Origin of the sequence: Neoalteromonas facilis (assembly GCF_002807665.1) — a bacterium.
Lineage (GTDB): Bacteria > Pseudomonadota > Gammaproteobacteria > Enterobacterales > Alteromonadaceae > Alteromonas_E > Alteromonas_E facilis.
In genome coordinates this window covers 57672-115342 of record NZ_PEAY01000004.1, presented here as the reverse complement: position 1 = coordinate 115342, position 57671 = coordinate 57672, and the positions used below count along the sequence as shown (strand labels likewise).

Genomic DNA, 57671 nt, shown 5'->3' with positions numbered 1-57671 from the left:
TGGTTGAACGCACAGAGAAAATTGATTCGCCTGAACAAATGATGAGTATGGCCGATGCGGCTTGTTACATTGCCAAAGAGCAAGGGCGAAACCAAATCCATCGCTATTCATTAAATGACATAACAACCAAGCGATATGAGAGTGAGCTCAATTGGCTTGCCCATATAAATGAAGCTTTGGAGCAAAATAATTTTCAGCTGTATTACCAGCATTACCAACCACTGCACAAAATGAGCGATGGTCACCGCTATGAAATCTTGCTGAGAATGCAAACCAGTGATGGTGAACTGGTGCCGCCGGGCGCATTTTTACCTGCAGCGGAACGATACTCGTTAGGTGCTAAAATTGACCGCTGGGTGATCCACAACTATTTCGCCTGGCTGAATCAAAACCCAGAACACATGACGGCGCTGCGCAAAAGTAACATCAACCTGTGTGGGCAGTCGTTAGCGGATCGCGACTTTAAGCTTTATGTTTTGAATGCGTTCGAAAAATTCTCAATCCCATACGACAAGGTTTGCTTTGAGATTACAGAAGGCATGGCCATCATTAAAATGGATGAAACCTTGGAATTCATCAAAACCTTTAGCCAACTCGGTTGCAAATTCGCATTAGATGATTTTGGCAGTGGCTTTTCCTCTTATGGTTATTTAAAGCAACTACCAGTACAGTACGTCAAAATTGACGGCGCGTTTGTTCGAGATTTACTCTCCGACCCCATAGATCTTGCCATGGTGCGATCCATCAACGATGTGGCAAAAGCCATTGGCATGGAGACCGTTGCAGAGTTTGTCGAAAACAGTGAGATAAAAATGCAATTGGGCAAAATGGGCGTAGACTACGCACAAGGCTACGGTATTTCGATGCCGGCTCCGCTCGATGAATACGCACCATTTGGCGATTGAGCTATTGTATTACCGGTGTATGGCCCCATATTGCACGTTAAGCAGAATTCCCGCAGGGCGCGGCAACAGAGAATAGAATGACAGATACATCCCCCCAATTTGAATACATCAGTGCCGCGAAGTTACCGACACGCTTTGGTGAATTTAGGATCCATGGGTTTGTTGAAGCCAGCGGGCAAGATCATGTCGCGCTAACCTATGGCGATTGGGAGCCCGGAGAGTCAGTGCCTATTAGAATTCATTCTGAATGTTTGACCGGTGATGCACTATTCAGTACCCGTTGTGATTGTGGTTTTCAGCTAGAAAAAGCACTGCAGAATATCGTAGAGCACGGCAAAGGCGTGCTGTTATATTTACGACAAGAAGGGCGTGGAATTGGCCTGTTAAACAAAATTAAGGCGTATCAACTACAAGATACCGGAATGGACACCGTCGAAGCTAATTTACACTTAGGTTTTGATGCGGATCTACGAGAGTATTCCATTTGCGGTTTTATGTTAAAAACCCTTAATGTTGAAAACGTGGTGCTTATGACCAACAACCCACGTAAAGCCGATGCGTTGGCACAGTTGGGTATAAATGTTGTTGAACGCAAACCCATTGATCACGGTTTAACGGAACAAAATAAACACTACCTTAAGACCAAAACCGAAAAGCTTGGTCATTTGTTTGACCCGCATCTTTTAAAATAGTCGAAGGCAGCTGATAGACGTCATAATAAGGGCAAAAGTCCTCCTCAGTAACCATTGAACATTGACATTCTGCCGGGTTACCTTTTAATAACTACGTTGAAAAACTTTTAAGCTGTAGGTTCATGACTCGCACTTTATTTCATGCTTTGTCGTTATGTCTTTTGATGTCCATGCTGTTGTGGACGTCTAGGGTTTACGGCCAAGCTTGGGTAATTTGTCACGAAAATCAGGACTATAACCCCTACATTACCTATTCTGTTTCAGGCGAGGATCCAACTGGCCTCCTGATCGATGTTATCACTCGCGCAGCGGCGGACTCTGATGTACAAGTAAGTTTTTCCGCAAGGCCATGGAAACGCTGTCTACAAGGTACACAAAATGGTAGTTTTGATGCTCTGTTTGGCGTCATAAAGACACCTGAGCGAGAACAGCAATACGCTTTCCCAATGAACGATGACTACCTTGCGAAGGCCCGCTATACAATTTTATACAAAGCTTCAGGGCGTTTGCATGCTGCGGAACAAGCCGGTCAACTATTCAATGCTAGTGGTCTAAATGTCGATACCTACAAACAACTCAAACAATACGGCCTGCAAGCTCCTGCGGGCTATGTATTAAATCAGTTCCTCATCGAGCAACAGCTCAATTCAGAATTTTCTTACTCACTCGACAATGGGATCAAACAAGTCGCGCTAGGGCGACTAGACGGATACTTGGTAGAGCGGCTCATTGGCCTGAGTGCAATACAGAGGCTAGGTGCTCAGGGTCAAGTGATATCAAGCCAGGGTGCGGTAAAAGAAAGTATCTGGCATATTCCGTTTAACCGCGACTTCTATCAACAAAACCAAAACAAAGTTGACGAATTCTGGCACCACGTAAGTCATGCCAGTCGCCAAATAATCCCGATAACGTCAGCTAATTAGTCTACAGGCGCTACGATTTTTGCGAACAGTAGCTCATCAAAAAAAGCCCCATTATGCGTAACCGAATTTCTCAATCGTCCCTCACACACAAAGCCCAACTTTTCCATCACGCGAATGGAAGCCAAATTCGATGATGTCACTGGGTTATAGATACGCGTGATAGCTGTTGTAATGGCTAACCAATTTATAAAGGCCTCAACGGCTTGTGTCGCTATTCCGCGCCCCCAAAACGCCTCATCAAGCCAATAACCCAGTTCAGCGGCGTGTGCGTATTCATTTTTTTGCAGATAAACACCCACCGTGCCACAAAAAGACCCATCCCACTCAATCGCGCGAACTATCGTATCAATATTACAGCCCGTATCTACCCACCAGCGCGCATCTTCGCTTGAGTATGGTTGAGGAATGTTTGAAGACAAAAAACGCGTGACATTAGGGTTGTTCAGACTGTTAACAAGGTCAGGTTCATCCAGTGATTGTAAAGGGCGAAGTGTTAGCATTGTGTAGGCGTTAAATTCTAGTTTGCCCCGAGACTAACGAAGTTTTCGCGCGATGAAAACCCATATGCCTAGTAGCCATTATCTGAACAACTTGCCAGCAACCATTCAGCTTTGGTTAAGCCGCCACACTCTATAACCCTAAGTAAGGATAAGCCATTGTCTCAATCGGTGGCGTTCGTAAAGGGGAGACACCTATGAAATCGACTCAGAAAATAGCAATAATTTATGCTTTGGCGTTGATACTGAGTATCAGCTTAGCCATTCAGTTCGCGAGTGCGAGAGAGTATAACGACGATTATAGTTCGACTGCGCTAACAGAAGAACAGTTAGATAACGTACTAGCGCCTATCGCACTGTACCCAGATACATTATTAACGCATGTGCTGATCGCATCAACCTATCCGATGGACGTGATCCGAGCAGCGCGTTGGCGAGAAAACAATGATAGCCTAAGCGAAGATCAAATCCGCCGCCGTGTTGACGTTTTTGATTGGGATCCCAGTGTCAAAGCATTAGCGCCGTTCGACCGTGTGCTGGCACAAATGAGCGAAGACATCGACTGGCTAAATTATCTTGGTGATGCTGTCATTGCCGATGAAGAGTGGGTAATGTCACGTATTCAGGTACTCCGTGATATTGCGTATCGTAAAGGCAACTTGCACAGCAATGAATATGTCAACGTAGAACGAGAAGATAACGTAGTGGTTATCGAGACCGTACGAGATCGTGTTGTGTATGTACCTTACTATGACACTCGTATGATTTACGGCGACTGGTGGCATGTGCGCTCGCCATACTACTGGCACCATCCACGCCATTATCGTCTAAGTGCTGGTTTTTACTGGAGCCCCAGTATTCATATTGCATCACACTTTTTCTTCGGTGGTTTTCATTGGCATCACGGCTATGTTGTGGTGAATCATAGCAGCCGCCCTTACTACAGGGACTATAAACGAGTATATAGCCGTGAGTATAAGCGTTGGTCACACAATACCCAGCACCGTCATGCGCGCTACAGTACTCGGGTGATCCAACAACGCGTGGTGCGTCAGCAAGAGCCGGTAAAAGTGGTGCGCAACTGGGAGGTGAATGTTACTCGTTATGGTGAGTATCAGCGCCCGACCAGCATTAATCTTGAACAACGAGCGCGCAATGTTAAAACCGTTAAGTCACCTGGTCATGTTGTCACAAAAACGACACCGTCTCGCAATCGCGATGTGGTAAAACCTTCACCACAGAAGGTGCAAAGAGCGACAACTGAACGTTACAAAGACCGATCGGTTCCGAGTCCATCAAGAGATGTGATCAAACCAAGCGTACCCGTACAAACTCGGGAGAAAATCCCAGCGCCATCGCGTGAAGTTAAACCCAAGCGTTCTTATACGCCACCACCAAGCGCAAAAACGAGTAAGCCGGTGAAGACCTACAGACCAGAGCCTAAGCCGCGACCGTCAAATACGGTGAAACGCAATTCACGTGAGACTTCTACAAAGTAAGGCATCACAACTCTATTTAAATAAAGGTCAGCCCAGTTAAGGCTGACCTTTTTTTATGAATAAGATATTGTGTTCGTCTGGTTTCATTGTCGGTCAACATTCTTCATGCAACTCCCCATTTTTCAAGTCGATGCATTTACCACTTCATGCTTTGGCGGCAACCCTGCGGCTGTATGCCCTTTGCCTTATTGGTTAGACGATAGCACCTTGCAGAAAATTGCCGACGAAAATAACTTATCTGAGACCGCATTTTTTGTCGTTTCAGGGGGTAAAATCGCTCTTCGTTGGTTTACACCTGAAGCCGAAGTGGATTTGTGCGGTCATGCCACATTGGCTGCCGCCCATGTGCTCCATACGCATCTGCAACACCCAGAAAAAACGCTGAAATTTGATACCCGTAGTGGAACTTTGATTGTGAATTGCAATGTTGCAGGTTACGAGATGGACTTCCCTGCTACGGAGATTAAGCCGGTGGCTACACCCGCAACACTTCAACGCGCACTGAATGTGCCTATTGTAGAAACCTTAGTGGGCTTTGATTACATAGTTCGAGTGGAAAGTGAGGTTGAGCTACGTGAATTAGCGCCAGACTTAGCACTACTTGGCGAACTAGATCTTCGCGGTGTCGTCGTGACGGCACCTGGCGAACAATGTGACTTTGTTAGTCGCTGTTTTTTCCCTAAATTGCGCGTAAATGAAGATCCCGTAACCGGTTCAGCGCACTGTGAACTGGCGCCATACTGGGCATTGGAACTGAATAAATCGACTCTACATGCACGCCAAATATCAAAACGCAGTGGCGATATCACCTGCACACTGAAAGACGACCGTGTTGTGCTACTTGGTCAAGCGGTTGACTACTTACAAGGGACAATCACTCTCCCCTGATTGGCGTCAACTAAGGGTATTTTTGACAAAAGATATCGACAAAACGCTGTGCCGACGAATCATCCATATTGAAATACAGTGACGGCTCGATCAGTTCAACTTCCATCACAGCAAGTCCATGATCAGTTTCGATAAGGTCGATGCGTGCATACAAGGCGCGTTCCGGTAACGCTGCCAGTGTTTTCTGCGCCACTTCCAGCATATCTTGACTTGGTGTTATCAGTGCTAAGCTGCCACCATGCTCTTCCTGAACACGAAAATCCTGCGCTTTGGGTGTTTTTAAGATTGCATGACTATATTGGTGATCAAAATAGAACAACGAATATTCGCCGGGTGACAAAATAGAGGGCAAAAACGGCTGTACCATGAGCGGTCGAGCACTAAAGACCGTCTTTAATTCTGCTTTATATTGCTCACTATCTTGAATAGGGATGCGATACGTAAAGTCAGCATTTGCACTCACCACCGGCTTTACAATCAATGTGTCAGTGGCAAACTGACTAAACCCCATCTCAAGCATATCGTCTTGATATTCGTCGAGCCAAAGAGTCGGCACAATACTAACGCCATTGTCTGCTAAGTCGCGTAAATAGGTCTTGGCAAGGTTCCATTCCATTAAAGAATATGGATTCTCCAATGTGGCTTTAGAAGCCTCAATACGCTGCAAGCACGCTAAAAAGGCTTCTGGCGCTTGTTGATAATCCCAAGGGCTGCGCACAATAACGACATCGTAGTCATTCCAATCCACTTGCGTGTTTCGCCAGGAGACATGATGCGTTTGCCAACCGGCTTTTTGAAACGGTTCATCCAGCATAACGTCATAGGCAAAAAAATCTGCCAAACTATCCATGGTTAAAATAGCGACATGTTTCATCAACAACTCTCTTACAATGTAATCACTAATTTTTTATTGCCGACCACAATCGACTTAGGCTGTATTTTACCGAATCCCACATCAAACTTATCCAAATCCAGTAACACGATAATCGGCAGAGATTGACCCACAACATCACGAATACCTCTTATCAATTGTTGGGCATCGTCAATGCCATTTTCCAGCACTTTAAACTCGCGAATACTGGGTTCTTTAATTTGTAAATTATAGTCAATCGCATCATAGAGCAGTTCACCTGAAATTGTCGCTTTGGCCTTCAAAATGCGGTTGTCTTTATAAGCACTGATGAGCGTATTGATGCGAATTTCATTGTTCAGGCCATCAAGCGTGACGTCTGGATCAGAGAAGAATACGTCAGCGCCTTGATACGATTGCTTGTATGGGAACGCCATTTTTACAAATCGGTTAATGTCTTTTTGCCCGATAGTGAACTCTAAAGCATTCACATGCAGGGAAAACAGCCAACAACAGACTACTGCCGCCACCTGCGACACTGGTTTAAACCCAACCTTCATCATGTTTTTCGTTACGCTCTTAATTAAAATGGATTAACGGTATAACCTTGCTGTTGCAGCAGCGCATGTGCGGTCATTGCAGATAACGCCACTTGCACACCATCAACGAGTTGTTCAGGCGCTATTTCATAGGCCGTCATAGACTGCCCACAAATGAATACTTGAACATTGTTTTTCATCAAGCTTTCTAGCAATGGAATATTGGCGTTGTCACTTTCCTTTGCCCGTTGATAAGTTTCATTGTTGAGCAGGTCCAGACTCGCCTTACCATGCACCACTAACGCCAGTTGGATATTCTCTTTATTGATACCCGCAGCAACATTCATATTGATAAAACGCGCTAAGCTATCAAATTTACGGTTGACCTCCCCAGCATCACCTGTAGCGGCAACATCGAAGGCAACCTTGAAGCTCTGATCGACTGAGAATTTTGATTCTCCAACGACTACTTTCTTACCAAAGCCCTCTATCACCGGTCCGTCACTGAACTTAGATAATTGCGCAAAGGCGCTGCTGCTGAGCGTCATCCCCGCTAGGCACAAAACAATCAAAGAATGGCGCACTCTGTTAATGAGATTCATCTACTTCACCTTGGATAAGTAAAAACTGAAACATAGCATGAAACCTCGCTTATAACGGAAAAGTTTTGCTAACAACAATGCTGAATTGATCATTAGCGTTAAGCGGTTTAACGTACGCCATCTGAAATATTGGTAATCGTTGAATAAGGGTGAGGAATTAACGTGGAGCAAGAATATCCAATTGGCACACCGGGTTCTCCCTGGGGTGAACAAGAGAAAGCGCAATGGCTGTCACAACAAGTGGTAAAGCGCGCCTACGCTGAAGAAGTACTACCTAAAATCGAAGCCTTGCGCGATGATTTTGAAGTGGAACAATATGGCGCATTGCCATATGACACAGAACGATTTCCCTTATTCGCACTAAAAAGCCGCAATTGGTCAACTGACAAACCCGTAATACTCGTGACCGGCGGTGTACACGGTTACGAAACCAGTGGCGTACAAGGTGCATTGGGCTTTCTAGCAAACGCTGCACACACCTTTGAAAACGATTTCAACTTCATTGTTTTACCGTGCCTAAGTCCGTGGGGGTATGAAACCGTTAACCGTTGGAACCCGCTAGCGATTGATCCAAACCGTTCATTTTATCCTGACAGTCCTGCCCCTGAGGCAGCGCTGGCTATGCAGTATGTTAAAAATAGCGGGGTAACACTACTGGCTCATTTCGACCTACATGAAACAACTGATACAGATAATTCGGAGTTCCGTCCAGCGCTCGCTGCACGAGATGGGACAACTCATGATATTTGGAACATACCGGATGGATTTTACACGGTTGACGATACCAGCCGCTCTCAACCTGATTTCCAAACCGCTGTAATTGCTGAGGTCGAGAAGGTCACGCATATCGCTCCAGCAGATGAAGATGGCAAAATCATAGGCGCTGATGTTGAGCAAAAAGGTGTTATTCACTATGACAAACGTGCGCTATTCCTGTGTGGTGGCTTTACCGATGCCCCTTATGTCACCACAACAGAAGTATACCCTGATAGTCCGAATGCTACCCCACAGCAATGTATTGACGCCCAAATAGCCGCCATTTCTGGTGGTCTGAAATATCTCCAATCTATTTGATAATCCGCCAGTAAAAGTGTCCGCCCGGACACTTTTACTGTCCGCGGACACTTCTCTAACCGGCCAGTTGCAAAAATAACACTTGTTTATCAATGCCTTATAGATTGGCATGCTAATCGCTAACTGTTAATACAATGTGCGCAGATGTCCGCCGTACAGGTACATCGCACCACAACGATTGTTAACAGGAGAATTGCCGTGATTAGAGATACCAGCAGCCAAGATGTCATCATTAAAGACAATGGCCGGGTGAAGCGATTTGCGATATTCGCTGGCATCGCTTTACTGACTGTCGGCTTTGCAGCTAACGCGCTATTGAATACCAGTGGTGCGCAGAAATCTGTCGACCGCGGTACCTTGCAAATCGCACAGTTAGAACGTGGGGACCTAGTCCGTGATATCGTGGCAAACGGACGAGTCGTGGCTGCCAACGCACCACAACTATACGCGCCTCAACAAGGGTTTGTTGAACTCAATGTCAAACCCGGTGATCAGGTTACCGTTGGCGAAGTGGTCGCCCAAGTTGAAAGCCCTGAATTGGCCAACCAACTGAAGCAAGAAAACTCCGAAATGCAGCGTCTCGAAGGCGAGCTTGCGCGCCAAGAGCTGGATGCCCGCCGTCAAACGCTCGAGTTAACCAAACGCCTAGATCTTGCTGAAGTTGACCTACAAGCGGCAGAACGTGAAAGTCGCCGGGCTAATCAGAGCATCAAAAACAATCTGATCAGTCAAATCGACCATGAGGAAGCCATTGACGATCTTGCGCGCGCAAAATTGAACTTCAAACACGCACAAGAGGAAGTGTCGTTAGCCAAAGACACACTTGCGTTTGAATTAGAGTCATCACGCAGCACGGTGCAACGACAAGCGTTGGTTGTAGAAGAGCTCAAACGTAAACTCGACGAATTAACCATCCGCGCAAGTGTAGACGGTGTTGTCGGGAATCTTCTAGTTCAGCCAAAAGCCTTAGTCGACAAAAATACACCGCTTATGACATTGGTCGATCTCAGCGCTTATGAGGCCGAAATCCAAGTCGCCGAGAGTTATGCCAATGAGTTAAACATTGGGTTGCCAGTAGAAATACGCATCGGCAACCAGCGTATAGAAGGGGTAGTGGCTTCCGTTTCGCCTGAAATCAAACAGCGTGAAATTACCACACGTGTACGTCTTCGTACGGAAGACATATCTCAGCTGCGCCAGAATCAACAAGTTACTGCGCGTGTGCTGCTGGAAAACAAGGCGAATGTATTGAAAGTACGCCGCGGCAGCTTTACCCAAGCAGGTGGCTATATCGCTTACAAAGTTGAAGGAGACTTGGCCCACAAAGTCGACATCCGTCTTGGCGCCTACAGCATGCGCGATGTTGAAGTGCTAGAAGGGCTTCAAGAAAGCGACCAAATCATTATTTCTACTTATCAACAATTTGAAGATGCAGACACCATCCTGCTTCGCCAATAAAAAGGACTATCCAAATGCTAACCATGAAAAACATCAGCAAGGTTTATCAGACCGAGAAAGTACAAACCCACGCGCTTCGTGACTTCGATTTGCAAGTAGACGAAGGTGAATTCATCGCCGTTACCGGCCCTTCAGGTTCTGGTAAAACGACATTTTTGAACATCGCGGGTATGTTGGAATCATTCACTGCAGGACAATACACTTTAGATGGCGTCGATATTGGCAAGCTTTCAGATAATCAGCGGGCAGATTTACGTAACCAAAAAATTGGCTTTATCTTTCAGGGTTTCAACCTGATCCCTGATCTGAACTTGTTTGAAAATGTTGAAGTGCCACTGCGTTATCGCGGGATTAAGGCGGCCGAACGTAAGCGTCGCGTGATGGAATGTTTAGAGCAGGTAGGTCTTGCTAGCAGAATAAAACACTTGCCTCAGCAATTGTCTGGCGGTCAACAACAACGCGTTGCTATTGCTAGAGCCCTTGCCGGCGAACCGCGTTTTTTACTCGCCGACGAGCCCACAGGAAACCTTGATAGCTTGATGGCGCGTCAGGTTATGGAGCTGCTGGAAACCATCAATCGCAATGGCGCAACAATTGTAATGGTTACGCACGATCCGGAGCTGGCACGACGTGCGCCGCGCAATATTCAAGTTGTCGATGGCCAAATCGCAGATTTTACTTTGTATCAGAAGCAAGAAAGCGAGAACCAGCCAATGGTGGCAGGAGTTTAATATGTTTTTACATTACATAGATTTAAGCTGGCGAAGCTTCAAGCGTACTCCGCTTGTAACCGCTTTAATGGTCGTCGCCATCGCAGTTGGCATTGGCATTACCATGACCAGTCTATCGGTTTACCACATGATGGCCATGGACCCACTTCCACACAAAAGTGACAAGTTGTTTCAACCGCAATTGGCCACTATGGATGAATCCAATGGCACCTGGACAGAAGATAACCTGCCTCTGCAAATGACGTATAAAGACAGTATGGCTTTATACCGAGCCGATACACCGGGATTGAAGGCGCCTTCCGTTCGCACTGGATATAGCGTGCATTTAAATGATGACAAAATTAAGCCCTTTATCGAAGGTATCCGGGTGACTAGCAATGACTTTTTCAGCATGTTCGACATTGAGTTCTTATACGGCGGCGCTTGGACGCAAACGCAAGAAGACAAAGCAGAATTAGTTACCGTTATTAATAAAGAATTAAACGATAAACTGTTTGGTGGTGAAAATTCGGTTGGCAAGTTGGTGTATTTTGACAAACGCGCTTTTAGAGTTGTTGGGGTATTCCAAAATTTTGATTTTCATATCAAATATTACGATGTCAATAATGGCGCATTTAACGAGCCTGAAAAAGCCATGATCCCGGTCACATTGATCGAGCCTCTTGAAATCGGCAACTGGGGCAATACCAATGGCTGGAAGTTTGAAGAAGTTCAAACTTTTCAAGATAAGCTCCGCTCAGAACAATTCTGGATGCAATTTTGGGTGCAGCTCGATACACCACAAGATGTTGCCCAATACCGTGAATTTCTGCACAACTACCTTGCAGAAGAAGCCACTAAAGGGCGCTTCGAACGAACAACTGTTTACTTCGGTCTCAAGAACTTGCGCGAATGGTTGGATTACAACGAAGTCGTCACAGAAGACAATCGAGTGCTCGTGGGCTTGAGCTTTATGTTCTTAGCCGTTTGTCTGGCGAATATTCTGGGTTTGCTGTTGGGCAAGTTCCTTAAGCGAGTGCCAGAAGTTGGTGTAAGACGCGCACTAGGCGCTAGCAAACGCCAAATCTTCTTCCAGCATTTGGTCGAAGTGTCACTGCTTGGATTAATTGGCGGTGTTATTGGCATTGGTCTGGCACAGCTTGGTTTATGGGGCGTCCGCGCTACTTATGACTACTACAGCGCGCTGGCTACCATGGATTTAAGTATGCTATTTGCCGCCCCAATAATCGCCATTAGCGCTTGTGTTATCGCAGGCCTTTACCCCGCTTGGTTAGTCTGTAGAACCAATCCAGCCATTTGCCTTAAAACCCAATAGGAGTGTAACCATGTTAGAAATCAAACCGATTGTCAGCGCATTATTACGCTCAAAAGTGGGTGCCATATTATTGCTGCTGCAAATAGCCATTACCGTCGCAATCGTCAGCAATGCCGCATTTATCATCCACGATCGCACTCAGTACTTGCAGCAAGAAACCGGCTATCCAGAAGATCAAATTTTCAGCTTTGCCGTGAATACGTTCGGTGAACCGGACGATGTCGTTCAACTGATGTTACAAACTCAAGAAACGGTGCGTAATATTCCTGGCGTAATAAGCGCTTCAATGATCAGTGAAGTACCATTGTCAGGCAGTGGCTCTGCCTCTGGGTTCAGTATTATTCCGGTCAGTGAGCGAGACAATGAAAGCTATCGTTCTATTCGAAGTGCTCATACTGGAGGAGATGCTAGTATTGTTGAATCATTAGGGTTAACCATAACGGAAGGTCGCAACTTTTTACCCAGTGAGGTTTTGTTAACTGATGATCCAGCTGCCATTCCTTCTGTGGTAATTGTCTCGCGAACCTTCTTAAATGAACTCTATCCAGATGGCGATGGCCTTGGTAAGCAAATGTATGTTGGCAATGACGCTGTAACCATTGTCGGTGTAGTAGAGAAAATGATGGGGCCTTGGTTAAAGGACTCAGCACCTGATCACGTTTCCATTTTCCCCCACATTGAGATAGGCTCGTATCAAAGTTTTGTTGTTCGCACAGCAGCAGAACAACGCGCCGAAGTGATGGCACAAATAGAGAACGTGTTGTTAGAACAATATGAAGAGCGCGTTATCATGAGCCTTGACGGTATGGATGATAACAAAGAGGAATATAACGCAGCCGATTTACTCATGCTACGTATGCTGGTTGTTATTATCACAGTGTTGGTACTCATTACCGCATTAGGAATTTTTGGCATGACCGTTTTCAATATCAGTAAACGCACAAAACAAATCGGTACTCGTCGTGCACTGGGTGCAAGAAAGTCTGCCATCGTTCGCTATTTCTTAGTTGAAAATGGATTGGTTTGTGCGCTGGGTTTAATTTTCGGCAGCATTGGCGCGGTCTACATCAGTAACGTGATGATGCAAGAGTTCTCTGTGCCCGCGCTAAACTATTGGTACGTTGGCATCACGGCGGTATCGGTATTTGCATTGAGTTTGTTGTCAGTATTAGTACCGGCGAATCGTGCAGCGAATATTTCGCCCAGTATTGCGACGCGCTCTATTTAAATGGACAGCGAATAAACATGGATAAGATTTTAATCGTTGATGATACCCCGGCAGTGCTTCAAGCACTGTCGTTGGTGTTAGAGCTACACGATTATGATGTGATCACTACCACCTCGCCTGAGCACGCTATTCAACTCGTTGATCAGTTGCGGATTGGTTTGGTGATCCAGGACATGAACTTTACTAAAGACACAACCTCCGGCGAAGAAGGTCGCGAGTTGTTCAAACAACTGCGTGGTATTAACCCACATTTACCGATTATCTTGATCACCGCTTGGACAGACCTCGAGCAAGCAGTCGCACTCGTTAAAGCGGGTGCGGCCGACTACATTGCCAAACCCTGGGATGATACAAAACTGCTTAACACGGTCGCCAATTTAATTGAAGTCGGCAAAGCCAAGCTTCAAGAAGAAAAGCTGCAGCGACTTGAAGAAGCCAATATGGATAGCCAATCAGCCGCGCTGTCTGTGGGACTTATTTATCAAAGTCCCGCAATGCAACGTACCGTTGATATGGCAATGCAAGTCGCCAATGCCGACATATCGGTTTTGATCACAGGCCCCAATGGTGCGGGTAAAGAAAAAATAGCCGAACTTATTCATGCGCAGTCCCCCCTGCGCGACAAACCTTTTGTAAAGGTCAATTGTGGCGCACTGCCGGCTGACTTAATTGAAGCCGAACTGTTTGGAGCTGAAGCGGGCGCTTATACCGGCGCCAACAAAACCCGCATTGGGCGATTTGAAGCGGCGAATGGCGGCACTTTATTTTTGGATGAGATCGGCAATCTCTCATATGAGGGCCAAACCAAATTGCTGCGTGTGTTGCAAACAGGTGAATTTGAGCGTTTAGGCTCAGTGAAAACTCAAAAAACCCAGGTCCGAGTGATTAGTGCAACCAATGCCGACCTGCACAACGATATCCAAGCCGGAAAGTTCAGAGAAGACTTGTACTACCGCTTAAATGTCATAGAGATACCGCTACTGCCATTGGCCAAACGTATTGATGATATTCTGCCATTAGTCACGTTTTTTCTGCCAGGCAGAGATATTAGCCTAGGTGCCGAGAAGGCTCTCAATAGTTATTCCTGGCCGGGCAATGTAAGAGAGCTTGAAAACGCCTGTAAGCGTGTTGCTGTATTGAAGCCAAACGGTGTTATCGAAGCGAGTGATTTTGCATTGGCAAATCCAACCCATACGACTCAACCTCAGACCATAAAAGAACCTGAAAAACATGAATTAGAAGCCGCAATGCGCGAGCACCAAGGCGTAATTGCTCGGGTAGCGAGAGAGTTTGCCTTAAGCCGACAAGCGCTTTACCGACGTCTAAGTAAATACGGGATCGAATATTGATGCGCATATCGCTGCGTTCTAAACTGATCCTAGCCGTCATTGTTGCGTCAACTCTCGCGTGTGTTCCTCTATTTTACTTTTCTACGCTAACATTAGGCCACGCGCTGCTGCTAACCTTTGCCGTAGTGCTTACATCCGCGTTAATAGGGTATCACCTTACGCGCAAACTAGCCGACGGCTTAGATGCACTAGAAACAGGCCTGTTGAATCTAAAAGATGGAGAATACTCAACCACGCTAGCCTATGAGGGTGACGATGAATTCATGCATCTATCCACTTTGTATAACGAAACAGCAGACAAATTGCGCCAGGAAAAACACTGGCTATACCAACGCGAGTTGCTACTCGACAAAATTACTCAAAGCTCTCCAGAAGCATTATTTTTAGTCAACCGCCAACAGCAGATTGTATTCAGTAACATCGCAGCAAGACAATTTTTCGGCGAACGTCATGCATTGGAAGGGCGCGAGTTAGATGAAATTACGTCGTCATCTTCGCCTGAGCTTAAAACTCAATTTGAACATGGTCGCGAAGGTTTATTTACGTTAAGCACGCCGAATCAAGACAGTGAAACCTGGTATTTATCTACCGGACGTTTCAATTTAAATAATCAGCCCCATACGCTGTTTATATTAAAGCAAATGACACGTGAGCTAAGCCGACAAGAAGTAGCCGTGTGGAAAAAGGTAATTCGGATTATTAGTCATGAATTGAACAATTCATTGGGACCAATCTCATCGATGTTACACAGTGGCCGCATTCTGACACAGCGTAATGAAGATGAACGCTTAGAGCGCGTTTTTGCAACCATAGAAGACCGTATATCTCACCTGTCAGACTTCGTACAAGGATATGGTAAGTTTGCCAAACTTCCGCCTCCTAAACTTCATGCCATTGATTGGACAGCATTGCTTGATCAACTGGCGGAACAATGGCCATTTCAGCGAGACATTGCAGACAATATCGACCTACAGGCCGATCCAATACAACTTGAGCAAATGTTGATCAACCTATTAAAGAACGCACATGAGTCAGGTTCAGATCCCAATGACGTTAGTATTAGCGCTCAACAACGTGCAAGTCACGTCATCATAGAAGTGCATGATCGGGGCAAAGGCATGTCTGAAAAGGTATTGGGGCAAGCACTAATCCCGTTCTATTCAACTAAAGCTTCTGGTAGCGGCTTAGGCTTGGCATTATCTCGAGAAATAACTGATGCTCACCAAGGCACGATATCATTGCAAAATAGATCGGACGGCGGCATAAAGGTGCGTATTGTACTGCCTAGCGCCCCTTAATCACCTGCCCTAATTTCAAATTGAGCTCATTAAGATCGTATGGCTTGCTGATCACATCCCTAACGCCCCAGCTCTGCGCTTGTTTCGGCGTGGCTAAATCTGAAAAGCCAGTCACCACCATAATCGGCATATCTGCACGTATCTGTTTGATCCGCCCAACCAATTCGGGGCCAGTAATTCTTGGCATAGCATAGTCGGTCAGAACCAACGCATAGCGCTGTGGATGCTGGGCAAAATGCTCAATCGCTTTTAAGCCATCGGTAAAGGTTGTCACTTGATAACCGAGATCTTCTAATATGACCTTGCCCACATCACACAACATCTCTTCATCGTCTATCAATAAGATCTCTTCATTTTCGCCTTGCTTAGGCGAAAACTCACTGACTGAATTTACCAAAGAGTCGTCTTCGCATAACGGGAAATACACTGTAAAGGTAGTCCCTTGCCCTACCTTGCTATCTACCGAAACATAACCATTATTTTTCTTGATCACACTAGACACAATGGATAGCCCTAATCCCGTACCCTTTTGGTCGTCTTTTTGTTTTGTCGTGAAAAAGGGATCGAAAATATGGTTAATGTGTTGCGCTGCAATACCACATCCATCATCCCTTATACTTAAACGAACGGCCCGCTGTCCGGCCTCAAGTGCGCGCTTGTATCCATTCGGCAGTGCGTCAGTTAAATCCACTTTCACCAACAAATGACCTTGGCCTGAAATCGCTTGGATCGCATTAGTACATAGATTAAGAAGCAATTGATACATTTCTGATTGGTCAGCCTCAATGACACAACGTTCACAATGAAATTCACGTTGAACCGAAATGCCTTTCGGCGCTGAAGCTCGAATAACCGTCAACACTTCATCCACCATTTGACTGACGAAAAGCGGCTCGCGCTTAGCCGGAGTCGAACGGTTTATCATCAGTATCTTTTCAACTAGACCCTTGGCTCGCACTGCCGAATTTTCAATATTTTGCATATAAACGTAGGCATCTGAGTCTGCGGATAAATGCTTTTTACCTAACTGAGCATAACTCAAAATCGGCGCCAACAGATTGTTGAAATCGTGCGCCACACCGCCAGCTAAAGTGCCAATAGCTTCAAGCCTTTGGACCTGATTTAGTGCCGCTTCCATTTGTTTTCGCTCAGTCATGTCTATATGTGAGCCAACCATTCGTATGGCATTGTCTTGCTCATCGGCAAATACGGTTGCGTGGGACAAGATCCACCGATAAGACCCATCTTTATGTTTAAAACGGAAGAAGGTTTCATGAGAACGGTTTAGGGTCTCAATACTGTTTTGGACTTCCCGCATGACGTTTTCGAAATCATCAGGATGCACGCGCGAACGCCATTCCTCAAAATCATTGCTGATTTCGTCTTCTTCATATCCTATCTGTTTTTTCCACTCTTTTGAGAAAGTCACTTTGTCAGTGGTTAAGTCCCAGTCCCATAAACCCACGCGCCCGGCATCTATTGACTCAGATAAGTGCATGACGGTTTCTTTGAGTTCTTTTTCAGTTGCTTTAATACCCGTAATATCAACACCGCTGCTAATAAAAAGATCACCCAACGGTATGCTGATCATATACAGCCACTGATTGGTACCCGGGAAGAATGCTTCCCACGTGTGTGGTTTATTGTCTGAAAATATTTTATTGATTATGGGTAAAAAGGTTTGCGTCGCATTAGCGTGTGGAAAAATGGCGTCTGTGGTATTACCCACAACATCAGATAATTTCTTCCCCCAACTTTTCAGTGCCGCAGGGTTTGCGTCAACTAGCTTCCAGGTAATGATTGTACCCTTGTCATCTCTCACCAATTCCCAAACGTGAACTTCGTAAAGAAGATGTTCAAACAGGCTACGATACCTATTGTCACTGGCTTTTAACGTAGCCAGTTCGTTTTGCAAGTGACTAACCTGTAACGCTAGCTCTTCGTAGGTGGGTTTACTGCTCAAGAGAACTTCTCAATTCACGATTGATTAACCGATGGATAATACGGGTTTCTATAATTTCTAGTGGAATTAGTTAATGTTTTATTGATCTCGATCTAATAATTTATTGACACATAATAATAACAAGTGAAATTCAGACCAGTGCCAGATAATTATTGCCTCGACTTAAGCGCTTTAAAAATCTATATTTTACAATGAGTTGAAGTTTCTGAATGTTTCTGAAGGCCATCAATTCAAGTTAATTCAATAAATGTTAATTGCTTAATCAAAAGGTTCTTCTCCAATATGAGGTGTGTCTTACCAACAAGGATAAAACCATGAGCACACTCAAAAGAAAAACATTGTTACATTTCCCGCTTATAATCACCTTAACAGCATCTGCAGCTCTGTTAGGATGTGAGAGTACGGGAACGCGATACTCAGAAAAATACGCATCAACAGGTGCAAGCAACGATGATGGTGTAGTCTGTAAGATGGAAAAGCGCATTGGCTCGAACATGATGACGCGAGTTTGTCGTACTGCTGAAGAACGTCGAGCAATGGAAGACGCAGCTCGCGAAGGCATTTTACGTCTACAAAGCGGCAGTGAAACAGGTGGTGACGGTTGATATATAGAGGGCAGTATGCATGAGCAAACTCTTTACTAATGGAATTATTTTAGCCTGTACCTTAGGTGCGTTGAGTTCGTTCACTGTTGGTGCGCAAAGCGACAAAGTCGTTTTGCAAACCGATGTGATTGAAACGTTGTTAGTACCTGAGTCAAGAGAAGCATTATCTTGGGAGCGCATAGAGCCACAGGAATTAACAATGCCTCGCAGCATTGAACGAGCGGGTTCAAGAGGGTGTGGTATTTTCAGCGTAACCATTGATGAGAATGGGGATGTTGATGACATCCAAACAGAAACCGTGGTGCCAAGCTTTGGTCTAAGGCGATTAGCCAAGGAATATATAGGTTCTTGGAAATGGCAAGCAAAAGCCAACGGTGGCATAGAAGAGACCGTGTTGTTGCGTTTAGATTTTTGTATCGGCGGAGCAACCAAAGAAGAGGTCCGTGCGTTGTGTGCTTATCAAGCATCACTTCCTTGTACCAATAAGCGCAGTTAAGTGTACTGAAAAAGTAATTCGTATGAGGTTCGTCGACAACGACGTTCCTCAAAGTAACACCCGATATTGCGAGTAGATGACAAGCAGTAGGAAGCAACAATAAAGAATGACAGCGGAACATCATCAATCAAGCATTAAAACAGGCAGTCTTACGCTCGATTTTAACCAACGCACTGTGACCAGTGAGGGTGAGGCGTTGCCTATTCGTGGACTCACGTTTGAAATGCTGGCCGCACTGGTTGAGGCCAGAAATGATGTTGTATCTGTAGAAGCATTGGCCAAACGCGTATGGAAAGAAAAGGTCGTCAGTGACGACACCATTGCACAACGAATATCCCTCTTAAGGAAAGCGTTGCCTGTTGATTGTAGTAACTATATTGAGTCCGTTCGCAGTGAAGGTTACCGCTGGGTTCCGCCGGTAGAATCGGCTAACCAAGCGATACCCCGCACTTCACAGCAAAACAACTACCGTCAATGGCTAATCACAGCGACTTTATCTATCGGCTTTGCCCTCATTGCACTGTGGCTTTTTAGCCCAAGCCCAGCCGTTCAGCCTTCAGTAGCGGCAACTAAACCGGTAGAGCACGGATTGGATGCCAGTGTATACACACGCGTTAAGTTAGCAAGAGCGCAACAATACGCCAACGCATCAACACAATACACTAACTCCATTGCGATCACGCTATACCAAGATCTATTTCAAGATGATCCGAATAATCCCTTGGTTAATTTTGGCCTTGCCAAAGTGATATTAGACGGCGTATTGAAGTTTAATGCAGACAAAAGTCTACTTACACCAGTGAATAAACTGATAGAAGGGCTACTGTTACAAGCCCCCACTGATGCAAACTATTTATGGCTTAGAGGCTACTACTTTGAAGTGAACGGCAACGTAACTAAAGCTATTTCCAACTATGAAACCGCTCACCAACAAGATCCCAATAATGCACAAATCTCTTTAAGCCTTGCGCATTTGTACATCATCAAAGGGCGGCTACACGATGCATTAGTGCTAAGCTTAGAGAGTAAAAGCGACCAACATCGAGCGCAATTTCTGCATATATCACAAATTCTCTATTTAACCGGCCAACATGCTAGAGCGAGAGAGTGGTTTGATGCCACACTGCAATTGTCGCCTGATGATCCAAGCGTAAATTTGGCTTATTGCCGACTATTAATGTCAAATAACGATTACCAACAAGCCTTGCACATTATCGAAACATTCCACCAGCGTCACGAAGGCTCGGTCACTAGCCACATTCTCGCCTACACACTGTTCACGCTGTTAGATCGTCCAGAAGACGCCCAAAGCGCCCTCAACACTGCATCAGCATTAGAGCCCAGCTCTTTTCATGTTACCGCTTACACGGCATGGCACAAATTTAATGAAAATGGCGGCCGTTTTATAGCCAAAAATGCGCCTAATTTTAGCGACGACAGCATGCCCGATGTATTTGTGTCGAAAGCCGTGTCATCAATGGCTGCAGATGACAAAGAATCGGCACTGGCGAGCCTTTCCAGAGCTTTGCGATTGGGCTTTATTGATTTTGAATTTATTAAGCAAATACCCGCGTTTTTAGCCTTGCATGACAACGGTATTTTTAAAGAAATCATGTTGTCTATGAAAGGGGAACAAGATAGCCAACGCCAAGCCATCAGCAGTTTGGAAATTCCGACACTGTAATTGAGTGTTCAAAATTGTGCGCGAATAATAAAGTTTGTACATAGCTCCATTTAGAAAAAAAAGATTGTACACTAATCCAAACCTTTCCCCTCACAGCAATGTTTCTCAAGAAACATGAACTGGTTAGGAATTAATTTCTAAATGTCGGCTGATCATTGAGAGTTCAACTGGTCATTCAAAGTAGACGCTGATAGCTTTGCCGATTTGGCCTACAAAAGAAAAGTCGCAGCTGCTCATCTACATTCAAAACACAACGTCTCGTTAAGTCAGAATAAAATGCAAACTTCTGTTACAGAATGAGTCGGAAAGACTGGATTAATTCGGGTACCAAATCGAGTAACTTTTCAAAGCCCTAAAAAGCCAATAGCACGTCCCAGTAATTGGCTTCTTTTTGCGTTTTTGAAGCGTTGAAATTTTGCCATTTTGGCCCGGCCTTTATTTTTAATGACTGTTTGATAACAAAATTACAACGCTTAAATTTATATATCTATCATAACTTTAAGCTCGCTCTTCAGCTTTCTTAGCAACATCCTGTTTACATTTTGCGCGGCTATTGTTAACGTTTACTTAATCGATTAAGAATGCTTTGTAACAAATACTAACTATAGTCCTAACGTTTCGTATATTCGGTTGAAACGTATGGATAAGACACAAGCGTGGAGAAAACTATGTTGGACACTTATAAGATGAAAACCCTCGCAATTGCCGTTGCCTGTGGTCTTGGCACTACTGCGGTTGCACAAGAGGAAGCTGATGTTGAAAAACCGGTATATGAACAAATTGTTGTAACTGCATCACCTTCAGGCGCGACAGCGCAAGAGGCGAGCGTATCGGTAAGCTCGCTCGACAATATTGCGATTGAAAAGCTCGCGCCGCGCTCCACTGCTGAAGTCTTTAGATCGTTACCGGGTATTCGCGCAGAATCATCCGGTGGTGGTGGTAACGCCAATATCACTATTCGCGGTATTCCACTTGCGACTGGTGGTTCGAAGTTTATGCAGATTCACGAAGATGGTTTACCCGTATTGGAGTACGGTGATATCAACTTTGGTAATGCGGATAACTTTTTGCGTTATGACTGGTCTGTCGGCGCGGTTGAAGCTGTGCGCGGTGGCTCTGCTTCGACCTTTGCTAGTAACTCACCTGGCGGCGTTATCAACTTGATCAGTAACACCGGCGAATCCGGTGGCGGGGCGATCGGTACGTCTTTTGGCTTGGATTATGATGAGTTCCGCTTAGACTTCTCCTATGGCGGTGAAATTAACGATGATTTGTATTTCCACATCGGTGGTTTCGCTCGCGGTGGTGAAGGTACACGTGACACCGGTTTCAACGGCGACCAAGGTGGACAAGTTAAATTCAATATGACCCAGTTGCTCGATAACGGTCATGTGCGTTTCTATTTCAAACATTTGGACGATCGGGTAACAACGTACTTGCCTGCCCCCGTTTTAGTTAACAGCAACGGCGACTATGGTCCGGTGCCTAACTTTGATGGCAGCAGCGAGACGCTACACTCTGCCTATACCACCAATATCTCTACCTTCGACTCTTTTGGAAATCCGCGTAATCGCGATCTTACGGATGGGATTGAGTCCCAGGTTACCTCGTTCGGTTTTGAGGCGGACCTTGAAGTCGCGCCAAATACTGTATTACTCAACAAATTTAGAATTTCCGATGTATCGGGCGGCTTCATCTCGCCATTTACCGATACCTTTGGTGCATACGGTCCACAGGGCGCGCAACAAATGGCTGGTGCGATCTGTGACTCAGCACTCGACGGCGATGGCAACCCATTTAACTGCGCCAGCACCTCAGTCACTTTGGCCAATGGTCCCAATGCCGGCAGCGAGTACACAGGCCTAGCCTTCCTAAATCTGTTATTCGATACGTCAATTAACGATTTGGGCAACATGATTAATGACTTAAACGTGCGCAAAGAGTTCGACAATGGCATGTCACTAACGGTGGGTTACTATTACTCAAAGCAAGATATTGCGACTAGCTGGAACAGCTGGAATACCTTTATTCAAACCGTAGATGGTACCGATTCTCAATACTTACACATCACTGATGCTGACGGTAATGCGCTAGTTAACAACGGCCTATGGGCTCCGAGTTTCTTGTCGTGGGAGTGGGATCTAAACTACACCACTACAGCGCCATACATTAACTTTGGTTTTGAAGTGGGTGACGATTGGTTATTCGATATCAGTGCGCGCCGCGATAGCGTCGATGCTAACGGCGAGCTCATAAGCGCTTGTTGTGGTGGTAATACTGACTTTGACTTAAATGGTAATGGCGTTATTGACGGCAACTCTGAAGATGCGTCGGCATCAAATGGCTTCGGCTTCGGCGGCGGTGTGATCAATCTCAATCGCGCCGGTGCCGGCAGCCAGATCATCAATTACGATGCGAGTAACACGTCTTTCTCTTTGGGTGGCTCGTACCTGTACAGTGACGATATGACATTCTTTGCTCGTTACAGTGAAGGTGGCCGTGCAATTGCTGATCGCTTGTTACAAATCGCGGGAACTTTAAATGGCGATGGTAGCTTAACCAGCACAACGTCAGGTTTTGATGAAACTGACCAATTTGAATTGGGCTTAAAATACGGCACGCCGGAGTTACAATTCAATGCGACATTCTTCAATACTGTTACTCAAGATACCCAAGCGGAATTAACCAGCGGATTAACCTTTATCCGCGAGTATGAAGCGACTGGTATTGAGCTTGAAGGGCGTTATGACATTGGCAGCGGATTCTCAGTTACAGGTAACGCCACTTGGACTGATGCAGAGATCAGTGAAGACCGCTTCAACCCAGCGTTGGTAGGTAATACACCACGTCGCCAAGCTGACTTGATCTACACCATCGTACCGCAATTCGATACCGACAACTTCACAGTAGGTGCAGCGTTACAAGGCTCAACTGATTACTACGTGCAAGATAGTAACGAGTTGAAGCAGGATGCCTACATGTTAGTTAATCTATTTGCCACCTATTACATTTCTGATGACTTCTCAGTCAGTCTGAATATCAATAATGCGACTGATGAGTTTGTTATTACCGAATCTGAAGAAGGCAATGCGATGGCTGGCGATATTATCCGCGCCAGACCTTTGAACGGACGCACTAGCTCTATCTCAGTGAAGTACTCGTTCTAATCAAAGCTAGGCAGAGGGGAACCTCTACCTATTAATATTCAGGTTTAGTTTTTATGACAACTGCAGCAAATACGCAAAATTTGGCGTTGATCCGCTGGTTGACCTATCTAATGTTTATGATGTTTGCGATGACATCAGATTCGGTTGGCGAGATCATCAAAGAGGTCAAAATCGAATTTGGCGTAAACAATACCCAAGCCAGTCTGATGCACTCGTTATTCATGGTGGGCATCGCATTTTCGGGCTTGTTCCTAGGCTTTCTAGCCGATCGTTTTGGGCGTAAACCTTCGTTAATTCTAGGGCTTGGCCTATTTGCCGCTTCTTGCTATTTATTTTTGGTCGGTGAAACCTTTGAGTTTATTTTGGGGTTAATCACACTGTCTGGTTTGGCGGTTGGTATCTTTAAAACGGCAGCACTGGCGCTCATTGGTGATATATCAACTTCGACTAAGCAGCACACCGGAACCATGAATGGTGCCGAAGCATTCTTCGGTGTTGGTGCCATTATTGGGCCACTGCTGGTTGCCTATCTAATTCGCTCTGGTGTGCATTGGATGTGGTTATACGTAATCGCTGGTGGCCTGTGTACAATTTTGATCGTCATGGCACTGCTAGTGAAGTATCCCGAGTATCAAAAGCCTAAAACGCGCGGGTCGGCCAGCCTGCTCGAAAGCTTAAAACTTCTCAAAGATCCTTACGCCATGGGATTTTCAATCGGCGCATTTTTGTATGTAGCCGCTGAAAGTGCGATTTACGTATGGATGCCGAGTTATCTGATTTGCAATGCAGGCACAGTTGAAGACGTTTTCGCTTGTTATAGCAATGACACCAATAAAGTGCTCGCCATGTATGCGGTGTCAATTTTCTTTTCACTGCGTGCGCTGGGGCGTTTTGTTGGTATCTGGATGATGCAGCGATTTGAGTGGAGTACGGTATTAGTCCTGTTCAGTTTTTGCATTTTGGTCTGTTTTGTTGGCGGTTTGTGGGGCGGTAAATCGGTTGCTCTGTATTTATTCCCGCTAAGCGGCATCTTTATGTCGGTGATTTATCCGACGTTCAACTCCAAGGGCATTAGCTGTTTTCCCAAGTATCAGCACGGCGCTGTAGCTGGTGTGATTTTATGTTTTACTGCCGCTGGTGCTGCCGTCGGGCCGTTGGTCATGGGTATCGTCAGTGATATGTATGGTGGCGATGCCAAGTATGGCTTTATTGTGGCTACTGGGTTTGCTGCCTTGTTGTTCTTAGGACTGGTATACAACTACCTAAAACGACCAACAGAAGCTCGCTTAGCACAGGTTGAACAGTCCGAGTACAACGTCACCGGAGAGCCCGTATGACCGAGTATTATGGTGCTATTGAAGCAGGTGGCACAAAGTTTAACTGTGCCATTTTGGATGCAACTGGAAAAGTTGCCGTGCAAACGCGCATAGCAACAACGACACCTGAAGAGACACTTGAAAGCGTTATCCAATGGTTTAGCCAGCAGCGTCAGGGCGGTGAACTGAGGGGAATGGGTATCGCAAGTTTTGGCCCCTTAGATCTCAATAAAGACTCTGCGCGATACGGCTGGATCACCAGTACACCTAAGCCTCATTGGTCTGATACACCTTTACTACCGAGGTTAGCATCGGCGTTAGATGTACCTGTGGTTATCGATACTGATGTTAACGGCGCGGCGCTTGCAGAAGCTACTTTGGGAGCTGGCAAAAATCAACAAGTCGTTATTTACATCACAGTCGGTACTGGTGTGGGTGGTGGCGTCGTGATCAATGGAGCACCATTGCATGGCACGGTGCATCCTGAGATTGGCCATATGCTAGTGCCCGGCCATCCGCAACTCAAGTGGCAGTGCCCATTTCACGCCAACTGTGTTGAAGGGTTTGCCTCGGGTACCGCGATGGGAAAAATCTGGGGGCAACCTGCAGAAACTTTACCTGATGATCATATTGCCTGGGAGCTTGAAGCGTTAGTTTTGGCCCAACTTTGCCACAGCTTAATGCTGAGTTTTTCACCTAATACCATTGTTATCGGTGGCGGGGTGATGGCAAAGCCCGGGTTGTTAAGCAATGTCATCGCTCAAACGCGCATCAGTCTCAATGATTACTTAGTACTACCGAGTAACAAGTCCTTTGATGACATCATAGTGGCCCCAAAGTTGGGGCAAAACAGCGGATTACTCGGCGCATTTTTACTCGCAAAGCAGAGCAAATGACAGCTCGATGAGTAACTTGAATTTTATTGGAGATTTATATGCCAATTAAAAATGGCGTTCAATTAATTACCTACGCAGACCGCTTAGGCAATGGTGCATTAAGTGACTTACAGTCACTGTTAGAGCACGAGCTTGCATGCGTATTTACCGGTATTCATCTGTTACCGTTTTTCTACCCGTTTGACGGCGAAGACGCCGGCTTCGACCCGATCGATCATACTATCGTCGACCAGCGCTTGGGCAATTGGGATAGCATCAAAATGCTTGGTGATGACTTTGATATCATGGCCGACCTCATTGTCAATCACATGTCGGCGCAAAGCGTTGCTTTTAAAGATGTTTTGGAGCATGGCCAAGACTCTCAGTTCTGGCCGCTATTTCTGACCAAACAGTCCATTTTTAATGACGATGACCAGACTGGTATTAGCAAAGTGTTTCGGCCGCGTCCAACACCATTTTTTACCGAATACACCGTGGCCAACAACGACACGGTGCCATTTTGGACGACCTTTACTGCCAATCAAATCGATATCGACGTAGAGTCGCAGCCTGGCCAGCAATATCTAACGTCAATACTGGACACCTTTGCTGAAAATAAAGTCGACCTGATCCGGCTCGATGCTGCCGGTTACGCAATCAAGCGTGCCGGTACGAATTGTTTTATGTTGGAGGAAACCTTTGCCTTTATCGAGCAACTAAGCCAACGGGCACGCGATTTAAATATGCAGTGCCTGGTCGAAATTCACAGTCATTACCAAACCCAGATCGAGATCGCTAAGCGCTGCGATAGCGTGTATGACTTCGCATTGCCGCCTTTGGTTTTACACACGTTGTTTAGTCGCGATGCCACAGCATTGGCAGCATGGCTGGAGATATCGCCACGCAACTGTTTTACGGTGCTTGATACCCATGATGGCATCGGCATTGTCGATGTGGGTCCTTCGGGTGATAAACCGGGATTGTTGAACGCCACTGAAATAGATAGTTTGGTGGAAACCATTCACAACAATTCAAATGGTCAATCGCGTCTAGCAACAGGTGCTGCTGCAAGTAATGTCGACCTCTATCAAATCAACTGTACATACTACAACGCCTTAGGTGGTGATGACGAGGCTTATCTATTGGCGCGTGCTATTCAGTTTTTCAGTCCGGGCATTCCACAGGTGTATTACGCGGGGTTACTCGCCGTTGAAAACGATATGGAGCTGTTAGCGCGCACTAACGTGGGGCGGGATATTAATCGTCCCTACTTAGATAATGCTGCAGTTAAAGAGCACCTAAAAAAACCTGTGGTTCAAGGTCTGTTAAAGCTTATCGAGCTGCGCAATAACACGCCTGCCTTTAGCGGTAATTTTAGTGCCAGTTATCAGCAGCAACGACTTGTATTGGCATGGCAAAATAGCGATTCAAGCGCAGAGTTAGCGATAGATCTGGATTCTCTGCAAGCGACGATAACCGTTAACAATGCTACACAACGCCGATCCTTTGCGATTAACAGTTTATTGGAATGATTGATCTTTTCCCGCCATGCGGTAGTGTGGCGGTATGAGCAATACCAAACTAACTATAAAAGAAGTTGCACGTCGCTTAGATGTTTCTACGGCGACTATCTCCAACGCCTTTAATCGTCCAGACCAACTCTCCGCCAAGAAGCGTGCTGAGGTATTAGCCGCGTGCCAGGAAATGGGGTATGCTGGCCCAAATAAAGCCGCTCGCTCACTGCGTCGCGGAAAGACTAACATTATTGCTCTGGTCTTGCCCGATAGCTTGGAATATATGGTAACTGACCCTGTAGCCAGTCAATTAATGCAGGGGGTGGCCAAAGTCACCAAGGACTCAGAGGCCAATGTATTGTTGTTCTCTGGTAGCAATGATTCGGTCAATGAGGTCGTCGACTTTGTCGATGGTTTTATCTGCTACGGTTCACCGCGTAACCAAGCGTTATTAAAGCAATTAAGTCAAATCAATAAGCGTGTAGTAACCATAGATTTCGATATTGAGAACGCCCCCTCAGTTAATATTGATAATACCCAAGCCGCCTACCAGTCAGCGCTTTTAGCGCTTGATAGAGCCGTTAAAAATCCAGCGATTCTAGGGTTGCGCTTGGTCGATGTCGAGCACACTTGTGTGGTTGGCGATAATCCGCTGCTCGACAGTGAATACTCAATCTCTCACCGGCGTTTGGACGGTTATCTACAAGCCATTGAGCAGGTTGGCCTAAGCATCAGTAATGAAGCTATTTGGCACATACCCGAAAGTACGCATGAATGCGCGATCATTGCAGTTCAGGAGGCTCTAAATGCTCCTCAACGACCCGATGTGTTACTCTGTATGAGTGACATTATTGCGCTTACCGCTATGCAAGAGGCATTGCGATTAGGCATTCGGATCCCTGAAGATATTCGGGTGGTTGGTTTTGACGGTATTGATATTGCCAAACGCTATCACCCAACCCTAACCACAGTACAACAATTCAGTGCCAATAAAGGTGAGATTGCAACGCGTATGTTTCTCGACGGGGATACGGAAAGCCAAATGCTCGACTTTGAATTGGTACCGGGCGGCAGCACACTGCGTTCATAGTTATTGCACTAGCGATGTCTGAGGAAATAGAAAAAAGTGAGATTTGCTTTATGGAAGATACCACGCTTTGTGTATTTTTAGGTTATTTGCAAAGATTGGTTGGGAATGGACTTAATCATTAATAGGAGAAACGTTCGTTTTATTCAAAATTTGGTTGGATTTTAATACTAGCAACTGTCTCAGAAACCGACAAATCCGCCATTAGCTATCGATCAACGCCCGGCAAATTAGACAGAAGCCGACACTACCTTGCGTATGTAATAACAAATCACGCACATAATAATATGTATTTTTGAGTGCTAGCAATACGCAGATTGCAACTAGGCGGCTAAGCTATTCTAACTAGGCTGCAAACTTATTGCAGACATACAGGTTCTGCTATCAAAGGACTGATAATGAATATGCGAAAACAAAAATTAAACATATTGCCCAGCGACCCAACCGCTGGACCAGGCCCATTGGAAGTTGTAGCCGCCCAGCCAGCCCGTTACATCAACCACTTCACCGATAAAATAAAGACCCTCTACAGCCTTTGCCTGCATTGTTTTAGACGACAGATAATCCGTATCAACACCACCCAATGTAACCTCGGCAGTGCGATAACCCTCTGTGCCATTCGGTTTGATCTGCCAATGACTAAAATGAGCACAAATGGCCTCTAATTGCTTGGCGTTATATTGCTTCATGGGCTTATTTTCTATTCCCCACCATTCCAGCATCGTTTGTACAAAACGTTTGGGGAACCAATCAGTTAACACAGTAGACAATAAAGAATCAGCGTTCTTGTTTTGTTTTTCAGTTAACACTTTGTCGAATTCTGCGATAGGCGTTATATCAAAATTTACAACGTCACCGGGCTCCCAGAAGCTGGAGATCTGCAACACCGAGGGGCCACTTAAACCTCGATGCGTAATCAGCATACTTTCGTCAAACGCCGTATCATGACATGACGCTACAGCTTTCACTGAAACGCCGCTCAATTCAGCTAACACTGTTTTGTCTTCATCATGCAACGTGAAAGGTACCAATGCGGCCCGCACAGGTGTAACGGGAATACCAAACTGCTCTGCTACTTTGTAGCCAAATGGCGTAGCCCCCAGTTTTGGCATACTCAAACCGCCCGTCGCTATCACCAGCGATTCACAACTTAAGTCTCCTTGAGAGGTTGAAAGCAAAAATCCGGCTTCGCCCTGTTGTGCTTCTGTTACTGAAGTGCGATTTAAAATATTAACCTGTGCTTTGTCACATTCGCTGAGCAACATATCAACGATTTGCTTGGCTGAATCATCACAAAACAATTGGCCAAGTGTCTTTTCATGGTATTGGATACCGTACTGCTCCACCAGTGCGATGAAATCCCACTGGGTATAACGGCTTAACGCTGATTTGCAAAAATGAGGGTTGTTGGACAGATAGTTCTCGTGGCTCGCATACATATTGGTGAAATTGCACCGCCCACCACCAGACATCAAAATTTTGCCACCTAAGCGCTTTACATGATCAATTACCGCTACGCTGCGTCCGCGCATACCCGCTTGTGCAGCGCAAAACAAACCTGCGGCGCCAGCGCCAATGATCACGACATCAAAGTGTTTCAAAAGGGAGTGGTCTCACTAGAACAGAAAGGCCAAATGATAGCAAAAAAGTTAACCAGAGAGTTAGCGGCACCGCAACAGAGCAGTGCCAACATCAACAAAGTTACAGCGCCTTTAACAAAGTTTCAGCGTCGCTAACTTCAAAGCGGCCTGGGTCTTCTACGTTCAGGGCAACAACAACACCGTCATCCACCAGCATGCTGTAACGCATAGAGCGGACGCCGCCGAAAGTGTCAGTATCCATGTCCATACCCACTGACTTAGTGAAGCTGCCATTGCCATCAGCCAACATTAAAATATGCTCGGCATTTTGCGATTTACCCCATGCATCCATCACAAATGCATCGTTTACTGACAAGCAAATAATCGTATCCACACCTTTTGCTTTAAACTGATCTGCCAGCGCCACAAAGCCCGGTAAGTGTGCGGCAGAACAAGTTGGCGTGAATGCACCGGGAACTGCGAAAAAAGCAACTTTCTTTTCTGCGAATAAATCATTGGTGTGTGGATTTTTCATCTCACCATTGTCTAGATAACTGAATACCACTTCGGGTAGACGTGAACCAACTTCTAACATAGCGTTTTCCTGTCGTTATTTAAGGTATATATCGAAGCGATGTTTTTTACTGCTCATTGACATATTCGGTTTTCGCTCCGCTAAATAAGGGGCACTGGCCGGACGCTTCACCACAACACGCTTCTTCGCCAACACCAAAGCTGGCGCTAGTAGCGCATCAGCATCGGGGTCGACACCAAGCAAACTCTGCAGCGCCTGCATTTCTTTTTTCACCATCGCTGATTTTTTGCGGTGGGGAAACATAGGGTCCAGATAAATGGCATCAGGCTGAGCTGACTTACTAGACCATTGTGATAACAATGCCACACTATCCCCACGTTGCAACTTTAATCTGCTTTTCCAGCTGTCAGCCACATCCGAATCATGTAAACGTTCAAGGGCGTCATACAACAACGCAGAAACGATAGGTGAACGTTCTAACATCGTAACGTGACAGCCGACACTGGCCATAACAAAGGCATCGGTTCCCAACCCCGCAGTTGCATCTATGACCTGATAATCAGTGGCAGATTTTACGCCAATGGCTTTCGCTAGTAATTCACTCTTGCCACCCCCCTTAGCTTGTCGATATGCCAGTGCGGGTGATAAGAAATCAACGGAAATATCACTGTAGCCAGGTTGAGCAAGGTTACGCAGTGCAAGACCTTTGTCGGTCACAACTAATGCTAATCCATCTGCATTTGTCTGTGCTGTTGTCCACGCAGCATGATTAAGAGCGCAATCTACGAAATTTGAGAATGAAAGTTCTTGATCGAATAACGGATGGTCAGGTGACAGTTCGTTGATGACCTGAATCACTTCTACGCCTTTAGGATCATGCATTGCCATAGTGCTCTCTATACTGTAGCCAACGATTGATGATTGCTTGCGCATGGCTAGGATAGCGTTGCCACAAATCGTCAGCCAACGAGTGTACTTGCGGAATCAGATGCGCATCGCGGATGAGATCCGCTATTTTAAGATCGGCAATTCCGGTCTGCTTGGTGCCCAAGAGTTCGCCCGGCCCTCTTATTTCCAAATCTTGTTGCGCAATGTAAAACCCATCGTTTGATTCTCGCATAACACCTAGGCGTTTTGTTGCGGTCTTTGATAGTGGGCTTTGATACATTAATACACAATGACTTTCGACTGCACCTCGGCCCACTCGGCCACGCAATTGGTGTAATTGCGCTAGCCCTAATCGTTCCGGGTTCTCGATGATCATTAGGCTCGCATTCGGTACATCAACCCCCACTTCAATCACCGTTGTCGCAACCAAAAGATCCAATTCTCCCGCTTTAAACTGCGCCATAATAGCCTGCTTTTCCGGCCCTTTTAAGCGCCCGTGAACGAGCCCTACGCGCAAATCAGGCAAAGCCGTTCTCAACGCAATGGCAGTGTCCTCAGCCGCCTGACATTGCAACACTTCTGACTCATCAATCAGTGTACAAACCCAATAGGCCTGACGATTCTGCTCGGTACAGGACTGACGCACACGATCTATCACTTCCATACGCCTTGAATCAGGAATTACCACCGTCGTAACAGGTGTACGCCCGGGAGGTAATTCATCAATTATGGATGTATCAAGGTCTGCGTAGGCTGTCATTGCCAGTGTTCTGGGTATCGGCGTTGCTGTCATGATCAACTGGTGTGGATAACGGCCTTGAGCCTCTCCTTTTTCTCTAAGCGCCAACCGTTGATGGACACCAAAGCGGTGCTGCTCGTCTACAATCACTAACGCCAAATTCGTGTATTCAACACCCTCTTGAAAAACCGCATGTGTGCCGACTAACAGGTCAATTTGTCCGTTTGCCAACTGAGAAAGCACTTCTTCACGCGCTTTACCTTTTAACTTTCCGGCCAACCAACCTAATTTAACGCCTAAGGGCGACAGCCAATCACTTAAATTATTGGCATGTTGCTCCGCCAGCAACTCTGTGGGCGCCATCAAGACAACTTGGTAACCCGCTTCTATGACGTTTAATGCCGCTAAAGCAGCCACCAATGTCTTACCCGAACCAACATCTCCCTGCACCAAGCGCATCATGGGAACACCCTGTTGCAGATCATCGGTTATTTCTTGAAGCACTCTGGACTGTGCTGCCGTCGGTGTAAAAGGCAGAGAGGCTAACAATCGTTTTTCCAGGTGAGATGTCGCTGGTATTGCAAAGCCCGCCACTTGTTTGGACTGACGGCGCATTTTTAACATACTTAAATGATGGGCCAGCAGCTCTTCAAGCGCTAAGCGCTGTTGAGCCGGATGCTTACCTTGCTCCAGTTCTTCAACGGCAATATCTGGCGGCGGACGGTGTACCAACCTTAATGCTTCATCGAGCGGTATCTGCTGGTTGTACAACCCTTGTGGCAACAAATCAGGTAAAAAGCCACCACCGAGCTTGGCCAATGCTTGTTCCGTGATGTTACGCAAGGTGATTTGCTTTACCCCTTCAGTTGTTGGATACACTGGCGTGAGGCTATCTTCTACAGCCATTTCATTTTCGCTTTCACTGACCAACTTAAACTCAGGATGCATCATTTCCAGTCCATGCTTACCAGTGCGAACCTCGCCAAAGCAACGTACACGCTGTCCTTTATCTAACATATTCTTTTGAGCAGCCGTAAAATGAAAAAAGCGCAGTGTGAGAGATCCCGATCCATCGTTAATGCGAGTAACTAACATACGTTTGCGACCAAATTGCACAGAAGTAGAGGTTACTTCACCGACTACGCTAACATGCAAAAAAGGTTGCAAATCGGCGATTGGATATATTCTCGTGCGATCTTCATAACGCGAGGGTAAATGAAATAGAACATCCTGAATGGTGTGAATGCCGAGCTTTATAAGGCGCTCGGCAACCTTGGCCCCCACGCCTTTTAACTCAGTAATGGGGTTAGCTGCGCTGATACTCATGTACCACCGATTTAATTGCTGCTATCACGTTAATCAACTTACACTCTCAGTATCATGTGACGCATTAAATGGTCACATGCAGAAACGCTTGGAGGTTAAAAATATGACCAAACTTTACCAAGCCTCGCCGCGCAAAGATACAGCCAGCGAGTACAGATATACCGAGAGCACTATATCTGTTTTCAACCCGTTTATGGCCGTGTAGCACAGCCATAAACGGGATATTTACGGTTTCAGCACCTTTGCGACATTCAAAATCAATTCAGCAGAAGGACGTACCCGGAAATTCGGGTTAACGTAGTTAAACTGAACAACGCCTTGTGTGTCGACAAAGAATATTGCCGGTGCGGGTAGCACAGAGCGCATCGATTTATCTTCGGTTAAATCAATGCCATATTCATTCAAATATCTGTCAGATGTTGCCTGCTCAACATAAAAACCGATACCGAAGTTACGAATAGTATCTAGCGAAACATCAGACAATAGCGTGACCGCAAACTCCGTTTCTAACTTTTGCTCTTGTAAACGGGAAGGCGATTCGGGTGAAATAGCCAACACCTGATAACCAAGTGACACCAATTCTTGTTCGATGTCTTTTAGTTCTGCCAACTGGCGATTGCAGTAAGGACACCAACCGCCGCGATAAAACAACACAATGCTTGGCTTTTGCATGGTAAGTGCCGTTAGGCTTACGGGTGAGCCATCAGCCAACTTTAGCGTTGTTTGCGGTATTGATTGACCATTCAACAGTGGAGTAACATCTTCAGCCCGGTCAGCGATAGCGGCCCGCTCAAAGGCTTGAGCGAGGGGGATCGAAGCGCCCCATATCATCAGGCATAGTAAAATTAAACGCATGGTGTTTCTCTGGTTTGTTATTAATCAGTTCAACAGACCAGAGAGACACGTAAGAAATTTCAGTCAGTTAATTATTCGTTGTCAGAGAGGTCTTGCAAAGCGTCATTGGTTAGGCGCAATTGGTCCCACCAAGCCGAGTCTGCTTCGATTTCCCCCTCATTATTCACATAAGGATAATTGATGTTTTTTTGCTGACAGAACTTTGAGAGTCGTGGAAAGCCACCTTCAAATAACATTCGTTGACGTTCAATTTCCGATAATCGCGATGTCTCGTATAAACCCGCTTGTTCTCGTTGTCGCTGCGCCTCATACATTACCACAGCCGCCGCAACGGATACGTTGAGCGATTGCACCATGCCTACCATGGGAATAACAATGTCAGTGTCGGCCAATGCAATCGCTTCAGCAGTAGCGCCGGTTTTTTCCTGACCCAAAATTATCGCTGTCGGTTTGGTGTAATCGACCTCTCTGAAGTCAACTGCGGAAGGGCTCAAGTTAGTGACCAACACTTGCATGCCGCGCCCTTTTAGATGACCTACGGCGTCTTCAATCGAATCATGGCGACAATTCTTCACCCACACATTACTGCCTACAGCAGTACCTGCACGCAAAGCGGTTTTTTGCTGCCAAACGGCATGGATTTCATGCACGCCAACGGCATCACAGCTACGCACTATCGCCGACACATTGTGGGGTTTGTGCACTTGCTCCATTAATACCGTGAGATCAGGTTGGCGCTTATCCAATAGCGCTTGAATACGCGCATTTCGCTCCGCTGACATCTTCATAAATTATTCCGGCATCTCCATTACGCCATCGATCTCGATCTGAGCGTCTTTAGGCAGTTGCGCTACGCCAATGGCCGCACGTGCTGGATATGGCTGGCTGAAATATTGACTCATGATTTCATTCACAGTAGCGAAATTGCTCAAATCCGTGAGATATATATTAACCTTGGCGAGATCCTGCAATGAGCCACCAGCGGCCTCACACACTGCAGTGAGGTTTTTAAATACTTGATGTGCTTGCTCTGCGAAATCTTCAGACACCATCGCCATGGTTTCAGGTATGAGCGGGATTTGACCAGATAAATAAACGGTTGTACCTGCCTTTACGGCTTGGCTATATGTGCCAATAGCTTGCGGAGCACGATCCGTAGAGATAATCGCTTTAGACATAATAGTTCCTAATTAGGGTTATGACGTTTGTCGGGTTTTCGTCTTGCTGTGACGGGATACACGCTGAACTTCGGGCATGGAACGAATTTTTCGCATCACACGGGCTAAATGAACCCGGTTCACGGTCGTCAGTTGCAAGTCAATGTAATAGATGTTGCTTTCTTTTTCTTCTGTTTGCAGGCCTATGATAGTGGAATCACAGCTTGCAATCGTATTGGTTAGCGTAGCGAGAGTACCTTGATGATTAAACAGTTCAATACGTAAGGAAGCTTTAAACTCTCCCTTCGCGCCTTTTTCCCATTGCATCGGTAATACTCGTTGAGGCTCTTCTCGGGTGAGCTTACGTATATTGGTACAGCCAATTTGATGGATCACCATGCCGCGACCAGGGCTTAAAATCGCTACGACTTCATCATCAGGTATTGGATAACAACATTGCGAGTAATGCACCAACAGACCTTCAGATCCCTTAATCGCCACTTCGCCTTTTTTCTCTGGTAATTCTGCACTCTCGCCGAGCAATCGTCGGGCAACAATGGCCGACAGTTCATTACCTAAACCAATATCCACCAGCAAATCATCGAAGGTCTCATGCTTAGTTTCAGCAGCCACTCGGTCTTTATCCGCTTGGGCTATATCGTCCAGTTTTATCGCACCCAACGCGTGACGCAACAAGCGGTTACCCATGGTGATTGCTTCTTGAGATTGCTGTTTACGTAGATACTGACGAATACGCGTACGCGCACGGGCACTGACAACAAAATTCAACCAGTTCGCATTCGGTTTAGCGCGTGGGGAGGTGATAATCTCTACCGTTTGACCATTCTCTAACGGCTTACTCAATGAGTAATTTCGTCTTTCAACACGCACACCAACGCAGGTGTTGCCGATATCTGAGTGAACGGCGTAGGCGAAATCGACTGCTGTTGAGCCCGTTGGCAATTCAATAATGCGTCCATCTGGCGTAAACACATAAATCTCGTCTGGGAATAAATCTGTTTTGACTGATTCAATAAATTCAAACGAAGAACTTGCGCTTTGCTGTAATTCCAACAAGGATTGCATCCACTTACGCGCACGTAATTGCGCAGTGGTATCGGTATCTTCACCTTTATATAACCAATGCGCAGCGACACCTTTGTCTGCCATTTGATCCATTTCATGGGTCCGAATTTGTATCTCTACCGGTATCCCATGCGGGCCAATTAATGAGGTGTGAAGTGACTGGTATCCATTGGTACGGGGTATTGCGATATAATCTTTGAAGCGGTTTTCAATCGGCTTGTAGAGAGAATGCATCGCCCCCAGCGAACGGTAACAATTATCTACTGAGTCAACCACGATGCGAAAAGCATAGATGTCCATAACCTCGTTGAACATCAATTCTTTGTTCTTCATTTTGCGGTAAATGGAATATAAGTGCTTCTCTCGCCCGATCACCAACGCTTCGATTTTATGCTCATCTAAACGCGTGACCAATTCTTGGCGAGTATTCTCAATGATCGTTTTACGATTTCCCCGTGCTTGCACAACCGCAGACTTCAATGCTCGGTGTCGCATCGGATACATCGCTTGAAAACCGAGGTCTTCAAGCTCGTTTTTCATATCATGGATACCCAACCGGTGGGCAATTGGTGCGTAAATTTCGAGGGTTTCTAGCGCAATACGACGGCGCTTATCAGGTCGCAACGAACCCAAGGTGCGCATATTATGGGTACGGTCGGCTAATTTTATCAAAATGACGCGGATATCTTGCACCATCGCCATCATCATTTTTCTGAAGTTTTCCGCTTGCGCTTCTTGCTTGTTGCTAAACTGAATTTTATCCAGCTTACTTACCCCTTCGACTAAATCCGCAACTACTTCACCGAATTTGTCTTCAAGTTGCTGCTTATCAACTGGCGTGTCTTCAATCACATCGTGCATCAATGCTGCCATGATGGTCTCATGGTCCATGTGCATATCGGCTAGGATCCCCGCAACGGCTACAGGGTGGGTGATGTAAGGATCACCACTAGAACGCATTTGCCCTTCATGGGCATCGCGCGCAACAACAAAGGACTCGCGCACAGTTTCGATCTGCTCTTCAGGCAGGTACTGCGCTAGTTTGCTTTGTAGTCCTTCGAATAGATACACGAGTTACGTCATTTAATGCTGTTAATAGAGCTAGAATAAGGCCTTTGACTTAAATAACCAAATGAAAACGCCAGCAAAATGCTGGCGTTAGGCGATCTTTAAGTGCTTTTTTATTATTCAGACAGAATATTTGCTACAGAAGCAAATTCAACTTCGTCTTGATGTTGCTGATCACGCATTTCTTCCGCTTCAATGCTTGCTGCCGTAACCAAACCTTGTTCGATTTCACGCAATGCAGTAACGGTAGGTTTGTCATTGCCCATATCAACCTGAGGCGTTTTACCTTCAGTAGCTAATTGACGTGCACGACGCGCAGCAACTAACACTAAATCAAAACGATTGCCGATTTGTTCTACGGCGTCTTCGACTGTAACGCGAGCCATGTCGTTCTCCGATTATGCGATTACTTTAAAAAAGGTCGCGTAGTATAGCCTAAGCTTTGTACAGACGGTAGCTATTTATGCTAATAAAGCCGCAATTAATGCCTTATTTCGCAACTCCTGATTGGCAAGCCTCTCTCGCTGAGCAAAAACCACATTCTCTAACGCTTGCAATGTGGTCTCAAAATCATCATTCACCAACACGTAATCAAACTCGTCGTAATGACTCATTTCATCTTTAGCTTTTTGCATTCGGCCGGCAATAACTTCTTCACTATCTTGACCTCGTGCGTTCAAGCGTTGGTGCAAAATGTCAATCGAAGGGGGTAATATGAAAATACCGACCGTATCGGGAAGTTGCTTTTTCACTTGTCTAGCACCTTGCCAATCAATATCTAAAAAAACATCGGTGCCGCTTGCTAAGGTTTCTTCAATCACAATCCGTGAGGTTCCATAATAATTGCCAAAAACCTCGGCCCACTCAAAAAAGGCGCCTTGTTCAATCAATGCTTCAAATGCCTCTCGCGTAACAAAATGATAGTGTTCGCCATCGACTTCGCCCGGCCGGGGTTGACGAGTAGTATGTGATACAGACACCTGTAACTGCCCGTTATTGGCCTGTGCCGATGCTGCATGCTTATTTAGCAATGCTTTGATCAGACTTGATTTACCAGCGCCGGATGGTGCTGACAGAATAAATAAGTTTCCGAGTAACTGAACCATAATCGAAATTAAGACGTTGAATAATGAGCAATCAGCTCTGGTGAAAAATGCTGATGCAATGGTAGCATAAGCGAACCAAAAGCGTGAGTTAGCCATGCGCTAAATAAATGGCTTACTGTTTACATCAATACAATAACGAAAAAGGATGTTTGTCATGACTGACGCACTCCCGTATGTCGACGTACCTGCGTCTGGTGAGCAGACTGCAACGGTGATTTGGTTACACGGTTTAGGTGATTCTGGAAATGGATTTGCGCCGATCGTGCCAGAACTACGATTACCTCAGTCCAACGGCATTCGTTTTATCTTCCCTCATGCTCCGGTGAGAAAAGTCACCATTAATAACGGCATGCCTATGCGAGCATGGTATGACATTAAGAGTTTAGATTTTAATTCTCGTGCAGATATTGAAGGTGTTAATGAGTCTGCAGAACAGGTTCAGCAATTGATCGATGCTGAAATTGCCGCAGGGATACCCAGTTCACGTATTGTTGTTGCAGGCTTTTCACAAGGCGGCGTCATCGCCTTACATATTGCAACTCGCTCGAATACCACATTTGCAGGTGTCATGGCGCTGAGTACTTATCTGTGTGAGCCCGATCAACTCGAAAGCAAGAAAACCGACGCGAATATCAATACGCCGATGTTATTTTGTCATGGTCAACAAGATGAAGTAGTGCCTATGTTCTTAGGCCATTCAGCGTATCAGTCAGTAAAAGCGAATGGCTATCAAGCAGATTGGAAAGAGTATGTGATGCAGCACAATGTATGCATGCAGGAAGTCAATGATATATCTCATTGGATACAGAAAGTACTGGCTTAATCTGTAGTAAATTGCACTCTGCGCAAATAATTTGAAAGTACCCTGCTATTTTGCCGGTTATGTAAGTAACCGAAATGATATTAAGCAGGGTTTTTTATGCAAATCTCACAACTACTTCGTCGCCTTTGGGTCATTATTGGCTTAACCATGCTGTGCCACAGCGCAATAGCGGCGCCCGCCATTGAAACGGGCCTTTTCAATAATAAAGCCATATACGGCTATGATACTGTTGCGTACTTTACGGTAGGTGAAGCAGTAAAAGGGAAAGATGCATTCACTACACAATGGCGTGGTGCTGATTGGTACTTCTCCACTCAACAGCATCTGGATTTATTTGTCGCCGATCCTAAAAAATATGCACCACAATATGGTGGCTATTGTGCCTACGCCATGTCTGATGGACGTTTAGTGGGTATAGATGAAGACGCCTTTACCATCGTCGACGGTAAACTGTATTTGAATTACAGCAAGAGCGTTATGAAGGAATGGAACGCAAATGCAGCTGAATATATACAGCAAGCTGATTCACATTATCCTACCGTGATTGACGAATAAGACCCGAATGGCCCAATTAAGAACCGTTTAGGGTAGTAAATTGGGCCATCACTTCAGCCATCTTATCTATCAGCTGTTCGGATTTAAATGGCTTCTGTAACGAGATATTGCCCATTCCGGAAACGTGAATAGGCTCAGCATAGCCTGATGTAATCACAACCGGTAAATCATGAGAAAATTGCTTGGCTATGTCATGCCCTTGGATATTGCCGGGCATCACTTCATCCGTCACGACAATGTCAATATTGGTAAGGTTTTGTTCAATAAACGACTGTGCTTTAGCTGGCTGGCCAAATGAAAGAACTGTATGCCCAAGGCTAACGAGCAACTTCTGTGTGATATCCAATAAGTCTCTTTCGTCATCGATTAATACGACCGTCAATGGCTCTTCGATAGCTTCAAACGTTAAATGGTTATTCAGTTTCGTAGGGCGTTTAATAAAATGACGGTCGGGGATCCAAATACTAAAACAGGAGCCTTTTCCAGGACGGGAGCATAGTGACAAACCATACTCATTGCGGACTGCGAAGCCGTAAACCATCGCCAATCCAAGACCACTTCCTTTGCCCACATATGATTTGAAGGGTAAAAATATATCTTCGAAGCGGTCTTGTGCAATACCGCACCCTGTATCTTCAACTTCAATCGCTAAATATCGTTCTGACAGCAAAGGGGTATTCACAAAGAAACGCTCATGCATCGCGGAGGCATCGCGCAATTGAATGCGAATATCGATGTTGCCGTGATGCTCAATTGCATTTCTAGCGTTCAGTACTAGGTTTAAAACCGCGTCTTCAAGTTCATACTTATCAAGTAGCTCTTCTAACGTTTCATCCACTTGCCAGCGCAGTGCAATGTTGCTGGGTATGACTTCTTGTAACAGCAATTGCATTTCTGAAAACAACTCTCTAGTTGTCACCATTTCCGTTTTTGGTGACGAATCGCCAGGTCGTTTCAGCAATTTGCTGGTTAAGCTCGATGCGCGCTGAACTGACGCTGCAATCTTTTCAATAGCAGGCCGCAGTTCTGGTTGCGAATTCAGTTGAGCCAACACTTCTTGGTTACCCGAAATAATGGTCAGAATATTATTAAAATCATGCGCGATCCCAGCAGACAAATTACCAATTAATTCATTGCGACGCATACGCGCTATGGTATCGGCTTGTTCTTTTTTATTGGTGATGTCGCGTGTAACGGCAATCATTTCAGTGACGGTTTGTCCATCCTGATGGAACAAAGGAACGGCCACTTGATGCATCCAACGGCGCTTACCATTGAGGCCGATAATTTCAAACTCCTGATCGACGGTTTCACCATCAAATACACGCCTCACGCCGTCTTTGAATTGTTCATGGTAGGCGGGATCAATTAACTCCAACACAGATTGACCTTTCACCTGTTCAAACGATTCTGCGCCTATGAGCTGCAGGCCGGCTGGATTCATATCGGTTAAGCGACAATTAATATCCACCCCTTTAATGCACTCATTAATTGAGCGCACTATTGCTTCTAGACGGTGTGGATCAGATACTGGATAGTGAGGTGAAGACATTACATGAACCTACATTCCTTTTAGGTTTCGACACGATCAAGTGTAGTTGAGGATCAGGTTTTGTGCATAAAATACTAGACAACACATTGGTAAAAAAATGTGTCATTCACGCAACATCAGCCAATCTTGCCTCAAAAAAAGCATCTTCAAATGGCACACATATCCAAGGCATGAACACAACGCGAAATCGCGCGCAATAGCTGTCGAACCCTCACATTTCGGTTACACTGTATCAATGTCGTATCAGTAATTTGGATTATTGTGAGTTTTAACAGAACCATTCGTATCGCCACGCGCAAAAGCGCCCTTGCATTATGGCAGGCAGAATTTGTCAAAGCCCAGCTAGAGCATCATCATCCGGGCTTGCAGGTAGAATTGGTCCCCATGTCAACACAAGGCGACAGGATCCTTGATACACCGCTTGCAAAAATAGGCGGGAAAGGGCTTTTCATTAAAGAACTGGAAGTCGCGATGCAAGAAAATAGAGCTGACATAGCCGTGCATTCGATGAAAGATGTGCCCGTCGAGTTTCCCGAAGGCTTTGGTCTATATGCTATTTGTGAACGCGAAAATCCATTTGATGCATTCGTTTCAAATCACTATGAAACCCTTGAGTCTCTCCCTCAAGGAGCAGTCGTAGGTACTTCTAGCTTGCGCCGTCAGTGCCAAATTCGCCACCATCGACCTGATTTAGTAATTAGAGATCTGCGAGGCAATGTTAACACGCGCTTAAGCAAACTTGATGATGGCCAGTATGACGCTATCATCCTTGCCGCTGCAGGGCTTATCCGATTGAATATGCACGCGCGTATACGCAATACATTACCGTCGTCTATTTCATTACCTGCGGTCGGGCAAGGTGCAGTCGGAATTGAGTGCCGTGATGATGACCCCGAATTACACACGATATTAAAGCCACTGCAGCACGATGAGACATACCACCGAGTCATAGCTGAGCGTGCAATGAATGCACGTCTGGAAGGTGGCTGTCAGGTGCCCATTGGTAGCTTTGCCGAGATTTGTGACGCAACACTCACCTTACGGGGTCTAGTCGGCAGCCCTGATGGCAAAACGCGCCTAATGGCAGAAGCCTGTGGTGATGTAACTAATGCAGCAGCAATTGGTCGGGAAGTGGCCGAAGCTCTGTTGGCTCAAGGCGCTGGAAAAATATTGTCGGAGTTGGGTGGCTAAATATTCATGATGCTTGTACTTATTCGACCGCTACAAACCTTATCAGACAGTTTGGCGCAATTTGAGCGGGCAGGTTTACCGCTCGCTTGTCAAGGGATTGCGCTGCAAGATATTTGTGTTAGCGAAGAAGGTAAGTTAACACTTACCAACTCATTAAGTGAAAGCATCAAACCCGTTGATGTGATGATTGTCACCAGTCAGCATGCCGCTGATGTATTAGTCCCGATTTTTCGTCACCTGCCGCCGAAACTATTGCCCAAAACAATTATTGCTATCGGAGACAAAACACGTGCGGCGATGGCCGAATATGCACCATTTTGTGTAGTCCCTGATGAACACACTTCTGAAGGCGTGTTATCTATGTCTGAGCTGAACGCGCCAGAACAGCAACGCGTGGTGATTGTGAAAGGTCAAGGTGGGCGCACGACAATGCATGATGAGCTTACTCAAAGAGGCGCTTGGGTAGAGCAATTTAACGTGTATCAGCGCAATATGTTACCCATTAGCGAGCCTGTCACTCAGGCCATACAAGCCGCTAACATGCTAGTTGTTACCAGTGGCGAAGTGGTCGAGCACATTCTAGAATTGATTCAGCCAACCCTACTAAGCGCTATTCAATGGATTGTGCCGAGTCAACGCATTGCCAATATACTGATCCAGCATGGCTTGAATTCAGTCCACATAAGCGCTGGCGCAAGCGACTCAGCATTGCTAAAGTGTGTTCATCAAATTACGGAGTAACGCATGGCTGGCTCGGATCCTAAATCATCTTCTAAGGCCTTAACAACCGCCCCTTCAACGGTGGGTGAAGATACCGAAAGTATCGATGTTTCCACACCTAACGAAAGTCCTACAACAGTCCCTAAAACAGGTGGCCTGTGGTTTTTTACACTGATTAACTTATTGCTCATATTAGCCGCGCTCGGTGCTGCAGGCTGGTATTATTGGACAGTGTTACGCGTTGACGACCAGCGTATACAAACGACGCTAAACCAACTGAATGAACAAAATACTATTCTATCGGGTATAGGTACTCAGCAGCGCTCGCAAGCAAGCGAATTGTCCTCACTGCAAGAAAATCAAATGGCATTACAGGACAACCAACAAAAAGCCATCCAAGAATTACTCCAACGCAACACTCAATTGCAGGAACAGATAGGGCAATTGCAGTCTCAATTGACGGAAATAGGGGGTAGAAGACCCTCTGACTGGCTGCTGGCGGAAGCTGACTACCTAGTTAGAATGGCTGGGCGCAAGTTATGGTTGGAAGGTGATGAGCGTAGCGCGTTGATGATGCTGAGCGCCGCAGATTCTCGTTTAGCCGATCTATCGGACCCATCACTAATTCCAATTCGTCAGCTATTGGCCGAGGATATTCAAAGCTTGCAACAGATTAATCCCGTCTCACCCACTTCCGTGGCGTTATCAATTTCTGGCATGCTACCACTGATTGATAAGCTGCCTGTAGACGCACTGAAACTGCCTGAACCCACCGAAGGGCAAGCATTAGAACCGTTAACCGAAGATGTATCAGATTGGTGGGATAATATTAAACGTAGCGTACGTGCTTTGATGGATAACTTTGTTAGTGTGAAACATCGAGACCAGCCCGTCGAGCCTTTAATGTCAGTACAGATGCAGTGGTTGCTAAAAGAGCAACTGAGCTTTGCATTACTTCAGGCGAAAACCGCAGCTATCAAGGCAGAGCCTACTTTGTATCAACAGTCGCTACAACGGGCGATGTCATTACTAATTGAAGAATTTGATATCCAAAGCACTGAAGTCCAACAGTTCACTCAGGCTTTGCAAAACCTACTTGAGACAGATATCAGTAAACCCTTCCCAGACCAATTTAAAGTGCAAAAACCTTTGGCCGATCGACTCGATGACCGCATTCATGCGGTATTTCGTGGTGGAGAGCAAGCATTATGACCCGCCTGATCATGCTGGTAGCACTGTTTTTGTTGCTGATGGTGGCCATGATTGCCGGCCCATCGCTGGCGGGTGAAAAAGGCTATGTTCTCATCGCAATGGGAAACTACACCATCGAGTTAAGTGTGGTCGCACTGATGTTTATCATGCTGGCCGCCGTAGTCGCGTTTCTAGTCATGGAATGGGGCATTAAACGTTTATTCAGGCTAATCTCAGGCTCTTCTGTTTGGGTTGGTGGTTGGAGCCAAAGACGCCTAAACAAAGCTTACTTTAAAGGTATTACGGCCTACTTTGAAGGCGACCTCGTGCGCGCCAATCGTTGGTTATCACGGACAGAAGAAGGCGATTTTGATGGCGTGAATTTACTCGCAGCAGGGCAAGTCGCGGCTGAACTGGGTGAACATGAGCGGGCCGAAAAATTATGGCAAAAGGCAGCCGAGCAGAGCAGTGCTGACTACGCTGCCAAGATTTGTGTAGCCAAAAATCATTTGCAACATAATCGCTTGTCAGAAGCACTAGCGGTTATAGAAAACATGAATGAAAAAGAGCAGCAACGGGTATCCAGCGTCAGATTGTGGATAGCCATTCTTGCTCAAATGGGACGTTGGCAAGACATTCAACAGCACTTGCCAAATTGGAAGAAAACGTTAGGTGATGAATACAACAATTGGGCACAACGAGCAGCCAAGGGTGAGTTTGCCGAGATAGCAAGTAAATCAGGCGCAAATCAGCTCATTCAGCACTGGCACCAGTTACCTCGAGGTATCCGTAAAGATCATGCGAAGCAAGCTGCCTATGTACAGCAGCTACTTGATCAGGGTATGCATCACGATGCACAAAAACATTTGGTCGAGTGGCAATCAGAAAAACCTGTCGATATCTTATTACCGCTGATGAAGCAGTTACAACTCCCCAACCCCTCACCGAGTATTAAACTACTAGAGCACTGGTTGAAGAAAGATGAAAATAACGTGGAATACCTGACGGTTTTAGGTGCCATAGCGTTTAATTGCGGTAACGATATTTTGGCTGAAAAAGCGCTGCAAAAAGCGATCAAGTTAGCGCCTAATCAAGAGCGACTGCGTTTGTTAGCACAGCTCAGTGAGCGTAAGCAAGATAATGTAAAAGCCCTAGCGCTTTATAAACAAAGTATCGAATAGGTTAGTAAATCAGTGGATGGCGTTGAGTACCAAAGGTAAATAATACTGGCGCTGTGCGAGTACATCCTCGCCGCCTTGATGTTGCAACGCAATAACGCTGAAACCACTTTTTTTCCATTGGTCAGTGATACCCGATGTCAATCGATGCGTTTCTAAGATTTCGTCATATTCACCGTTTTCTAGCATGCCGCTGAGCGCAAGCATGAGCTTGGTTGCGAGCTGCTGATTGCTACGTTGTACATAAAAGTTCATCACCAAATCATATTGGATCACGGTATCTGAGTAGAAAACTAAATTAGGGTATTGGTGCTGAACCGCACTTAATTCAGCCGCACCTTCAAAAATACTGAGAGATAGCGTATCGCATCGGCCCAAATCAACCATGCTAAACATAGCGTCAAAACTGCTGATTTCCACCACCGAAAGACCGGCTTCCCTGAGGATGTCTGCATCCGGCCAATGCCGCCCCTGACAAAAAATAACTGACTTCAGATCTTCCAGCGTTTTGATTTGACTGAAGCGGGCCAGATCATCACGCCGAATGACAAACCCTCTCACGCCTAAACCTCCCCGAAATAGCGGGAATTGCACAGCCAATAGTTCTTCATTGCGAAGCTGACTATTACCACTCCAAATGACATCATAGTATCCGCCCTGCTGCATCAAGTTCATAGCACGACCTTGCCCTGAAAAGGTCGTTGCCTGAACCTCATGCGCGCCGTTTGGGTAGGCTTTATCTAGTGCGGCATGCAGCACAGTCATAAAGAAATCATGACTCACATCGATGCTTTTTTGCGGGCCAATGGTTTTTATCACAGTAACCTTATCCTGCGCACAAATGGCGCCAGAAAAAAGCATAAAGAACATCATAAATAGGCAAGGACGAGTAATCAAAACAACGCCAACCTCTGCAAAAGCACACCCTAAACGTATAGACCCTTCACGGCATATTTGCCAAATGCACGCGAAAACATATACTCAGTACTTGATATAGGCACCATCGGAGTAGACACATATGCGGTTGTCGTTTGTCGGCAGTGTTTTTTTACTTGGGTTTCTAGCCATTCCTCGAGCAGACGCACTTCCCGATAAGGTGATTGTTGCTGTGCAGCCTAATCCACAGAACACCGACGGACCAGCACCCAGCAGTGAAGCACTCCTGAGTACATTAAGAAGCGTCAATAAAGATATCGATATTCAAATTTATGAGTGCCCTTGGGCTCGTTGCTTGAAGGCTATCGAAACAGGCGCGGCTGATATCGTTGATGATCTCTACCTGACTGATGATAGATTGGCCTATATTCATTACCTTCAGCCCCCCTATTCTCATCACGACAACAGCTTTCGCTTTTACGTTAACAAGACATCGGACATTCGTATTGATTCCTGGCAAGATCTTTATCATTTAGGCTTAGGTACTGTGCGAGGGTATGTTTATTTTCCGCAACTTGATAGTGATGAAAAACTCAGAAAGCATGAAAGTGTGCATATTAGTCAAAGCATTAATTTGCTGTTGCTAGGGCGTATCGACGCAATTGTGGCAGCGCCAACTTTAACGGATGACATCATTCGTCAATATGATCCCCAACATCAGCTGGTATTGGCTGATTTCAGTTATGACTATGCACAAGATGTGTATATCGGCGTATCAAAACAGTCACCATGGTTTTCCTACGTTGATGTGCTGGAAAGTGCTTTGAAAAACGTTCTCTACAAATAAAAAAAGGCAGCGATTACCGCTGCCTCAAACCCGAACCAAACTGTTATCTCACGCTCGCATCGTGAGCTTACAAATGGTCAACAGGAACACACCTCATCAATAGCGAACATTAATGCCCGCAAACCAACGTGTGCCATTCTCAGCCAATTGACGCCATGTTCCATCCCATGCGTCTTGAGAGTGACGAGCTGTCCACAGCTCATTGGTTACATTCAAACCTTGTAGATTGATATCAATGTTTTCGTTCACGTGATAAGTGAATGCCACATCAACAGACGTAAAGTCATCAATGAAGTTCGCCGCGCCGCGGTTAAACCCTTCAAAGTACTTACCGCGATGATTCACCATCACACGTGCTTCAAACGAATCATTTTCCCAATACGGCGTAACGTTCCACATGGTTTCAGAGTTACCCGGTAAGAAACCTTCTTCGCCGTTCAACTGTTCTACCTTGGCATCGGTGTAAGTGTAGTTTGCAACAACACCAAAACCGTAGCCAAATTCCGTTTGGAAGTTAAACTCAATACCGCTTAAGTCCGCAGAACCACCGTTTTGTGGACGCGTGATTTCAAACGGTTGGCTATAACCTGGTACCGTTTCTGGGCTAGACGAGACAAAGATGTATGAATCAATGTCTTTGTAGAAATAAGTTGCTGACAATACAGAAGCAGAATCGAAGTACCATTCGACACCTAGATCAAATTGGTTTGCTTTCCAAGGGTCTAGACCTGGGTTACCACCTGATCCTGTGCGTGTCTCTTCAATGATAGAAAGACCACCTGATAGATTACCGTAATCCGGACGAGAGATAGCGCGTGATAGAGCACCACGTACGATAACATCAGGGTTAACGTTATACGCTACGTTCAAGCTCGGTAAGATTTCTTTGTAGTCACCGTTGCGCGTTACTAAACGAGTATAGTCACCGTCTTCAGCTAACCAACCGCTTGAATCCAGTTGTGTATCAACATAACGCAAACCAACATTACCGCGGAAATTATTACCTGAGAAATCTGCCATTACATATGCTGCCAGAATATCTTCTTCAATCAGATAGTATGCGCCGCGATCTTGGCGAGACGCCGCTTTAACATCGGTTGGAATACTGCTAGCACCTAAACCTAAGATCTTACCCATATCAAATACAGGCAATGACGTTACTGAGTTAGGACCGGCTTTTTCAGAGAACAAGCCAGATTGAACGGTTGTCGGTAGATCTGCATAAGTCACAACATTCAAAGTCTGGAATAATTGCGCCCACTCATCAGCAAATTGGTACTGATCAAGTGATTTCTCGTGCGATTTGTACTTACCACCGACATGGACTGCGGTGATATCAGTCGCACCAAGTGAATAATTGGTATCAAACGTTACGTCAACTTGCGCAAAGGTTTCATCAGTCGCTTCAACACGTAAACGCGCGCCATTGGCAACTGCTGGATAAGAAGCAGGATCAGACGGGTCAAAGTTGGTGAATGATTGCTGCAAACGTTCGCCGGTCAAATCCAATGTCTGTGTCGCATCAGGTGATACCAATCCAGCTTCAATATGCTCTGCACCAACCTTACCGGAAAGTCCCCACACATATAGGTCGTTGTCAGCTGTTGTTTTGCCCAAACGAGCCTTAACGGTGTAATCATCACCCTGATAGTTCAAACCCAGGTCAAAAATGTCGTTGGTAGGCTTTGATTGACGGAAGAAGGTGTCTGGACCAAACCAGTATTCTGCTTCTGAAACATTAATATCGTGAGTAAGCGCTAAGCCTTGGCTGGTTTCAGCAGTTACATTACGGATACCATCAACACGACCAGGGATGGTTAGATAGTTTGAGTTTAGGTTGTTTGCTTCCATCTCAAAACGTAAGTATGAGAAGGTCAACTCTAATTCATCCGTCGGCGCATACTGCATTGTTACATTGTAAGCCTGACGCTCGCGTTCTTGTTGGAACAATGCAGAGCCAGCACCCCATGTTGCAGCTGTTGCGTTGGAGCTACCGTCAAGTACAGTAGTCCCTGCACTGAGGTAGTTTTCCATGTTCTCACGGTTTGTTGTGCGCTTTTGGCTACTTACGTTGAACAAGATGCCGAAGGTCTCATCTTCATTTTTCCAGTTATAAAGACCAGAAAGCTGAGGATCGTACTCTTCTGCCAAATCGCTGTATTGCACTTCTGCAGTCGCGAAAAATGCGTTTGATTCTAAATCAAGCGGTTTACGCGTTTGAATATCAATGCTACCACCGATAGAACCTTCATCGATGTTAGCTTGTGGAGATTTATAAACAGCAAGCGACGATACAAGTTCAGCCGCAAGTAAATCAACCGGGAACCCCCTTGTTGGCGCGTTACCCTCAAACCATTGTGCTGCAGCCAGCGTTTGACCATTTAAGGTGGTTAAGCTTAAGTCTGGTGCAAGACCACGGATACTGACACTTTCACCTTCACCAAAACGGCTGTTAAGTGCTACACCAGGCAAACGTCTTAAAGCTTCACCAATGTTCTTATCTGGGAACTTGCCTAGATCCTCTGCGGTAATAACATCGACAACGTTATCAGAAAATCGCTTTTTATTTAGATTTTCGCGTTGTGATGCGGCAAAGCCTCTCACTTCAATTTTTTCTACTTGAGCGTCGTCTGGCGCTTGTTCCTGCGCACTTACAACAGATGCAGAAAGCCCTGAAATAACGGCTAATGCAAGTGAAGAGTACTTCAATCGTTGCTGGTTTTTGCTGTTCATATTTTTATCCCGAAGTCGTAGTCAAAACAAATGACATCGCTGTCATTTTGATCAATACTAATTCGTGACACCGTTGTCATCAAGTGTTTTTTACAAAAAATTTACAGCTTTACGTGCAAATCATTACAATTGCGGGCTTCAGCGTAGTTTTATAGTGTAAGAATTCGGTAATAATGAGGAGAGCGATCATGACAACTCCCTATTCAGTGGTCATTGTGGGTGGCGGCACAGCCGGCTGGATGACAGCTTTGTTACTGCGCCAGCATTTGTCTGATCACGTCACCCTGCACCTTATTGAATCGGATCAAATCCCAACTATTGGTGTGGGAGAGGGAACGACACCTTATATTCGAGAGTTCTTTTATACTATCGGGGTTGATGAGCAAGACTGGATGCAACGCTGTGATGCGACCTACAAATGTGGTATTCGCTTTCCCAATTGGTCAACTAAAGCGGGCTACTCCAGTTACTACCATCCATTCTTCTCGTCTTTGGATCTTAAGCATGGCGATCGTTTTTTTGAGATGGCAGACCGCAGGCGCAAAGGAGAGGATGTAACAGCGTTACCTGATCACTTTTTTCTCGCACCCTATTTATCAGAAGCCGGAATGGCCCCGCATTTGCCCTCTAGCCTGTCTCATGCAACCCTCGATTATGCCTATCATTTCGATGCCGCTAAGTTAGGCAACTTTATGCGTGAGTTAGGTAAAAAGCGAGGGATACAGCATATTGTCGGCACCGTCGCAGATATCACCCGTTACCCGAACGATCATATCGACACCTTAACGTTGAATAGCGGACAAAACGTAAAGGGTGATTATTATATTGATTGCACTGGATTTCAGGGGTTACTTATAGAGAAAACGCTCAAAGATCCGTTTATTAGCTTTTCAGACAATTTATTGAATGATGCAGCAGTGGCGCTGCAAACACCGTTAACAACAGGGGAATTTAGACCCACAGAAACACGTTCTGAAGCCCTAGCGAATGGCTGGATGTGGCAGATCCCACTCAATACCCGTCAAGGGAATGGCTATGTGTATAGCAGTGCCTACTGCTCGGCAGATGAAGCTGAAGACACCCTTCGCAAAAAGTTAGGCATTGATGACAGCATAGCGGCGAAACATTTGAAAATGCGGGTAGGAAGGCGCAGCCAGCATGCTATTGGTAATTGCATGGCGATTGGCTTGTCGCAAGGTTTTATCGAGCCTTTAGAAGCAACAGCTCTCATGCTAACCCAGTTCTCGGTGACTCAAGTAGTACGCCAACTGCGCGAACTTGGGCCCCAATTGAGTCAAAATGCCTACGCCTTAGCCGTTATCAATGATGCAATCAACAATACGATAGACGGGATCCGAGATTACATTGTCGCGCACTATAAGACCAACACGCGCAACGATACGGAATACTGGTGCGTGAACCGTGAAGACACCCCAATATCAGACACACTAGACGCTATAATGTGCCAGTGGCGCTCTGGACAAAGCCTCCAACCCGTTTTGGAGCAATATCAGGAGAAGTTAGCTTATTTAAGACCCAGTTGGTACTGCCTGTTGGCCGGTACCGGCTACTTCCCAGACGTGAAAAACCAAGTGGAAACACCCCAACCGGTTAATGAAGCACGCCATTACTACCAATCGCTACGCCAGCAATTTGCGTAGCCCTTCGTTGCCTATGGGTGTGTTAACTTTGCACTGGAAAACGTTCTTGGTTGATGCGATTGAGTAAGGCACGATGGGACGTTAACGCCCCCGTTAAACGTTGCTTGCGTTGTTCAATAACATCAAAAGCTTCATCAGCCATATCATCTTGTTGCGCATTAAGCTTTGATAGCTCCGTTAAAGCACTCGGTTGCTGCATGCCAAACAAAATAAATTCATAACTTTCTCGCGTGAACGGTTCAAAGGCATGACTGAACTCATATTTGCTTGGCACCGCGCTTTTCCACTGCGTTAGCTTTTCAGCTAGCCCTTGCGGCCAAGTACTGGGATCTTTGTTGTCGCGCCAAAATGCTGAGTCAGTGCGCCCGCTCAATACATAATGTAATTTGATAAACTCAACCACCTTGTCCCAACGGTAGGCAAAGGATTGATTGAATTGTGTTGCAATATAATCCACTTCACTCCGATCAGCTGGAAACATATCAGCCAGCATGTAACAGGATGCCTCTATCAAAAAAATCGCGCTGGCCTCAAGCGGCTCCATAAACGCCGCTGACAAACCAATGGCAACACAATTATTTTGCCAAATTTTCTCTCGGCGCCCGCTCTTTATTGATAAGTGCTTAGCCGGTAACGATTCTGCGCCGCTGCCCAAATAGTTTCGCAGTAGCTGCTCTGCCTCTTCTTTGCTTGTGTACCGAGACGAATAAACATAACCCGTTCCTCTTCGATGCGGCAAACCTATATCCCATATCCAGCCATGCTCTTGTGCAGTCGATTGCGTGAAAGGTTTTACTTCTTGTTCGTCATCCGCATAAGGCATTTGAATTGCAACAGCACTATCGGTTAACAATATGTCGCTATAAGATTTAAACGGGACATTTAGGGTGTCGCCAAGTAGTTTGCAAGCGAAGCCTGTACAGTCGAAAAACAAGTCACCTTGTATGCTGCCAGCACGATCAGTATCGAGTGATTGGATGTCTCCGTTGCCGTTTAAGTGGATCTCTGTCACGTTGGCAAGAATATGTTCTACCCCCAGATCTTGAGTGGCAACGCTTTGCAATAACTGCGCAAATTTCCCCGCGTCTAGATGATAGGCGTAATGCAACAACCCTTCATATTCAGGTGTTGTCATTGTTTTAGGCGCTAAACCTCTTTCACAGGCTTGTTGTTGCACTGAAATCGCATCGGCATAACTAATTGCCTCACCTTTACGGCACTTTTCTAACCAGTATGGCACCGGGTTTAATGGCCAACTCAGCGAGGGAGCATCAAATAGGTGGTAATAAAAGTCCTCGCTAATTTCACCCGGATTGTATCGCCAATTTACAAATTTCGAGGCTTGCTTAAAGGTTGCAGAGCATTCGCGCAAGAAACGTGTTTCAGAAATGCCGATACGCGCCAATGTTGTACGCATGGTCGGCCAAGTCCCTTCCCCAACACCAATAGTTTTAATATCCGGTGACTCAATCAGGGTGATTTTGACTGCCTTGTCTCGCTTTTGCGGCAACATTTTTGCCATATACGCAGCGCATAGCCAACCGGCAGTGCCTCCACCGACGATTACAAGTGATGAGATAGGGTGTTGCATGATGGGTTACTCGGGCACGTAGGTGGACTCGCGTACCACCAGCTCTGGATGGAAATGCACATGGCGCGCAGATTCAGGCAACTCTTTACCTGCCCGGCGCTGTTGCAACTCTTCAATTAACGTAGCGGCAGCTTGACTGGCAATCTCAGCAGTCGGCTGCGCGGCAGTGGTTAATTTTGGCCAAGTTTGCAATGAAAACGGGCTGTTCTCGAAGCCAGCAATAGCGAGATCACCCGGAACATCTAAGTTGTTTAAACGAGCAGCAAACAAACACCCTGAGGCGATTTCGTCATTACACGCAAAAACAGCTGTCGGAGGATTTGCCACATTGCGCAACGTTTTAAAGCCGGAGATACCACTTTCAAATGAGTAAGTCCCATTGACTTCTAACTGTGGATCCAAACGAATACCATGGTTTGCGAGCGCCTCACGATACCCCAATTTCCGCTCTTCAGTTGAACGGTGCCCCGAGTCACCTGAAATAAAACCGATTTGGGTATGGCCCTGTTGAATAAGGTGCTCAACGATATTCCGAGCGGCATCTCTATCATGAACAAATACACAGGGACGATTATTACGCTTGGTAGCACTACCCGAAACGATGCGCACATACGGAATTTCCAATTCGTCCAAGACATCCATAACGCTGGCCATTTCTGACATCGGTGGCGAAAGTACCAATCCCGCGAGCTGCGAGCGCTTGACCATGCGCACTATTTCGTCAGTCAAAGCGGCGGAGTTAGCATGACAAGGGTGAATGATAAGCTCATACCCTCGCGAACGGCACTCATCCAAAATACCGTTTTGCATACTGATCACATAATACGCATTCGGATTATCGTAAACGTAACCAATTGCGTAAGTTTTGGTACTCGCAAGATTTCTCGCTGCCGTATTCGGTTGGTAATTTAGTTGCGCAATCGCTTGGTTCACCTTGGCAATAGTTTCAGGCTTTACCGCAGGCTCGTTATTAATCACTCGCGATACCGTTTTAAACGATACACCCGCTAACTTTGCCACATCTTTTATTGTTGTTTTCACTCAGTCCCCTTGTAAGAGAAGGCTGTTTTGCGCCACAGGTCAGTCGCGCAACAAAAAGTTAACAAATCATTGCATGTATTATTACGATGTTGTAGAGTTATTTCAATGACAGCGTTGTCAATAAATTCAATTTATTTGTTAAAATTTTTTGAAAACACTAATAACAACGCTATTTAGGAAGAAAATTTAGAAGCAATGACAGCGCTATCAATTTGGAGAATGACCTGTGCATAATTTAATACGTCGACGGCTGACTACTTTAAGCATACTGGCCCTGATCTCAGGCACGGGTATAACCGGTTGTTCACGCAGTGAGAGCGTTGTGCAATTGTCTCCCATTGATCAAGCACAAGTCGAATTACTTGCCAATACACTTGGCGTTCACTACCAAGTAGATAATAACCAAGCTCAATGCGAAACCCTGGATTTTAACGCGTGTTTTAATGCATCACTGACATTTTCATTTTCACAGGCCATCAGTGCTGAAGGTTGGAGTATCTATTTCAGTCACTTATCACCCATAACTAACATTGATACTCAAGATGTCACTGTGAAACATATAAACGGAGACCTGCACCAACTCCGTTTCAACCGTCCAATTAATACTGGCGAAGTCTTTGTTTTACCTCTGGAAGCGGCATTTTGGCATGTAAATCGCTCAGACATCATGCCCAATATGTATATTGATGGCGACAATATTGAGCCCACGATCATTCATGCAACACGTGGTATTGAAGATAAGTACACAGGCGTTGAATATGCCGCACATGCTGGACATTGGGACACCCCCAAACAAACCCTACGCTCGCAAGACGACCAACTCGCGATTGCCAGTGCAGAATACATCTACTCACAAAATCAGCAACGACAAAACGCTAACGTTACGCCATCACCACGCATTGTTCCAAAAGTGAAAAAGGCTTCATGGTCAGGCGATCGCTTATCGGTAAACGAAGGCATCGATGTGAGTCAAATACGCGCATTAACGTTAGGTATTGAAGCGCTAGAAGACAGTGAATTTCCATTTAACCAGAGCGGGATGCAAGTAATATGGCAAGTCGTGCCAGACATGCCCGAAGAGCACTACGGCTTATCAATCAAAAACACGGGTATAGAAATCACGGCAAGTAGCGAAAGCGGCGCAAACTACGCACTTTTGTCATTAGCTCAATTGTTTGATGATGCTCAGACCTTGCCGCTAGGTTCAATTGAAGATGAACCGCACTATGCTTATCGTGGCATGCATATGGATATTGCGCGTAACTTCGTCGGCCAAGACGCTATCTTTTCGCTACTAGATGAGATGTTTTACGCCAAGTTAAACCGCCTTCATTTGCATTTTGCAGACGATGAAGGGTGGCGTGTGGAAATTAGCGACATGCCAGAATTGACAGACATCGGTGCATTTCGCTGTGCAAATGAAAAAACCTGTATACTGCCTCAATTGGGTTCCGGTCCAGACAGAGAGAATCAAGTTAATGGTTATATCTCTCGCGATGATTACATTAAATTACTGCAATACGCGGCACAGCGTAATATTGAGGTAATTCCGTCTTTTGACGTCCCGGGGCATGCCCGCGCAGCCATCGAAAGTATGGAAAAGCGTTATCAAAAAACCAATGATGACCGCTACCGTTTAATCGATCCCCTCGACATCACGCAATACCAGTCTATTCAATACTACTCTGACAATACGGTTAACCCCTGTATTGATTCGACTTACCGCTTTATCGACAGCGTTGTGGATGAATTGCAGCGCATGCACAATGACGCAGGTACCCCTTTATCTACATTCCACTTGGGTGCAGATGAAACAGCAGGGGCTTGGATCCAGTCTCCCATGTGCGAACAGCTATTAGGGCGTGCACTTTCACCTGACGACACCCATAAATTAACAGCTATTTTCATTAAACGTGTTTACGATATGGTCAAGCAAAAAGGCTTAGTACTCGCGGGCTGGAGTGATGGCATGAGTACGCTTGACACTGCATTGCGTAGCGACAACATGCTGGTCACACTATGGAAAACACTGGCCAGTAATGCCGATGCGGATGCCGTTACATGGACGCAATCAGAGGCCAAAGTGGTCTATTCTTTCCCTGATGTATTGTATTTCGATTTCCCCTATCAAAATCATCCAATGGAGCCCGGTTACTATTGGGCTTCAAAAAACACCGACTTATTTAAAGTATTTCAATTCACGCCAGACGCCTTACCTGTGCATCAATGGTTATGGCAAGACCGCATGGGTAACAAGATCAACAGCGGCACAACCGTTGCCCCCAATGCCCCTTTAGGTATTCAAGGGCAAGTATGGTCAGAGGCTATTCGTTCCAAGGAAACCCTTGAGTACATGATTTACCCTCGACTCTATGCATTAGGCGAGCGTGCTTGGTCCTCGCCGGCTTGGCAACAGGCTGCACTTGACGTCATTGCTGGTGAAGCGACTATCGATCATGTTTTAGCGTTACAAACCGTCGAATGGCAGGAGTTTATACAACAAATAGTAGGCTACCATCTGCCTAGACTAGCCCTAAAAGGTGTTAATTTCCGCTTACCACCGCCAGGTGTGATGGCACAACAGGATGGGTTTTTAACGAATCCGACTTACCCAGGGTTGATCACTGAATACCTAACGCCACAAGGCGAATGGATGACCTTCAGTAATAATAGCAAGGTTGATTCGCAAACTCTGTTTAGAAGCCGCTTGAACAATACTTCTCGTGTAAGTCGCCCACACAGCGCAGCACAACTTAGCGCAAGGAAAGGGCAGAATACAACAGGAGCCGAGCATGACTAAAGCCCCTTTTTACGTTG

The 57671-nt window shown here is 45.8% G+C and carries 50 protein-coding genes (2 of these 50 cut by a window edge); 30 read left to right on the top strand and 20 right to left on the bottom strand.

The window, feature by feature from the left end; translation table 11 throughout:
* From CSH93_RS11910 to CSH93_RS11900, 3 genes are all read left to right on the top strand, one after another.
* Positions 1-905: the 3' portion of an EAL domain-containing protein gene (locus CSH93_RS11910; protein WP_100643498.1), read on the top strand. The gene continues 1984 nt to the left of window position 1, outside the view; only the last 905 of its 2889 coding nucleotides appear in the window; its start codon lies off the left edge, out of view; the stop codon is at positions 903-905.
* Positions 906-982: 77 nt separating this feature from the next.
* A complete protein-coding gene (gene ribA, locus CSH93_RS11905; protein ID WP_100643497.1) occupies positions 983-1597 on the top strand; it encodes a GTP cyclohydrolase II in 615 nt (204 codons plus the stop codon).
* A gap of 122 nt (positions 1598-1719) precedes the next feature.
* Positions 1720-2520, top strand: coding sequence for a substrate-binding periplasmic protein (locus CSH93_RS11900; protein ID WP_100643496.1), 801 nt, complete (start codon positions 1720-1722; stop codon positions 2518-2520).
* Here CSH93_RS11900 and CSH93_RS11895 read toward each other — a convergent pair.
* The gene (locus CSH93_RS11895) at positions 2517-3020 is read right to left on the bottom strand and encodes a GNAT family N-acetyltransferase (RefSeq protein ID WP_100643495.1); all 504 of its coding nucleotides are present in this window, start codon (positions 3018-3020) and stop codon (positions 2517-2519) included. The two genes, CSH93_RS11900 and CSH93_RS11895, sit on opposite strands and share 4 nt — an antisense overlap.
* A gap of 194 nt (positions 3021-3214) precedes the next feature.
* On the opposite strand from CSH93_RS11895, the gene CSH93_RS11890 reads away from it, so the two are divergent.
* Both CSH93_RS11890 and CSH93_RS11885 read left to right on the top strand, forming a co-directional pair.
* Positions 3215-4516, top strand: coding sequence for a DUF3300 domain-containing protein (locus CSH93_RS11890; protein WP_100643494.1), 1302 nt, complete (start codon positions 3215-3217; stop codon positions 4514-4516).
* Positions 4517-4621: 105 nt separating this feature from the next.
* On the top strand, positions 4622-5404 hold the full coding sequence (locus CSH93_RS11885; RefSeq protein WP_100643493.1) for a PhzF family phenazine biosynthesis protein: 783 nt from the start codon (positions 4622-4624) through the stop codon (positions 5402-5404).
* 10 nt (positions 5405-5414) lie between these two features.
* Here CSH93_RS11885 and CSH93_RS11880 read toward each other — a convergent pair whose 3' ends face one another.
* The 3 genes from CSH93_RS11880 to CSH93_RS11870 are packed head-to-tail and all read right to left on the bottom strand — an operon-like array spanning position 5415 to position 7395.
* Positions 5415-6278 carry an ATP-grasp domain-containing protein gene (locus CSH93_RS11880; RefSeq protein ID WP_100643492.1) on the bottom strand — a complete coding sequence of 288 codons (864 nt, stop codon included), beginning with the start codon at positions 6276-6278 and terminating at the stop codon, positions 5415-5417.
* A gap of 11 nt (positions 6279-6289) precedes the next feature.
* A complete protein-coding gene (locus CSH93_RS11875) occupies positions 6290-6817 on the bottom strand; it encodes a hypothetical protein (protein ID WP_124748973.1) in 528 nt (175 codons plus the stop codon).
* A 20-nt stretch (positions 6818-6837) separates the two neighbouring features.
* Entirely contained in the window at positions 6838-7395 is a 558-nt protein-coding gene (locus tag CSH93_RS11870) for a DsrE family protein (RefSeq protein ID WP_100643490.1), read from the bottom strand.
* 162 nt (positions 7396-7557) lie between these two features.
* On the opposite strand from CSH93_RS11870, the gene CSH93_RS11865 reads away from it, so the two are divergent.
* From CSH93_RS11865 to CSH93_RS11835, 7 genes are all read left to right on the top strand, one after another.
* Positions 7558-8469: a M14 family metallopeptidase gene (locus CSH93_RS11865; protein WP_100643489.1), complete on the top strand. Its 912-nt coding sequence runs from the start codon at positions 7558-7560 to the stop codon at positions 8467-8469.
* A gap of 198 nt (positions 8470-8667) precedes the next feature.
* Complete coding sequence (locus tag CSH93_RS11860; RefSeq protein ID WP_100643488.1) at positions 8668-9927, top strand: efflux RND transporter periplasmic adaptor subunit; 1260 nt, start codon at positions 8668-8670, stop codon at positions 9925-9927.
* Between the two features lie 14 nt (positions 9928-9941).
* Entirely contained in the window at positions 9942-10658 is a 717-nt protein-coding gene (locus tag CSH93_RS11855) for an ABC transporter ATP-binding protein (RefSeq protein ID WP_100643487.1), read from the top strand.
* 1 nt (position 10659) lies between these two features.
* Positions 10660-11973, top strand: coding sequence for an ABC transporter permease (locus tag CSH93_RS11850; protein ID WP_100643486.1), 1314 nt, complete (start codon positions 10660-10662; stop codon positions 11971-11973).
* Between the two features lie 10 nt (positions 11974-11983).
* Positions 11984-13201 (top strand): ABC transporter permease, encoded by a 1218-nt coding sequence (locus tag CSH93_RS11845; RefSeq protein WP_100643485.1) that lies wholly within the window; start codon positions 11984-11986, stop codon positions 13199-13201.
* A gap of 17 nt (positions 13202-13218) precedes the next feature.
* Positions 13219-14550 carry a sigma-54-dependent transcriptional regulator gene (locus tag CSH93_RS11840; protein WP_100643484.1) on the top strand — a complete coding sequence of 444 codons (1332 nt, stop codon included), beginning with the start codon at positions 13219-13221 and terminating at the stop codon, positions 14548-14550.
* Entirely contained in the window at positions 14550-15848 is a 1299-nt protein-coding gene (locus CSH93_RS11835; protein WP_100643483.1) for a sensor histidine kinase, read from the top strand. The genes CSH93_RS11840 and CSH93_RS11835 overlap by 1 nt, the downstream gene beginning before the upstream one ends.
* Here the strand turns inward: CSH93_RS11835 and CSH93_RS11830 are convergent.
* A complete protein-coding gene (locus tag CSH93_RS11830; RefSeq protein WP_100643482.1) occupies positions 15835-17811 on the bottom strand; it encodes a PAS domain-containing hybrid sensor histidine kinase/response regulator in 1977 nt (658 codons plus the stop codon). The two genes, CSH93_RS11835 and CSH93_RS11830, sit on opposite strands and share 14 nt — an antisense overlap.
* Before the next feature lie 314 nt (positions 17812-18125).
* Between CSH93_RS11830 and CSH93_RS11825 the strand changes: the two genes are divergently transcribed.
* The 8 genes from CSH93_RS11825 (at position 18126) to CSH93_RS11790 (ending at position 28558) form a co-directional block, all read left to right on the top strand.
* The gene (locus CSH93_RS11825; RefSeq protein ID WP_100643481.1) at positions 18126-18416 is read left to right on the top strand and encodes a hypothetical protein; all 291 of its coding nucleotides are present in this window, start codon (positions 18126-18128) and stop codon (positions 18414-18416) included.
* A 19-nt stretch (positions 18417-18435) separates the two neighbouring features.
* Positions 18436-18912 carry an energy transducer TonB gene (locus CSH93_RS11820; protein WP_100643480.1) on the top strand — a complete coding sequence of 159 codons (477 nt, stop codon included), beginning with the start codon at positions 18436-18438 and terminating at the stop codon, positions 18910-18912.
* 106 nt (positions 18913-19018) lie between these two features.
* Positions 19019-20596: a winged helix-turn-helix transcriptional regulator gene (locus CSH93_RS11815; protein WP_100643479.1), complete on the top strand. Its 1578-nt coding sequence runs from the start codon at positions 19019-19021 to the stop codon at positions 20594-20596.
* A 668-nt stretch (positions 20597-21264) separates the two neighbouring features.
* Positions 21265-23763 carry a TonB-dependent receptor gene (locus tag CSH93_RS11810; protein ID WP_100643478.1) on the top strand — a complete coding sequence of 833 codons (2499 nt, stop codon included), beginning with the start codon at positions 21265-21267 and terminating at the stop codon, positions 23761-23763.
* A 110-nt stretch (positions 23764-23873) separates the two neighbouring features.
* The gene (locus tag CSH93_RS11805) at positions 23874-25100 is read left to right on the top strand and encodes an MFS transporter (protein WP_100643979.1); all 1227 of its coding nucleotides are present in this window, start codon (positions 23874-23876) and stop codon (positions 25098-25100) included.
* Positions 25097-25975, top strand: coding sequence for an ROK family protein (locus tag CSH93_RS11800; protein ID WP_100643477.1), 879 nt, complete (start codon positions 25097-25099; stop codon positions 25973-25975). The genes CSH93_RS11805 and CSH93_RS11800 overlap by 4 nt, the downstream gene beginning before the upstream one ends.
* 38 nt (positions 25976-26013) lie before the next feature.
* Positions 26014-27486, top strand: coding sequence for a sucrose phosphorylase (gene gtfA, locus CSH93_RS11795; RefSeq protein WP_100643476.1), 1473 nt, complete (start codon positions 26014-26016; stop codon positions 27484-27486).
* A 34-nt stretch (positions 27487-27520) separates the two neighbouring features.
* Positions 27521-28558 (top strand): LacI family DNA-binding transcriptional regulator, encoded by a 1038-nt coding sequence (locus CSH93_RS11790; protein ID WP_100643475.1) that lies wholly within the window; start codon positions 27521-27523, stop codon positions 28556-28558.
* Positions 28559-28974: 416 nt separating this feature from the next.
* On the opposite strand, the gene CSH93_RS11785 is transcribed toward CSH93_RS11790, so the two are convergent.
* The 10 genes from CSH93_RS11785 to gmk form a co-directional block, all read right to left on the bottom strand.
* Positions 28975-30156 carry a BaiN/RdsA family NAD(P)/FAD-dependent oxidoreductase gene (locus tag CSH93_RS11785; RefSeq protein ID WP_100643474.1) on the bottom strand — a complete coding sequence of 394 codons (1182 nt, stop codon included), beginning with the start codon at positions 30154-30156 and terminating at the stop codon, positions 28975-28977.
* Between the two features lie 100 nt (positions 30157-30256).
* The gene (locus CSH93_RS11780) at positions 30257-30730 is read right to left on the bottom strand and encodes a peroxiredoxin (RefSeq protein WP_100643473.1); all 474 of its coding nucleotides are present in this window, start codon (positions 30728-30730) and stop codon (positions 30257-30259) included.
* A 15-nt stretch (positions 30731-30745) separates the two neighbouring features.
* Complete coding sequence (locus tag CSH93_RS11775; RefSeq protein ID WP_240615589.1) at positions 30746-31558, bottom strand: class I SAM-dependent methyltransferase; 813 nt, start codon at positions 31556-31558, stop codon at positions 30746-30748.
* Positions 31545-33623 carry an ATP-dependent DNA helicase RecG gene (gene recG / locus CSH93_RS11770; RefSeq protein WP_100643472.1) on the bottom strand — a complete coding sequence of 693 codons (2079 nt, stop codon included), beginning with the start codon at positions 33621-33623 and terminating at the stop codon, positions 31545-31547. Before recG ends, CSH93_RS11775 begins: the two co-directional genes overlap by 14 nt.
* A 225-nt stretch (positions 33624-33848) precedes the next feature.
* Entirely contained in the window at positions 33849-34478 is a 630-nt protein-coding gene (locus tag CSH93_RS11765; RefSeq protein WP_100643471.1) for a peroxiredoxin-like family protein, read from the bottom strand.
* A gap of 71 nt (positions 34479-34549) precedes the next feature.
* Positions 34550-35260 (bottom strand): tRNA (guanosine(18)-2'-O)-methyltransferase TrmH, encoded by a 711-nt coding sequence (gene trmH, locus CSH93_RS11760; RefSeq protein ID WP_100643977.1) that lies wholly within the window; start codon positions 35258-35260, stop codon positions 34550-34552.
* Positions 35261-35269: 9 nt separating this feature from the next.
* A complete protein-coding gene (locus CSH93_RS11755) occupies positions 35270-35656 on the bottom strand; it encodes a RidA family protein (protein WP_100643470.1) in 387 nt (128 codons plus the stop codon).
* An 18-nt stretch (positions 35657-35674) separates the two neighbouring features.
* A complete protein-coding gene (gene spoT / locus CSH93_RS11750; protein WP_100643469.1) occupies positions 35675-37792 on the bottom strand; it encodes a bifunctional GTP diphosphokinase/guanosine-3',5'-bis pyrophosphate 3'-pyrophosphohydrolase in 2118 nt (705 codons plus the stop codon).
* 113 nt (positions 37793-37905) lie between these two features.
* Complete coding sequence (rpoZ, locus tag CSH93_RS11745) at positions 37906-38175, bottom strand: DNA-directed RNA polymerase subunit omega (RefSeq protein ID WP_100643468.1); 270 nt, start codon at positions 38173-38175, stop codon at positions 37906-37908.
* Positions 38176-38250: 75 nt separating this feature from the next.
* Positions 38251-38895 (bottom strand): guanylate kinase, encoded by a 645-nt coding sequence (gene gmk / locus CSH93_RS11740; RefSeq protein ID WP_100643976.1) that lies wholly within the window; start codon positions 38893-38895, stop codon positions 38251-38253.
* Between the two features lie 154 nt (positions 38896-39049).
* On the opposite strand from gmk, the gene CSH93_RS11735 reads away from it, so the two are divergent.
* Together CSH93_RS11735 and CSH93_RS11730 are read left to right on the top strand one after the other, a co-directional pair.
* On the top strand, positions 39050-39718 hold the full coding sequence (locus tag CSH93_RS11735; RefSeq protein WP_100643467.1) for an alpha/beta hydrolase: 669 nt from the start codon (positions 39050-39052) through the stop codon (positions 39716-39718).
* 96 nt (positions 39719-39814) lie between these two features.
* Positions 39815-40273, top strand: a complete 459-nt coding sequence (locus CSH93_RS11730; RefSeq protein WP_164078358.1) for a YHS domain-containing (seleno)protein — start codon at positions 39815-39817, stop codon at positions 40271-40273.
* Between the two features lie 16 nt (positions 40274-40289).
* Here CSH93_RS11730 and CSH93_RS11725 read toward each other — a convergent pair whose 3' ends face one another.
* On the bottom strand, positions 40290-41825 hold the full coding sequence (locus tag CSH93_RS11725) for a hybrid sensor histidine kinase/response regulator (RefSeq protein WP_100643466.1): 1536 nt from the start codon (positions 41823-41825) through the stop codon (positions 40290-40292).
* A gap of 258 nt (positions 41826-42083) precedes the next feature.
* On the opposite strand from CSH93_RS11725, the gene hemC reads away from it, so the two are divergent.
* Genes hemC through CSH93_RS11705 form a run of 4 tightly spaced genes read left to right on the top strand, consistent with a single transcriptional unit; the run spans position 42084 to position 46108 of the window.
* On the top strand, positions 42084-43016 hold the full coding sequence (hemC, locus tag CSH93_RS11720) for a hydroxymethylbilane synthase (RefSeq protein ID WP_240615608.1): 933 nt from the start codon (positions 42084-42086) through the stop codon (positions 43014-43016).
* Positions 43017-43022: 6 nt separating this feature from the next.
* A complete protein-coding gene (locus CSH93_RS11715) occupies positions 43023-43757 on the top strand; it encodes a uroporphyrinogen-III synthase (protein ID WP_100643464.1) in 735 nt (244 codons plus the stop codon).
* Positions 43758-43760: 3 nt separating this feature from the next.
* Positions 43761-44948, top strand: a complete 1188-nt coding sequence (locus tag CSH93_RS11710) for a uroporphyrinogen-III C-methyltransferase (protein WP_100643463.1) — start codon at positions 43761-43763, stop codon at positions 44946-44948.
* Positions 44945-46108 (top strand): heme biosynthesis HemY N-terminal domain-containing protein, encoded by a 1164-nt coding sequence (locus tag CSH93_RS11705; RefSeq protein WP_100643462.1) that lies wholly within the window; start codon positions 44945-44947, stop codon positions 46106-46108. The genes CSH93_RS11710 and CSH93_RS11705 overlap by 4 nt, the downstream gene beginning before the upstream one ends.
* Positions 46109-46117: 9 nt before the next feature.
* Here the strand turns inward: CSH93_RS11705 and CSH93_RS11700 are convergent, their stop codons facing one another.
* A complete protein-coding gene (locus tag CSH93_RS11700; protein WP_164078357.1) occupies positions 46118-46924 on the bottom strand; it encodes a substrate-binding periplasmic protein in 807 nt (268 codons plus the stop codon).
* A gap of 199 nt (positions 46925-47123) precedes the next feature.
* Between CSH93_RS11700 and CSH93_RS11695 the strand changes: the two genes are divergently transcribed.
* Positions 47124-47828 carry a substrate-binding periplasmic protein gene (locus tag CSH93_RS11695; protein ID WP_100643460.1) on the top strand — a complete coding sequence of 235 codons (705 nt, stop codon included), beginning with the start codon at positions 47124-47126 and terminating at the stop codon, positions 47826-47828.
* Between the two features lie 96 nt (positions 47829-47924).
* Here the strand turns inward: CSH93_RS11695 and CSH93_RS11690 are convergent, their stop codons facing one another.
* Positions 47925-50561: a TonB-dependent receptor gene (locus tag CSH93_RS11690; RefSeq protein ID WP_100643459.1), complete on the bottom strand. Its 2637-nt coding sequence runs from the start codon at positions 50559-50561 to the stop codon at positions 47925-47927.
* A gap of 188 nt (positions 50562-50749) precedes the next feature.
* On the opposite strand from CSH93_RS11690, the gene CSH93_RS11685 reads away from it, so the two are divergent.
* Positions 50750-52222 (top strand): tryptophan halogenase family protein, encoded by a 1473-nt coding sequence (locus tag CSH93_RS11685; protein WP_164078356.1) that lies wholly within the window; start codon positions 50750-50752, stop codon positions 52220-52222.
* A gap of 22 nt (positions 52223-52244) precedes the next feature.
* Here the strand turns inward: CSH93_RS11685 and CSH93_RS11680 are convergent, their stop codons facing one another.
* Both CSH93_RS11680 and CSH93_RS11675 read right to left on the bottom strand, forming a co-directional pair.
* A complete protein-coding gene (locus CSH93_RS11680) occupies positions 52245-53813 on the bottom strand; it encodes a tryptophan halogenase family protein (RefSeq protein ID WP_100643457.1) in 1569 nt (522 codons plus the stop codon).
* Between the two features lie 6 nt (positions 53814-53819).
* Positions 53820-54854 carry a LacI family DNA-binding transcriptional regulator gene (locus tag CSH93_RS11675; protein ID WP_100643456.1) on the bottom strand — a complete coding sequence of 345 codons (1035 nt, stop codon included), beginning with the start codon at positions 54852-54854 and terminating at the stop codon, positions 53820-53822.
* A gap of 226 nt (positions 54855-55080) precedes the next feature.
* On the opposite strand from CSH93_RS11675, the gene CSH93_RS11670 reads away from it, so the two are divergent.
* A complete protein-coding gene (locus tag CSH93_RS11670) occupies positions 55081-57654 on the top strand; it encodes a family 20 glycosylhydrolase (protein WP_100643455.1) in 2574 nt (857 codons plus the stop codon).
* Positions 57647-57671: the 5' end (the start) of a glucosamine kinase nucleotide-binding domain-containing protein gene (locus CSH93_RS11665; protein ID WP_100643454.1), read on the top strand. Its footprint extends 866 nt past the window's final position; the window shows 25 of its 891 coding nt (coding positions 1-25); it begins with the start codon at positions 57647-57649; its stop codon lies off the right edge, out of view. Before CSH93_RS11670 ends, CSH93_RS11665 begins: the two co-directional genes overlap by 8 nt.

Bases quoted from the DNA above. Each gene is read 5' to 3' on its own strand.
- CSH93_RS11705 (WP_100643462.1), top strand. From the start codon at position 44,945: ATGACCCGCCTGATCATGCTGGTAGCACTGTTTTTGTTGCTGATGGTG.
- CSH93_RS11900 (WP_100643496.1), top strand. From the start codon at position 1,720: ATGACTCGCACTTTATTTCATGCTTTGTCGTTATGTCTTTTGATGTCC.
- CSH93_RS11880 (WP_100643492.1), bottom strand. From the start codon at position 6,278: ATGAAACATGTCGCTATTTTAACCATGGATAGTTTGGCAGATTTTTTT.
- CSH93_RS11790 (WP_100643475.1), top strand. From the start codon at position 27,521: ATGAGCAATACCAAACTAACTATAAAAGAAGTTGCACGTCGCTTAGAT.
- CSH93_RS11690 (WP_100643459.1), bottom strand. From the start codon at position 50,561: ATGAACAGCAAAAACCAGCAACGATTGAAGTACTCTTCACTTGCATTA.
- trmH (WP_100643977.1), bottom strand. From the start codon at position 35,260: ATGTCAGCGGAGCGAAATGCGCGTATTCAAGCGCTATTGGATAAGCGC.
- CSH93_RS11730 (WP_164078358.1), top strand. From the start codon at position 39,815: ATGCAAATCTCACAACTACTTCGTCGCCTTTGGGTCATTATTGGCTTA.
- rpoZ (WP_100643468.1), bottom strand. From the start codon at position 38,175: ATGGCTCGCGTTACAGTCGAAGACGCCGTAGAACAAATCGGCAATCGT.
- CSH93_RS11710 (WP_100643463.1), top strand. From the start codon at position 43,761: ATGGCTGGCTCGGATCCTAAATCATCTTCTAAGGCCTTAACAACCGCC.
- CSH93_RS11855 (WP_100643487.1), top strand. From the start codon at position 9,942: ATGCTAACCATGAAAAACATCAGCAAGGTTTATCAGACCGAGAAAGTA.
- CSH93_RS11890 (WP_100643494.1), top strand. From the start codon at position 3,215: ATGAAATCGACTCAGAAAATAGCAATAATTTATGCTTTGGCGTTGATA.
- gtfA (WP_100643476.1), top strand. From the start codon at position 26,014: ATGCCAATTAAAAATGGCGTTCAATTAATTACCTACGCAGACCGCTTA.
- CSH93_RS11840 (WP_100643484.1), top strand. From the start codon at position 13,219: ATGGATAAGATTTTAATCGTTGATGATACCCCGGCAGTGCTTCAAGCA.
- CSH93_RS11765 (WP_100643471.1), bottom strand. From the start codon at position 34,478: ATGCGTTTAATTTTACTATGCCTGATGATATGGGGCGCTTCGATCCCC.
- CSH93_RS11835 (WP_100643483.1), top strand. From the start codon at position 14,550: ATGCGCATATCGCTGCGTTCTAAACTGATCCTAGCCGTCATTGTTGCG.
- CSH93_RS11845 (WP_100643485.1), top strand. From the start codon at position 11,984: ATGTTAGAAATCAAACCGATTGTCAGCGCATTATTACGCTCAAAAGTG.
- CSH93_RS11755 (WP_100643470.1), bottom strand. From the start codon at position 35,656: ATGTCTAAAGCGATTATCTCTACGGATCGTGCTCCGCAAGCTATTGGC.
- CSH93_RS11825 (WP_100643481.1), top strand. From the start codon at position 18,126: ATGAGCACACTCAAAAGAAAAACATTGTTACATTTCCCGCTTATAATC.
- CSH93_RS11685 (WP_164078356.1), top strand. From the start codon at position 50,750: ATGACAACTCCCTATTCAGTGGTCATTGTGGGTGGCGGCACAGCCGGC.
- recG (WP_100643472.1), bottom strand. From the start codon at position 33,623: ATGAGTATCAGCGCAGCTAACCCCATTACTGAGTTAAAAGGCGTGGGG.
- ribA (WP_100643497.1), top strand. From the start codon at position 983: ATGACAGATACATCCCCCCAATTTGAATACATCAGTGCCGCGAAGTTA.
- CSH93_RS11895 (WP_100643495.1), bottom strand. From the start codon at position 3,020: ATGCTAACACTTCGCCCTTTACAATCACTGGATGAACCTGACCTTGTT.
- CSH93_RS11780 (WP_100643473.1), bottom strand. From the start codon at position 30,730: ATGTTAGAAGTTGGTTCACGTCTACCCGAAGTGGTATTCAGTTATCTA.
- CSH93_RS11850 (WP_100643486.1), top strand. From the start codon at position 10,660: ATGTTTTTACATTACATAGATTTAAGCTGGCGAAGCTTCAAGCGTACT.
- CSH93_RS11680 (WP_100643457.1), bottom strand. From the start codon at position 53,813: ATGCAACACCCTATCTCATCACTTGTAATCGTCGGTGGAGGCACTGCC.
- CSH93_RS11885 (WP_100643493.1), top strand. From the start codon at position 4,622: ATGCAACTCCCCATTTTTCAAGTCGATGCATTTACCACTTCATGCTTT.
- CSH93_RS11805 (WP_100643979.1), top strand. From the start codon at position 23,874: ATGTTTATGATGTTTGCGATGACATCAGATTCGGTTGGCGAGATCATC.
- CSH93_RS11695 (WP_100643460.1), top strand. From the start codon at position 47,124: ATGCGGTTGTCGTTTGTCGGCAGTGTTTTTTTACTTGGGTTTCTAGCC.
- CSH93_RS11715 (WP_100643464.1), top strand. From the start codon at position 43,023: ATGATGCTTGTACTTATTCGACCGCTACAAACCTTATCAGACAGTTTG.
- gmk (WP_100643976.1), bottom strand. From the start codon at position 38,895: ATGGTTCAGTTACTCGGAAACTTATTTATTCTGTCAGCACCATCCGGC.
- CSH93_RS11875 (WP_124748973.1), bottom strand. From the start codon at position 6,817: ATGATGAAGGTTGGGTTTAAACCAGTGTCGCAGGTGGCGGCAGTAGTC.
- CSH93_RS11800 (WP_100643477.1), top strand. From the start codon at position 25,097: ATGACCGAGTATTATGGTGCTATTGAAGCAGGTGGCACAAAGTTTAAC.
- CSH93_RS11820 (WP_100643480.1), top strand. From the start codon at position 18,436: ATGAGCAAACTCTTTACTAATGGAATTATTTTAGCCTGTACCTTAGGT.
- CSH93_RS11815 (WP_100643479.1), top strand. From the start codon at position 19,019: ATGACAGCGGAACATCATCAATCAAGCATTAAAACAGGCAGTCTTACG.
- CSH93_RS11810 (WP_100643478.1), top strand. From the start codon at position 21,265: ATGTTGGACACTTATAAGATGAAAACCCTCGCAATTGCCGTTGCCTGT.
- CSH93_RS11775 (WP_240615589.1), bottom strand. From the start codon at position 31,558: ATGGCAATGCATGATCCTAAAGGCGTAGAAGTGATTCAGGTCATCAAC.
- CSH93_RS11870 (WP_100643490.1), bottom strand. From the start codon at position 7,395: ATGAATCTCATTAACAGAGTGCGCCATTCTTTGATTGTTTTGTGCCTA.
- CSH93_RS11735 (WP_100643467.1), top strand. From the start codon at position 39,050: ATGACTGACGCACTCCCGTATGTCGACGTACCTGCGTCTGGTGAGCAG.
- CSH93_RS11725 (WP_100643466.1), bottom strand. From the start codon at position 41,825: ATGTCTTCACCTCACTATCCAGTATCTGATCCACACCGTCTAGAAGCA.